38 protein-coding genes and 3 pseudogenes are annotated in these 44,350 nt (G+C 71.9%); 21 read left to right on the plus strand and 20 right to left on the minus strand.

The features are described from left to right. Window positions 1-91: 91 nt before the first annotated feature. The gene (locus AB0I16_RS31755) at window positions 92-886 is read right to left on the minus strand and encodes an XRE family transcriptional regulator (protein WP_363253111.1); all 795 of its coding nucleotides are present in this window, start codon (window positions 884-886) and stop codon (window positions 92-94) included. Between the two features lie 262 nt (window positions 887-1,148). Here AB0I16_RS31755 and AB0I16_RS31760 point away from each other — a divergent pair, with 262 nt between their 5' ends. Together AB0I16_RS31760 and AB0I16_RS31765 are read left to right on the plus strand one after the other, a co-directional pair. Then, window positions 1,149-2,873, plus strand: a complete 1,725-nt coding sequence (locus tag AB0I16_RS31760; protein WP_363253112.1) for a dihydroxyacetone kinase family protein — start codon at window positions 1,149-1,151, stop codon at window positions 2,871-2,873. A 45-nt stretch (window positions 2,874-2,918) separates the two neighbouring features. Continuing rightward, window positions 2,919-3,812 (plus strand): bifunctional helix-turn-helix transcriptional regulator/GNAT family N-acetyltransferase, encoded by an 894-nt coding sequence (locus AB0I16_RS31765; RefSeq protein WP_363253113.1) that lies wholly within the window; start codon window positions 2,919-2,921, stop codon window positions 3,810-3,812. 21 nt (window positions 3,813-3,833) lie between these two features. Here AB0I16_RS31765 and AB0I16_RS31770 read toward each other — a convergent pair whose 3' ends face one another. The 3 genes from AB0I16_RS31770 to AB0I16_RS31780 form a co-directional block, all read right to left on the minus strand. Further along, window positions 3,834-5,447, minus strand: a complete 1,614-nt coding sequence (locus tag AB0I16_RS31770; RefSeq protein ID WP_363253114.1) for an ABC transporter substrate-binding protein — start codon at window positions 5,445-5,447, stop codon at window positions 3,834-3,836. Between the two features lie 6 nt (window positions 5,448-5,453). Next, window positions 5,454-7,496 carry an ATP-binding protein gene (locus AB0I16_RS31775; protein WP_363253115.1) on the minus strand — a complete coding sequence of 681 codons (2,043 nt, stop codon included), beginning with the start codon at window positions 7,494-7,496 and terminating at the stop codon, window positions 5,454-5,456. A 96-nt stretch (window positions 7,497-7,592) separates the two neighbouring features. After that, complete coding sequence (locus AB0I16_RS31780) at window positions 7,593-10,814, minus strand: NACHT domain-containing protein (RefSeq protein ID WP_363253116.1); 3,222 nt, start codon at window positions 10,812-10,814, stop codon at window positions 7,593-7,595. 256 nt (window positions 10,815-11,070) lie between these two features. On the opposite strand from AB0I16_RS31780, the gene AB0I16_RS31785 reads away from it, so the two are divergent. The 3 genes from AB0I16_RS31785 (at window position 11,071) to AB0I16_RS31795 (ending at window position 13,221) form a co-directional block, all read left to right on the plus strand. Continuing rightward, window positions 11,071-11,478 carry an STAS domain-containing protein gene (locus AB0I16_RS31785; RefSeq protein WP_363253117.1) on the plus strand — a complete coding sequence of 136 codons (408 nt, stop codon included), beginning with the start codon at window positions 11,071-11,073 and terminating at the stop codon, window positions 11,476-11,478. A gap of 115 nt (window positions 11,479-11,593) precedes the next feature. After that, complete coding sequence (locus AB0I16_RS31790; RefSeq protein WP_363253118.1) at window positions 11,594-12,406, plus strand: SigB/SigF/SigG family RNA polymerase sigma factor; 813 nt, start codon at window positions 11,594-11,596, stop codon at window positions 12,404-12,406. Between the two features lie 74 nt (window positions 12,407-12,480). After that, window positions 12,481-13,221, plus strand: coding sequence for a helix-turn-helix domain-containing protein (locus AB0I16_RS31795; protein ID WP_363253119.1), 741 nt, complete (start codon window positions 12,481-12,483; stop codon window positions 13,219-13,221). Window positions 13,222-13,291: 70 nt separating this feature from the next. On the opposite strand, the gene AB0I16_RS31800 is transcribed toward AB0I16_RS31795, so the two are convergent. Then, window positions 13,292-13,792, minus strand: a complete 501-nt coding sequence (locus tag AB0I16_RS31800; protein WP_363253120.1) for a hemerythrin domain-containing protein — start codon at window positions 13,790-13,792, stop codon at window positions 13,292-13,294. A 147-nt stretch (window positions 13,793-13,939) separates the two neighbouring features. Between AB0I16_RS31800 and AB0I16_RS31805 the strand changes: the two genes are divergently transcribed. Beyond that, window positions 13,940-14,491, plus strand: a complete 552-nt coding sequence (locus tag AB0I16_RS31805) for an FABP family protein (protein WP_363253121.1) — start codon at window positions 13,940-13,942, stop codon at window positions 14,489-14,491. A gap of 28 nt (window positions 14,492-14,519) precedes the next feature. Here the strand turns inward: AB0I16_RS31805 and AB0I16_RS31810 are convergent, their stop codons facing one another. The 7 genes from AB0I16_RS31810 to AB0I16_RS31840 all read right to left on the minus strand — a co-directional run bounded on the left by AB0I16_RS31810 (window position 14,520) and on the right by AB0I16_RS31840 (window position 20,454). Beyond that, window positions 14,520-15,641 carry a chemotaxis protein gene (locus AB0I16_RS31810; RefSeq protein WP_363253122.1) on the minus strand — a complete coding sequence of 374 codons (1,122 nt, stop codon included), beginning with the start codon at window positions 15,639-15,641 and terminating at the stop codon, window positions 14,520-14,522. Between the two features lie 89 nt (window positions 15,642-15,730). Then, window positions 15,731-17,005 (minus strand): PP2C family protein-serine/threonine phosphatase, encoded by a 1,275-nt coding sequence (locus AB0I16_RS31815; protein WP_363253123.1) that lies wholly within the window; start codon window positions 17,003-17,005, stop codon window positions 15,731-15,733. Next, window positions 17,002-18,030: a SpoIIE family protein phosphatase gene (locus tag AB0I16_RS31820; RefSeq protein WP_363253124.1), complete on the minus strand. Its 1,029-nt coding sequence runs from the start codon at window positions 18,028-18,030 to the stop codon at window positions 17,002-17,004. The genes AB0I16_RS31815 and AB0I16_RS31820 overlap by 4 nt, the downstream gene beginning before the upstream one ends. Then, complete coding sequence (locus AB0I16_RS31825; RefSeq protein ID WP_363253147.1) at window positions 18,027-18,464, minus strand: anti-sigma regulatory factor; 438 nt, start codon at window positions 18,462-18,464, stop codon at window positions 18,027-18,029. The genes AB0I16_RS31820 and AB0I16_RS31825 overlap by 4 nt, the downstream gene beginning before the upstream one ends. A 14-nt stretch (window positions 18,465-18,478) precedes the next feature. Beyond that, entirely contained in the window at window positions 18,479-18,895 is a 417-nt protein-coding gene (locus tag AB0I16_RS31830; protein WP_363253125.1) for an STAS domain-containing protein, read from the minus strand. Beyond that, window positions 18,892-19,770: an STAS domain-containing protein gene (locus AB0I16_RS31835; RefSeq protein WP_363253126.1), complete on the minus strand. Its 879-nt coding sequence runs from the start codon at window positions 19,768-19,770 to the stop codon at window positions 18,892-18,894. The genes AB0I16_RS31830 and AB0I16_RS31835 overlap by 4 nt, the downstream gene beginning before the upstream one ends. Window positions 19,771-19,887: 117 nt before the next feature. Then, entirely contained in the window at window positions 19,888-20,454 is a 567-nt protein-coding gene (locus AB0I16_RS31840; RefSeq protein WP_363253127.1) for a MarR family transcriptional regulator, read from the minus strand. A 102-nt stretch (window positions 20,455-20,556) separates the two neighbouring features. Here AB0I16_RS31840 and AB0I16_RS31845 point away from each other — a divergent pair, with 102 nt between their 5' ends. Next, window positions 20,557-21,723, plus strand: coding sequence for a PP2C family protein-serine/threonine phosphatase (locus AB0I16_RS31845; protein WP_363253128.1), 1,167 nt, complete (start codon window positions 20,557-20,559; stop codon window positions 21,721-21,723). Window positions 21,724-21,744: 21 nt separating this feature from the next. Here AB0I16_RS31845 and AB0I16_RS31850 read toward each other — a convergent pair whose 3' ends face one another. Further along, the gene (locus tag AB0I16_RS31850) at window positions 21,745-22,626 is read right to left on the minus strand and encodes an RNA polymerase sigma factor SigF (protein WP_363253129.1); all 882 of its coding nucleotides are present in this window, start codon (window positions 22,624-22,626) and stop codon (window positions 21,745-21,747) included. 267 nt (window positions 22,627-22,893) lie between these two features. Between AB0I16_RS31850 and AB0I16_RS31855 the strand changes: the two genes are divergently transcribed. From AB0I16_RS31855 to AB0I16_RS31875, 5 genes are all read left to right on the plus strand, one after another. Continuing rightward, on the plus strand, window positions 22,894-23,307 hold the full coding sequence (locus AB0I16_RS31855) for an ATP-binding protein (RefSeq protein ID WP_363253130.1): 414 nt from the start codon (window positions 22,894-22,896) through the stop codon (window positions 23,305-23,307). A 207-nt stretch (window positions 23,308-23,514) separates the two neighbouring features. Further along, complete coding sequence (locus tag AB0I16_RS31860) at window positions 23,515-24,918, plus strand: DUF6421 family protein (protein WP_363253131.1); 1,404 nt, start codon at window positions 23,515-23,517, stop codon at window positions 24,916-24,918. Between the two features lie 26 nt (window positions 24,919-24,944). Further along, the gene (locus tag AB0I16_RS31865; protein ID WP_363253132.1) at window positions 24,945-25,685 is read left to right on the plus strand and encodes an SDR family NAD(P)-dependent oxidoreductase; all 741 of its coding nucleotides are present in this window, start codon (window positions 24,945-24,947) and stop codon (window positions 25,683-25,685) included. Between the two features lie 32 nt (window positions 25,686-25,717). Then, window positions 25,718-26,788, plus strand: a complete 1,071-nt coding sequence (locus AB0I16_RS31870; RefSeq protein ID WP_363253133.1) for a low specificity L-threonine aldolase — start codon at window positions 25,718-25,720, stop codon at window positions 26,786-26,788. A gap of 96 nt (window positions 26,789-26,884) precedes the next feature. Further along, a complete protein-coding gene (locus tag AB0I16_RS31875; protein WP_363253134.1) occupies window positions 26,885-27,490 on the plus strand; it encodes a transglutaminase domain-containing protein in 606 nt (201 codons plus the stop codon). Between the two features lies 1 nt (window position 27,491). Here the strand turns inward: AB0I16_RS31875 and AB0I16_RS31880 are convergent, their stop codons facing one another. Beyond that, window positions 27,492-28,220 carry a lysophospholipid acyltransferase family protein gene (locus tag AB0I16_RS31880; RefSeq protein ID WP_363253135.1) on the minus strand — a complete coding sequence of 243 codons (729 nt, stop codon included), beginning with the start codon at window positions 28,218-28,220 and terminating at the stop codon, window positions 27,492-27,494. A gap of 228 nt (window positions 28,221-28,448) precedes the next feature. Here AB0I16_RS31880 and AB0I16_RS31885 point away from each other — a divergent pair, with 228 nt between their 5' ends. The 4 genes from AB0I16_RS31885 (at window position 28,449) to AB0I16_RS31900 (ending at window position 31,521) form a co-directional block, all read left to right on the plus strand. Then, a complete protein-coding gene (locus AB0I16_RS31885; RefSeq protein ID WP_363253136.1) occupies window positions 28,449-28,775 on the plus strand; it encodes a thioredoxin family protein in 327 nt (108 codons plus the stop codon). Window positions 28,776-28,932: 157 nt separating this feature from the next. Then, on the plus strand, window positions 28,933-29,439 hold the full coding sequence (locus AB0I16_RS31890; protein WP_363253137.1) for a flavin reductase family protein: 507 nt from the start codon (window positions 28,933-28,935) through the stop codon (window positions 29,437-29,439). 231 nt (window positions 29,440-29,670) lie between these two features. Then, window positions 29,671-30,456, plus strand: a complete 786-nt coding sequence (locus AB0I16_RS31895; protein ID WP_062771169.1) for an electron transfer flavoprotein subunit beta/FixA family protein — start codon at window positions 29,671-29,673, stop codon at window positions 30,454-30,456. A 102-nt stretch (window positions 30,457-30,558) separates the two neighbouring features. Further along, complete coding sequence (locus tag AB0I16_RS31900) at window positions 30,559-31,521, plus strand: electron transfer flavoprotein subunit alpha/FixB family protein (protein WP_363253138.1); 963 nt, start codon at window positions 30,559-30,561, stop codon at window positions 31,519-31,521. A 60-nt stretch (window positions 31,522-31,581) separates the two neighbouring features. Here AB0I16_RS31900 and AB0I16_RS31905 read toward each other — a convergent pair whose 3' ends face one another. After that, window positions 31,582-32,499, minus strand: a complete 918-nt coding sequence (locus AB0I16_RS31905) for an endonuclease/exonuclease/phosphatase family protein (protein ID WP_363253139.1) — start codon at window positions 32,497-32,499, stop codon at window positions 31,582-31,584. A 241-nt stretch (window positions 32,500-32,740) separates the two neighbouring features. Here AB0I16_RS31905 and AB0I16_RS31910 point away from each other — a divergent pair, with 241 nt between their 5' ends. Next, complete coding sequence (locus tag AB0I16_RS31910; RefSeq protein ID WP_363253140.1) at window positions 32,741-34,027, plus strand: aldolase/citrate lyase family protein; 1,287 nt, start codon at window positions 32,741-32,743, stop codon at window positions 34,025-34,027. Window positions 34,028-34,403: 376 nt separating this feature from the next. On the opposite strand, the gene AB0I16_RS31915 is transcribed toward AB0I16_RS31910, so the two are convergent. Continuing rightward, window positions 34,404-35,471, minus strand: a complete 1,068-nt coding sequence (locus AB0I16_RS31915; protein ID WP_363253141.1) for a LacI family DNA-binding transcriptional regulator — start codon at window positions 35,469-35,471, stop codon at window positions 34,404-34,406. 453 nt (window positions 35,472-35,924) lie between these two features. On the opposite strand from AB0I16_RS31915, the gene AB0I16_RS31920 reads away from it, so the two are divergent. Further along, window positions 35,925-36,944: an ROK family protein gene (locus AB0I16_RS31920; protein WP_363253142.1), complete on the plus strand. Its 1,020-nt coding sequence runs from the start codon at window positions 35,925-35,927 to the stop codon at window positions 36,942-36,944. 54 nt (window positions 36,945-36,998) lie between these two features. Here AB0I16_RS31920 and AB0I16_RS31925 read toward each other — a convergent pair whose 3' ends face one another. Beyond that, complete coding sequence (locus AB0I16_RS31925) at window positions 36,999-39,074, minus strand: NPCBM/NEW2 domain-containing protein (protein WP_363253143.1); 2,076 nt, start codon at window positions 39,072-39,074, stop codon at window positions 36,999-37,001. Between the two features lie 177 nt (window positions 39,075-39,251). Here AB0I16_RS31925 and AB0I16_RS31930 point away from each other — a divergent pair, with 177 nt between their 5' ends. Beyond that, complete coding sequence (locus AB0I16_RS31930) at window positions 39,252-39,389, plus strand: hypothetical protein (protein ID WP_363253144.1); 138 nt, start codon at window positions 39,252-39,254, stop codon at window positions 39,387-39,389. 69 nt (window positions 39,390-39,458) lie between these two features. Here the strand turns inward: AB0I16_RS31930 and AB0I16_RS31935 are convergent. The 3 genes and pseudogenes from AB0I16_RS31935 to AB0I16_RS31945 all read right to left on the minus strand — a co-directional run bounded on the left by AB0I16_RS31935 (window position 39,459) and on the right by AB0I16_RS31945 (window position 42,957). Continuing rightward, window positions 39,459-40,110: pseudogene (locus AB0I16_RS31935) on the minus strand (transposase family protein). A 775-nt stretch (window positions 40,111-40,885) separates the two neighbouring features. Further along, window positions 40,886-42,187 (minus strand): ABC transporter permease, encoded by a 1,302-nt coding sequence (locus tag AB0I16_RS31940; protein ID WP_363253145.1) that lies wholly within the window; start codon window positions 42,185-42,187, stop codon window positions 40,886-40,888. After that, window positions 42,181-42,957, minus strand: a complete 777-nt coding sequence (locus AB0I16_RS31945) for an ATP-binding cassette domain-containing protein (RefSeq protein ID WP_363253146.1) — start codon at window positions 42,955-42,957, stop codon at window positions 42,181-42,183. Before AB0I16_RS31945 ends, AB0I16_RS31940 begins: the two co-directional genes overlap by 7 nt. Before the next feature lie 480 nt (window positions 42,958-43,437). Between AB0I16_RS31945 and AB0I16_RS31950 the strand changes: the two are divergent. Together AB0I16_RS31950 and AB0I16_RS31955 are read left to right on the plus strand one after the other, a co-directional pair. Further along, window positions 43,438-43,575 (plus strand): annotated as a pseudogene (locus AB0I16_RS31950) (IS5/IS1182 family transposase); the annotation flags it as partial. A gap of 64 nt (window positions 43,576-43,639) precedes the next feature. Then, a pseudogene (locus tag AB0I16_RS31955) lies at window positions 43,640-44,139 on the plus strand (carbohydrate ABC transporter permease); the annotation flags it as partial. Window positions 44,140-44,350 lie beyond the last annotated feature (211 nt).

The following is a 44,350-nucleotide window of genomic DNA, read 5'->3' on the forward strand; positions in this document are numbered from 1 at the left end:
CGTGTGGTGCAGTCCTAGACAGCTCCACCACACCGGAGGTCTTCGCCTTTGATCAAGACCCCCGTGTCAACAACGCTCGTGATCAATACACCTAGGGGAAGGTGACCGCCGGGTCGGCGGGCGTCAGGACGATCCAGCGGTGCGCCGTGTCGTCGCAGCGCCCGTAGGCCATGACGCGGACGTCCACCGGGTCGGGGGCGACCAGCGGGAAGTACACCGGCCGTGGCTCGGCGCCGAGCGGCGTGAGGTCGGTGGCGGTGTCCCACAGCGCGGCGACGCCGGGCTCCGCGCGCACGGCCTCCACCACGTCGGTCAGGCGTTCGTCCTCCGGCCGGCGCTGCCAGGCGAGGCGCAGCCGGCCGAGCAGCGGACCCGCCCACCTCGTCTCCCACTCCCGGAGCTGATAGCGGGCCTCGGGCGAGAACGCCCAGGTCATGACGTTGGCGCCGGGGTGCATCAGCCAGGGGCAGTGGCGCGCGGCCACGGTGTTGGCGGCGACCACGTCCCACGCCCGGTCGCAGATCCAGCTCACCCGCCGCTGCTGGTGCAGCAGGTCGAGCATGGCCTCGTCGGGCGGCGCCGAACCGGCGGGACGCGCGGGCGGCCGGAGCCCGGCGCCGCGGTACAGGGCGTCGGCCTCGGCCGGGCCGAGGGCCAGGACGCGGACGACACCGGCGATCAGCTCGGGCGCGTACGCGCGGTCCTCGCCGCGCTCCAGTGCGCGGTACCAGCGCTCGGAGACGCCGAGCAGCAGCGCCATGTCGAGCTGGGTGAGGTAGCTGCGGTGACCCCGGGACGGCACGGGTCCGGGCAGGTCGCGGGGGTCGCGCGCCATCCGCCAGGCGCGCAGCATCCGGCCGAGGTCCTCGCGTCGCGGGTCGGGCACGGGTAAAGACCTCGCAAAGATGGGATGGCCTGCCGGTGGCTGCCGCGTGCCCTGCGCGTTCCGGCGCCCGGGCGGGTGCAGGTTGACAGCGTCGCACACGTCCGTGCGGACCGGAACCGCGGAGTGCCGGTACGCTCGCGTGCCGTTCTTCGGGGCCGCTCGGGAGCCAGGGTGAGCCACGGTCGGCACGCCCCCCGGCCCGCGCCCCGGCGACACCCGCACCCCGCGACACCCGCAGCCCCGCACACCACGGAGAACGCGCATGAGCTACTTCCTCCCGGAGAACGCCCCCGTGCTGACCGCAGCCCGCGGCCTGGCGCTCGCCCACCCCGGCATGATCGAGGTGCACGGCGCGCCGCTGTACCTGCGCGCCCGCGACCCGCACCCCGACCGCACGGTCGCGCTCGTCTCGGGCGGCGGCTCGGGGCACGAGCCCCTGCACACCGGGCTGCTCGGGCGCGGCGGCCTGGACGCCGTCTGCCCCGGCGAGATCTTCGCCTCGCCGCACAACCGGCAGATCTACGAGGCCAGCGCCGCCGCGGCCGGGAGCGGCGGTGTCCTGCACATCGTCAAGAACTACACCGGCGACGTCATCAACTTCCAGATCGCCGCCGAGCGCCTGCGGCACGACGGCGTCCCCGTGGCCACCGTCCTGGTCGAGGACGACCTGGCCACCGACAGCGCCGACAGCGCGACCGGCCGCAGGGGGACCGCCGCCACGGTGGTCGTCGAGAAGCTGCTCGGCGCGGCGGCCGACCGGGGCGCGTCCCTGGAGGAGCTGGCCGAGCTGGGACGGCGCGTCGTGGCCCGGTCCCGCAGCATCGCGGTGGCCGCCCGCGCCCAGACCTCGCCCACGACGGTGAGCCCGGCGTTCACGCTGGACGAGGACACCCTGGACTACGGCGTCGGCATCCACGGCGAGCGGGGCATCCGCACCATCGCCCGCCCCGCCGTCGGCGACCTCGTGCGGCGGATGACCGACGACCTCCTCGACGCCCTGCCCGAGGGCCCCGGCGAGGTGCTCGCCCTGGCCAACGGCCTCGGCGCCACCACGGAACTCGAACTCAACGCCATCGGCGCCCTGCTGCGCGACGAGCTGACCGGCCGCGGACTCACCCCGGTCTTCGTCGTCCCCGGCACCTTCACCGCGGCCCTCGACATGGCGGGCTTCTCCCTCACCCTGACGCGCCTGGAGGACGGCTGGGCCGACCTCTGGACGGCGCCCACCCGCACCCCCCTCGTCCTGCCCCGCCCGCTGAACGGCGGCGAGACCGCCGACGAGGCCACCGCGGGCACCCCCGCCGAGACCGAGCGGACCGCCCCCGCCGAGGGCACCGCGGGCGACCGCGCCCTCCTCGACCGCTACGCGGCCACCGTCACCCAGGTGCGCGACAACCTCACCAAGCTCGACCAGCTCGTCGGCGACGGGGACTTCGGCGACAACCTCACCGGCGGGGTGCGGCGCGCGGTGAAGCTCGCCGACGAGCGCGGCCTCGACGGCACGACGGCCCTCGCCGAAGCCTTCCTCGACGATGTCGGCGGCACCAGCGGCCCCCTCTTCGGGCTGCTCTTCCAGCACCTGGCCTCCGCCGTACCCGCGGACGGCGGGGCGCCGGGCGTCGGTGCGCTCGCCGGGGCCGCGGAGGCGGGCTTCGCCGCCATCCACCGGGTCGGCGGCGCGAACCCCGGCGACTGCACGCTGGTCGACGCCCTCGCGCCCGCCGCCGAGTCGCTGACCGCGTCCGCCGGGGACGCCGACGCCGAGGCCCCGCTCACGGAGGCGGCCCAGGCGGCCATCCGCGGCGCCCTGGCCACCGCGTCCCTGCGGCCCCGGCGCGGCCGGGCCAGCTACGTGGGGGACCACGCCCTCGGCGTCCCCGACCCCGGCGCGCTCGCCGTCGCCCTGCTGTTCATGGCCCTGGCCGACATCCACGAGCCCGCCACGGCCCCCCGGCTGCCCGCGCCGGGCCACATCACCCTGCCCTGAGCGGAAGGCTGTCCGCCCCGTCCATTCTCTGACTACAGTCAGAGAATGGACGAGGCGCAGATCGAGCGGGTACGACGGTTCAACCGCACCGTCACCGAACGCGTGGGCGTGCTCCACGACCGCTACCTCGGCGGCGAGAGGCCCGTCGGCGAGGCCAGGCTGCTCTGGCAGATCGGCGAGGCCGGCCAGGACGTCCGCGCGCTGCGCGAGCGCCTCGGCCTCGACTCCGGCTACGTCAGCCGCCTGCTCCGCGCCCTGGAGGCCGACGGCCTGGTGACGGTGGAACCGCTGCCGGAGGACCGCCGGGTGCGCACCGTCAGGCTCACCGGGGCGGGCCGCGCCGAGCGTGCGCTGCTCGACGCCCGCAGCGACGAACTCGCCGCGTCGCTGCTCGCCCCGCTCGACGAAGCCCGGCGCGCCCGGCTCGTCGCCGCCATGGCCGAGGTCGACCGGCTGCTGACCGCCGCGACCGTCACCCTGGACGCCGTCGACCCCGGCCACCCCGACGCCCGGAGCTGCCTGCGCGCCTACGCCGCCGAACTGCACGGCACCTTCGACACCGGCTTCGACCCCGCGCGCAGCCTGCTGCCGGACGCGGGAGGACTCCGGCCGCCGCACGGCCTGTTCCTGGTGGCCAGGGAGCGGGGCGAACCCGTCGGCTGCGCGGGCCTGAAGCTGCCGGCCGACGCCCCCGCCGAGATCAAGCGCATGTGGATCGCGCCCCGGGCCCGCGGCCTCGGCCTCGCCCACCGCTTCCTGGCCGAACTGGAGGAGCGGACGGCCCTGCACGGCCGCGACGTCCTGCGCCTGGACACCAACAAGGCGCTCACCGCGGCGATCGCCCTGTACCGCTCCCACGGCTACCGCGAGGTCCCCGCCTTCAACGACGAGCCCTACGCCCACCACTGGTTCGAGAAGCGCATCGCACCGCGGAGCTGAGCGCGCCGCAGGCCCGGACCCTCAGTCCGGGCAGCCGTCCCTGCCCGCGCCGCGGAAGGTCCGGTACACCGGCGAGCGGCGGTCGGTCCCGGCGGCCGGGTGCTCGACGACGGGCACCGGCTTGCACACCGCCCACTGGTCGTTCACGTCCGGCCCCTCGAAGCCGTACGCACCCGCCGCCCCGCGCAGGCAGTTGCTGCAGCCGGTCGCCGTGATGCTGGGCATGATGAGGGTGTTGTAGACGTCGTTCTTCGTCAGCTCCAGCGGGGCTCCGCCGCCCTCGCCGCCCTTGCCGCCCTTGCCGTCCTTGCCCCCGGGGGCCCCGTGGTCCTCGTTCAGCTCGCTGTACGTACGGTCGACGGCGTCGGCGAGGAGCGTGAACGCGTCGTGGTACATCACCGCGTAGCCGTCGTCCAGGAACTCCTTGCCGAAGCCGTGCTCCGCCTTCAGGGCCTCGTAGCGGTCCATGAAGCGGCCGAGCGCGCGCGGCGGGTCGTGCTCGTTCCTCCACCAGGCGGGGTCGACCGACGACGCGGCGACGATCGTCGCCCGCGCCTCCTTGAGCCAGCGGTCGGTCTCGGGCGTGGTGAGGGTCGGTTCGAGCCCGATGCCCACCTTGAGCAGCCGCAGCCGCCCGCTCCGCCCGCAGTCGCCCTCCTGGGCGAGGCGTTTGACGAAGGCCGGGAGATCCTGGTCGCGCCCGGCGAAGAAGACGGTGTCCGACCGGGCCGCGCAGATCTTCTGCGCGGCGTCGGTGAACCGCCGGGGGATGCCCTTGTCCGTGCCGGAGGAGCCGGTGAAGTTGGAGTTGCGGCCCTTGAAGTCGTACTCCTCGTCGAAGTGCTTCTCGAAGACCTTGCGCAGATTGCGCGAGTAGACGTCCTCACTGCGGTTGTCCCAGACCAGGAACCCCTTCCTGGCCTGCGGCTTCTCGCGCAGGTACTGCTTCAGGGCACCGGCGAACTGCTCGTTGTTCGGTGAGGTCTTGAAGAACTGCTCGGCGTTCATGTCCGCCGCCGTGATGACCGGCCCGACGGTCGGGATGCCGGCCCTGCTGAGCGCTTCTATCGCCTCCCGCGTCTCGGGCGTGCTGCTGGGAATGCCGGTGACCCCGACCAGCGGGGCCTTCTTGTCCGCGGCCAGTTCCCCGAGCCGCTCCACGACCGGCTCCCACTGGTCGAGGTTGCGCCCGTCGGGGGCGAGCAGCAGCTGGTAGTGCGGCCCGCTGGCGCTGTTGGCCTCCTGCTGCGCCGCGAGCGCCCCGGCGAGCGCCCGGCGGATCATGTCGGTCGTCATCGCGCTGGACCCGTCCGCGGAGAAGGGCATCATCAGCGCGATGCGTACGTACGGAATCCTGGCGCCGTTGTCGGCGGGGGACTCGGCGTCCCCGCGCACCCGGGTGTTCTCGTCCTCGATCGCCTCGACCAGGCTCCGCAGCCGCGGATCGACGTCGAAGGCGCGCTCGGTGACCCCGACGCAGTCCCCGCCGACCTCGGCCAGGTCGTCACCGCACCTGCCGGGCCCCCGCGCCCCGAGGGCGAGAAGGACGGTCACCACTCCGGCCACCACGGCAAGGCCGAGAACGGCGGCCCACTCGATCGGTCCCCACTCGCGGGGATGGCGACGGAACAGCATGCTGCCTCACTGTCCTGGTATCGGAAGGGGGCGCTTGTCGCGCGCCGCGGCGGGCCATCTGCGGGCCGCCTGGCCGAGCGCGACGCGCCAGGAAGGGTGGCGCAGCGAGAGGTAGGCCAACTCGTGCTCGATGGCCGCGCACGTGTCGGGGTCCGGTTCGGTGTGCGGTTCCGAGAGATACCACAGGGCGTGCAGCAGGCGGTTGACGCAGCGCTCCACGTCGTCGAGGTGGGCGAAGCGGCCGTCGTGCGCGCCGAGCGCCGTCCGCAGGCGGTCGTCCTCCCAGTCGCGGGCGGGCGGCGTCGGCGCCGTGGCGGCGTACTTCAGGCACAGCAGCCAGTGCCCCGCGCCCCGCTCGTCCTGCTCGGACTGGAACTCCTCCGCGAGCGAGGCCACCACCGTCTCCACGCCTCCGGCGGCGAGCATGTGCCGCAGGGCGTCGGCCTCCCCGCCCTCGCCGCGCTGGGCGTGGTGGTTCTGCAGGAAGCGGTGGATCTCCTGCCAGCCGCGGCTGTCGTCCGGCCCCGGCGAGAGCCTGCGGGCCTCGTGGACGAGGAGGGTCCGCAGCAGCGGATCGGTCACCAGCGGGCTCTCCGGAGGGGTCAGGCGCTGCCAGTGCTGCTGTTCCAGGTAGTCGGTGACGGCGTTCGCGGGCAGTTGCTCGGGCCCCTCCAGACGCAGCCGGCTCGCCAGCGCCTCGGCGGCCGTGCTGTCCCTGGCGAGGGAGAGCAGGGTGAGCCGGTCGCGCTGCCTGCGGTCGGGCAGCAGCCGTTCGAGCAGCGCCTCGCCGACCGGGCGGCCGTCGTCGGTGAGCAGTTCCAGGAGGTCGCGCGGGGCGACGGCGCGCCCCGACTGGGTCGCGGCGCGGACCGCCGAGCACAGCGTGGTCGTGGCGGCGGGGTGGCCGCCCGTCAGGGTGTGCAGGGCCGAGGCGAGATAGGGGTGGAGCGGGACACCCGCCGATCCGGCGGCGAGCAGCGGCAGCACGTCGTCGCGGGACAGGGGCGTCAGGGGGACGGTGAGCAGCCCCGCGGAGGGCGCGGTGCCCCTGCGCTTCCAGCCGGAGGAGGCGGCCAGGTCCGCCAGTTCGCGCCGGACGGGGCCGGGGTCGCTCCGGGGCGCCTCGCCGAGCCGGGTGGCCACCACGACCAGTTCCTCGCGCTCCGGGGCCTCGGGGTGCGCGCGGTGTTCGAGGAGCAGGTCGAGGAAGCGCCGCCCCGCGGGCAGGTGCGCGTCGTCCAGGAGCACCAGCGGCCAGGGCTCGCGGTTCCAGCGCTGGAGCCGGCCGTACGAGCCCGCGACGTCGTGCCGCAGCGCCGCCATCAACGTCTGCTCGACCGCGCGGCGGTAGTCCCCGCCCTGGTGGTACCAGCCGCCGAGCAGTTCGAGCGGGTCGGTGTCGTCGTCGAAGCGGGGGAAGCGCCCGCGGTACCAGTCGCGCTCCGGACCTGCCCGGTGCTGGTCGGCGTAGGCACCGTGCAGGGCGCGCGAGACGGCCGCCGCCCCCGCGGCCGGGTGGCCGATCCGTGCCTCGGCCGCGCCGGCCCACGTCTGGCGCAGCTCCTGCTCGGGCCCCTCGGCCAGCCGGCAGGCGATGAGCAGCCGGGCGAGGCGCAGGCACACGGCGTCCCGCGTGGAGTCGTCACCCGGCTCCCAGCTCGACACGGCGAACAGACCGGGCAGGAGTACGGGGAAGGGGCGGCGGTAGGAGGGCGCGAGCTGCCGTGCCAGCTCGGTCAGGACGCCGACCAGATCGGCGGCGACGGCGGCGTCCGCGGCCGGCGCGGCCGGCGGGAACGCGGGAAGCCCCGGCGGCTCCACACGGACGTGGGCGAGCGGCAGCCGGTTGCGGTAGTGCGCCGCCAGCTCCCGCAGCACCGCGGTGCGCCCCATGCCGTGCCGGCCCGTTACGAGGACGACGGGCAGGTCGTGCTGGAACTCCCTGGTGGTGCGGGCACGCTCGTCGTACTTCAGGCCGGTGAGCCGGGGGACGAGCGCGCGCAGGAGCGGGTCCCTGCCGTACAGCGGGGTCACTTCCGCTCTGCTCATCCGACTGGTTCCCGCCTCGTGGTGCCGCTCCTGTTGTCAACCTCGCCCGGGAGCACCGAACTTACCGTGAGCGACATACCGTTTCCAGTCGGTTGATCAGGCCTGTGGATAGCGGGAGAGTTCGACGTGGCCGGGCAGCGCCTCGGCGCCCCGCACCTCGTTCGGGTACGTCAGGCGGACCTTCCGCAGCTGGGGGAGCGGGGCGAGCGAGGCGAGGTCGACGTCGGCGGCCTCCGCGATGTGGACCTCTTCGAGGCCGGGCAGACGCAGGGCGATCCTGCGCAGCGGCACGGCCGTTCCCGGCCCGGCGTGCACGTTCAGGCGGGTCACCCGCGGCAGCCGCGTGCGCGGCGCGAACAGCAGGGCGCTGAGCTGGGCCGCGGTCAGCGCGAGCGTGCGCAGCTCGGCGAGCTCGCCGAGCAGGGCGCCCCAGGAGTCCGGCGCGAGACGCTCGCTCGCCTCCTGGAGGCGCAGCTCCCGCAGGTCGCGGCAGGCCACGATGTCCGCGAGGCGCGTCGCGGTCGGCGGCAGCGAGAGCACCCGCAGCCGGTCCGGGCAGGGCAGGTCGGCGAGGCCGCGCCACGGCACGTCGGCGCCGACGACCAGCGTGTCGAGCCGTGGGCACCCGGCCAGCGCGTGCAGCGGCTCGAAGCGCGGCAGGTCCCGCAGTTCCAGGCGGCGCAGCCGGGGGAGCCGGGTGAGCGGCAGGGGATCCTGGACGTTGCGGCACCCGCGCAGCCCCAGCGACTCCAGCTCGGCGAAGCCGTCGAGGACGTCGAGGGAGTCCAGGGAGAGGGCGTCGCGCAGCAGCAGCTCCCGCAGCCGCCCCGGGTCGAGCGCGGACCGGATGTCGGCCGCGGAGAAGTCACCCTGGAGGCTGACGCGGCGACAGCTCCGCATGGAGCGCAGCGCCTCCAGCTGGTCGCGGGAGCGTACGGTGACCCGGTCGTCCGGCGCGATCTCCAGGAGCGGGCCGACGACCTCCTCCGCGTACGTCGCGGTGTCGAACCTGTCCCAGTGGTGGAGGAGTTGCGCGCGTACGGCGGGCTGGTCCGTGCGCAGGAACTGCCGCAGGCGGGGGATGGCGGCGTCCCCGCCGATCTGGCAGATCGCGTGCACGGTGGCGAGCTCCTCGTCGCCCGAGACCGCGTCCGCGTCCGGCAGCAGACCGAAGAGCAGCGGCCCCGTCCTCGCCAGGGCCCTGGCCTCGCGCAGGCTGCGGGGCGGCACCAGCCGCGCGGCCTGGCTCTCGATGGCCTCGCGCACGGTGGGCGCGACGCTGGTGGCCTGCTCCAGCGAGGCGAGGGCGAGCAGCCGCAGCCGCGCCTGGACGGCCGGGTCCCTCTCCCGCTCGCCCCGCTCGCGGAGCCGGGTGAGCAGTTCGCCGCGCTCGTGGTGGCGGGCCTGGGCGACGACCATCTGCACGACGTCCTCCCACTGCTCCAGGTGCGCGTTGTTCACCAGCATCCCCATGTCGCGCTCTTCGAGCACGGCCTGCGCGCCGAGGAAGTCCTGGAAGGTGCGGTGGATGAAGTCGACGGCCCCCGGGCCCGGTTCGCGGAGGAGCCCCGAGCGTTCGAGGAGCAGCTGGAGGACGTCCTCGGCCTCGCCCAGCTCCGTCAGGCGTTCGACCGAGGGCATGAGGCGGCGTACGACGTCGACGGCGTCCGCCCGGTCGAGCTGGGTCCGCTCGTTGCGGATCAGCCAGTAGGCCAGCCGCCGCAGCGGTTCCGTGGCGGACTTCTGGTCGAGCTGCGGGGTGTCGCCGCTGGTGCCGTAGACCTCGCGCTCGACATCCCGCCGCTCCAGGAGCATGGCGAGGGCGGCCTCGTAGAGCGAGGCGCGGCCCCGGGGCAGGAAGCCGCGGCGCTCCCTGTGCAGGGCGCAGATCAGGCCGCACATCAGCGGGTTGGTCGCCAGGCGGCTCAGCTCGGGCCTGCTGCGCAGGGCGAGCGTCAGCGATTCGCCGAGCAGGGCGGGCGCCCCGGCCGCCGCGTGCCAGCGGTCGATGAAGCGCCGCATGTCGGCGGGGCGCATCTCGCTCAGCGTGAACTCCCGGAAGCCCTCGCGCTCCAGCCAGCCCTGTTCGAGGGCGGAGGGGCGCGAGGTCAGCAGCCACAGGTTGCCGGGGAAGACCGCGAGGAGCTTCTTCAGCCAGGCCTTGACCCGGTTGCGCTCGCCCTTGGGGATCTCGTCCGCCCCGTCGATGAGCATCACCGCGCGGCCGTGCCGCAGGACGCGCGCGGCCCAGCCGTCCGGCTCGGTGCCGACCAGGGGGCAGTCGATCCAGCGCAGGAAGTCCTGCGGCAGCGGCAGCCCGGCCCCCTTGCGGGTCAGGGCGCGCAGCGGCATCACGAACGGCACGCGCCCCACGAGCTGGGACAGGCCGCCGGGCACCCGGTCCTGCCGGGCGGTGGTGAGGGCGAGCCACTGGACGAGCGTCGTCTTGCCGGTGCCCGCCACGCCGCGCAGCAGGACCCGGTCGTGCGTGGCGAGGGCGGCCTCCACCGGAGCGGCCGTGCGTTCGGGGGACTCGCGGTCGGCGCCCGGTTCGCCGTCGGCCGTCGCGGTTCCCTCGCCGGGGCCGCGGTACGGGACGGCCTCCAGGCTGAGGTAGGCGCTTTCGAGGGGCCACTCCTGGCCCTCGGGTTCACGCAGGTCGACGCCGTGGATGGTCAGCCTGCCGTGGCTCTGGACCACGTAGCGCGCGTACTCCTCCTCGAAGCGGCTGTCCTGCAGCGAGATCTCGGGCAGGCGTTCCTGGAGCCGCTGGAGCCGTTCGCTCTGCTCGCGGATCTCCCTGCTCTGCTCGACCTGGGTGCGCGCCGCGAAGCCGGGCTGTTCGCTGAAGAACCGCACCACGTGCGCGCAGGCCGTCTCCAGGAGCCGGTCGTGGAAGAGGGCGGCGTCGTCGCTGAGGAGCCTGCGGGTCTCCGGCCCCGCCCGCCGCGACAGCTCCTCGGCCAGCCTCTCCGGTCCCAGCGCGAACGCCTGTACGTCACTCATGTCGAGGTCGCCGAGGGCGTGCAGCGTACGGGTCAGGGCGAGGCCGACGGCGTCCTTCTCGTCGGCGCCGACCGGCGGGTCGTGCGGACCGGCGGACCGCACCGCCCTGCGCACCAGTTCGCGCGCGATGCGGTGCAGGTCGTCCTCGGTGAGGGTGCGGTGCTCGCGGGAGAAGGCCATGAGGCGCCGGACCGGGATGGGCCGTTCACCGAACTCTGCGCCCGGCGCCTTCGCGGGCGGCAGCAGCAACCGTTTGAGCAGGGGGGCGATCACCGCCGAGGCGATGCGCAGCCCTACCGTGCCGCCGTCCACGCGCTCCCCTTTCGCCGCCTCGGCCACGAACTCCGCACCGTCCGGGGGCCGTCGACGGCACAAGCGTAGCCGCGGGAGCCGCCGGATCATTCGAACGATGTGATCGCTCAGTGCGGTGGGAAGGGCGGGCGCGAGAAAGCGCAATCGCTCCGCTGTCCGGCGAGATGCGGGGCACAATCCCCCGTAGGAGTCATAGGAGTGCCCGTCACCGGACTCCGCGAGCGGTGCGGCGCCCGCGGGGAGCAGGGAGACGCCGATGTCCACGCAGGCGCACCGCCTGAGCATCACGCACCTCGCGAGCTGTGACGACTGCGCAGTCCTGCGGGTCACCGGCGAACTCGACCGGGGCGGTGAGGAACTGTTCATGGGCACGCTCGGCGCCTGCGTCGACGCGGGCCACCGGCATCTGATCCTGGACACCACCGCCCTGTCGTTCTGCGACTCGCGGGGCCTCAACTGCCTGCTCGCCATGCGGTGGCTGCTGCAGCGCCGCGGCGGCAAGCTGCTGCTCGCGGGCGCGGGGCGGCGGCTGACGGAACTCCTCTCCCAGACCGGCAGCACCGAGCTGATCCCCAGTCACAGGACCGTCGGCCTCGCCCTGGGCGAACTGCCGGAGTCGCACCGCCCGGTCTGGCCGCCGGCCACTCCGGCACGCGAAGCGTGACCGTCGTGTCACCGAGCGTGAAATCGCGTGAATGTGACGGAGGATCGGGGGTACCTGGCAGTCCACGACGTGCTTCCCCGCCAGGGAAGTGTCCTTGAGCGCCTCAGGAGCGAGGATGACGACAACGACCGGCGCGGCGCGGCCGCCGGGACTCCCCGCGTTGGCGTCGGTGGACACCGCCGACGCCAAAGAGCTGTCCAGGGCCCTCTTCGCGCGGCTCGGCGCCTTGCGGGAGGGCTCACCCGAGTACTCCTACGTGCGCAACTCGCTGGTGGAGCTGAACCTCGCCCTGGTGCGCTACGCCGTGCGCCGCGTGGGCGTGCGCGGGGAGTCGTACGAGGACGTCGTGCAGGTCGGCACGATCGGACTGATCAAGGCGATCAACCGGTTCGACCCGGAGCGCGGCATCGAGTTCCCCACCTTCGCCATGCCGACGGTGATGGGTGAGATCAAGAGGTACTTCCGCGACACGACCTGGGCCGTCCACGTCCCGCGCCGCCTCCAGGAGCTGCGCTCCGACCTGGCGAGGGCCACCGCTCAGCTGGAACAGGAGCACGGCAGGGCGCCGACAGCCGCCGAGATCGCCCGGCACCTGGGCCTCGACGGGCACACGGTGGCCGAGGGGCTGCTCGCCGCCAACGGCTACGCGAGCACCTCCCTGGACCAGCCGGCCGACTTCGAGAGCGCCTTCTCCGACCACCTCGGCCGCCCGGACACCGGCCTGGAGAGGGTCGAGGACCTGCACGCGCTCAAGCCGCTCATCGCCGAACTCCCCGCCCGCGACCGGCACATCCTCGCGATGCGGTACTCGGCGGAGATGACCCAGAGCGCCATCGGCGAGGAACTGGGCATCTCCCAGATGCACGTCTCGCGCATCCTGACCCGTACGCTCGCGAGGCTACGGGCGAAGCTCACCACGCTCCGCTAGGCCTTCCGGTCCTCCGGCGAAGCACTTCCAAGATCCTCACCGGGCGCCGCCCGGGACAACCGTGAGGAGAGATCTTGCAGGACTCGACGCGGAAGTCCAACGGACCCACGCTCATCGGCTCGGTCCAGCGCGCCCTGCGGCTGCTCTCGGCTCTGGAGCACCACGGGGGCCGGGCCACCGCCAAACAACTGGCCCGCGACACCCGGCTGCCGCTGGCCACCGCGTACCACCTGCTGCGCACGCTGCAACACGAAGGAGCCGTGTTCAACGAGTACGGGCACTACCTCCTGCCTCCTCCGGTGGTCACGTCCGCCCCGCGCAGGGAGTTCACGCAGACCTGGCTGGACAGCATCGGAAGGGACCTGCACACCGTCACCTACCTCGCCGTGTACCGGGCCGGTGACGTCGAGATCACCGCCGTCTCCTGGCACCCGCTCTGCGGCTTGCCCGCCGACCCGGAACGGCTCTCCGCCACCGCCTACGCGCACGCCGCGGGGCAGAGCCTCCTGGCCCGGCTGGGGGAGGAGCAGCAGCGGGCGCACCTGGCGCGCCACCCGGTGGAGCCGCTCACCCCCCATACGGTGCCCGACACCGAGGCGGCCCTGCGCAAGCTGGCTCAGATCCCGCCGTTCTCTCCGGTCGTGGAGCTCCAGGAACTGGCCGTCGGCTACGCGTCCGCCGCGGTGCCCGTCTCCTTCGGCGCGCTCCACGCGGCGGTGGCCTTCTCGGTCCGCATGGAACGCTCCGGCGAGCTGGGCAGCATGACGGCGTGGCTGAAGGCGCGCACGGAGGACGTGCTGCGCTCACTGGCCTGAGCGCCACGGGCCCGAACGCCACCGGCCCGGGGCACCCACCGGCCCGGGGCCCCACGGTCACCGGGCGGGCTCAGGACTTCACGACACTGCGGACGTTCTCGACGCGTCCGCAGTTCTGTTCGAGCTGCTTGGCGCGCTCCCTGATGAAGGCGGCGCCCAGCTCCTCGCGGCGCTCCATCGCGACGTTCTCCCGCGCGCCGTTGAGGATCGTCCGCTCCTCCTCGTCGGCGTGGTGGGTCACCGCCTCGACGAGCTTCTCCAGCTTCTCGTCCCACTCGTCGGAACCCACCTCGTCGACCTCAAGGAGGGCGAGCAGCGCCTCGTTGCCCTCCTCGTGCTCCTCCACACCGTGCTCGACCTCGTCGTTCTCGATGTCCCGGTACCGCTTGAGCGCGGGGTAGACCTCGGCCTCCTCGGCGAGCGCGTGCGCGATGAGCAGGTCGGCGAACTCGCGCAGCGCCGCGGCCCGGTCCGCCTCCACGCTGCGCATGAGGCGGAAGAGGTCCTCCATCCGCCGGTGGTCACGCAGGATGAGTTCGACGACGTCGCCCGACTCGGCCTTGTTCGCCATGGCTGTGCTCCTTCGGTCTGCGCCGTGATGCGGCGGGGCGGTGAGGTGCCTGGTGCGGTGGAGGGGGTGCTCCGGACGATGGGTACCCCGGACGCGGCCCTAGGCTTCCTGTCCTGCCCCCGACTACCCCGAATTCAGGAGCGCACCGTGTTCGACCCCGCATCCGGGCACCCCTACCCCGACGGCCACCACGCGGACGGGACGCCTGCCCCGCACGCCCTGCTCGCACCCGTACGGGGCCTCCTCGGCACCTGGCGCGGCACGGGCCGCGGCGAGTACCCGACGCTCGACGAGGAGTTCACCTACGAGCAGGAGGTCACCTTCAGCCACGACGGGCGGCCCTTCCTGCGCTATGAGTCCCGGGCCTGGCTGACCGACGCCGAAGGGCACCCGCTGCGGCCGTCGGCCAGGGAGAGCGGCTGGTGGCGGCTGCAGCCGGACGGCCGGGTGGAGGCGCTGATCACCCAGCCCACCGGGATCGCGGAGATCGCCGTCGGCCACGCGGCCGACGGCACGGTCGACCTCGCCACCCACGAGGTGGCCCTCACCCCCACGGCCAAGCAGGTGGACGCCACGCGCCGCCGCTACACCCTGGCCGGGCCCGCCACGCTCACCTTCGCTCACGACCTCGCGGCCGTCGGAGTGCCGCTGCGCCACCATCTGGCGGCGCGGCTGGTCCGCGGGGAGACCGCTCTCTGACCGGTTCTCCGGCGCGGGCCCCGGCCGTTCAGTACCGCAGCGCGGCGGCGATCCGGCCGTGGCCGGTGAGGGCGTCCGCCGGGACGAAGCGGACCTGCGCGCCCGTCTCCAGGGCGTGCTCCACCACTTCGTCGACGATGTCCTCGTGCGCGTCGAGATCGTCCGCCGCCGCCGGTACGAGATGTCCGCCCGCCTCCCGCACGGTCGCCCGGAAGGTGTCCTCCACGGCCAGCAGCCGTACCCGCCCCTCCATGGCGTGGTGCCAGACCTCGTCGAGCCCCGCGGCGAACCGCTGGTGGCCGCGGGCATCGTCCAGGTCGCGGAGCGTGGTGCCGAGCTCCGCCTCCTCGCGCGCGGCGAGCAGGGGGGCCATCGCCTGCCGCACCCGCGCCGCCGTGCCCCGGGCGAGCCCGCCGTGCGGGACCGGCGTGGCCCCGGCCGTGAACATGCCGAGTTCATCGAGGAGGGAGAGGGCGGCGGCCTCCCCGGCGACGTACACGGGCCGGGGGTGGACGGCGAGGACGCCGTTCACCGCGCGTACCGCCTCGCGCAGGAAGCCGCGGGTGCGCTCGGAGCGGAACGTGCTCGGCACATCGCCGATCCGCTCCTTGCGCTCGATGCCGGGTGCTGCTGGGCCTTCGGCGCCTTCGCGTCCCTCGGGCCCGCGGGTCAGGGGGAAGCCGTCCGCCGTGTGCTCCGTGGCGTCCGCCGTCCCGCCGTCCCACAGCGTGACGCGATCGGCGGCGACCGCCAGCAGCCAGTAGGGGCGCTCGGCGGCGTGGGCCGCCACGAGGTTGCGGGTCACGAAGGTGTCCGAGAGCACCACGCGCGCCGGCACCGTACGGGCCAGCGACCACACCTGGTGCTCGCCCGGGGCGGCGAAGAGCGCGAGGCCGTCCCCGGCGCGCGCCGGATCGACCTCCGCCACCGCGCGGTCCAGGGCCGCCGCGACCTCGGCCCCGCGCTCCGCGGTGACGGCGGGGTCCTCCCTGAGCCGCTTCCCGGCCTCGGCCACCAGATCGCGCAGCCGCACGGCGTCCTGCCCGGCCTCCGGCCCCGCACGGTGGGTGGGCAGCAGCACCGTGACCGCGGGGTAGGCGCGCGGCCTGCGCAGACCGGCGAGCGTGTCCGGGGTGAGCGAGGGGTGCATGGCGGCCTTCCATGACGGGGGCGGCGATGAAAGCACCATATGCCGGACAAGGAACCCTCGCTCCCCGGCCGCGGGCGGCCCGGGGCGGCCTACTCGGGGGCCTGGACAGGGGCCCGGAAACGTATGGCCAGGGCGAGCGTGTCGTCCTTGTGGAGCGCCCCCGCGAGCATGTCCCGGGCGATCGCGCCCGGCAGCTCCACCGTGGGCCGCGACCGGTGGGCGCACGCGACCGACACCAGGCGCTGCTCACCCTCCCGGGGGTCCCTGCGGCTCTCGGTGAGACCGTCGGTGTAGAGGAGCAGCAGGTCATCGTGGCCGAGCGTGGTGGTGAGGACGCGCTCGCTGCCGGGCAGCGGGAAGCCGATGCCCCGCCCCCGTACCTCCAGGTACGCGGCCGTCCCGTCGGCCCGCAGGTGCAGGGCGGGCGGGTGGCTGCCGTTGGCCAGGGAGAGGCGGCCGGTCGCGGGGTCCAGGTGCACCAGTTGCAGCGTGGCCATCACGCTCTGGTCGAAGGGGGCGAGGATCTCGTCCGTGCGGGCCACGATGGTCTCCAGGGGGTGGCCCTCCAGCGCCAGCGTACGGACGGCGTGCGTGACGGTCAGGGCGGTCCGCGTACTGGTGATGCCGTGGCCGAGCGCGTCGACGATGGTGATGTGGACGGTGCCGTCCGGCAGGACGAACCAGTCGTACAGGTCCCCGCCCGTGGGCGTCTCGTCACTGGCCGGGGCGTAGTGCACGGCCAGGTCGAGGCCGTCCACGTGCAGCGGGAGCGGGCGCAGCGCGTCCTCCAGGGCGCGCAGGGTGCGGCCGTGCGCCGTGCGCAGCTCCTCGTCCCGCTCCTCCAGCTGCACGTACAGCGCGAGGACCCCGCTGTTGGTCTCGGCCAGCTCGTGCTTGAGCTTGCGGTGCTCGTCGGCGAGGTGGTCGGCCCTGGCGAGCGCGGCCCGCAACTCCTCCTCAAGGAGGGCGATGTCGGCCTCACCGGTGCGGGGCGCGGCCGGCGCCGCCCTCGTGGCCTGCGGGAACACGGTGGCGCGCGGGGTGCGGGGCGGAGGCAGCGGCACCCGCCACACCACCGTGCCGTCGGCGCCGGCCTCGCCGGGCAGCGGCAGGCCGTCCGTCGTCACGGGGCGGTCCTGGTGGGGCAGGCAGAGGGCGAGGGTCAGCCGGGCGGCGCCGTCCTCGCCCGCCTCGTCGGTGGCCGTCAGGGTGACGGGGCGTCCGGCGTTCAGCGCGGTGGCGGCCGTCTCGCTCAGGGACAGCACGACGCGGGCCCTGTCCTCGGCGGACAGCCGGTAGGTCAGCGCGATGCCGCGGACGGTGCGCCGCAGTGCGGCGGGCGTGCGGAAGGTGGTGCTGGTCATCCGATCCCCTGAGGGCTGCCGATGGCGAGGACGGTGGCGTCGTCGCGGCGCCGGCGGTGGGTGTGGGCCAGGGAGGCCGCCAGCAGGGTCGGCGGCAGGCTCAGCTCGGCCGGGTCCGGGTCGCGTGTCCACCGGTGGTCGATGCCGTCGGTGTGGAGGACCAGGGTGGTGCAGTCGGACACGTCGAGGTAGCGGCTCCTGGGCGCGGGCAGGTGGTAGCCGACGATGCCGGCCTGCCCGGTGAGCTGCTGGGTGATGCCGTGCGGGGACAGGGCCGCCACGCGGATGTTGCCGACCCCGCAGTACTCGGCGCGGCCCGCGCCGACCCGGACCGCGGCGGCCGCGGCGCCGCGGGTGTGCCGCAGCGCGCTGTGCAGGGCGTCGAGCACCTCGGGGAGCGGGGCGCCGGCGCGGGCCAGGAAGGTGCGCACCGCCCGCCGGCTGGCCGCCGCGGCGTCCGGGCCGTGGCCGAGCCCGTCGAGCACGAGGCCGGTCATGCTCCCTTCGCCCTCGACGACCGCGTACGCGTCGCCGCACGTCTGCTCGCCTTCGGCCGGCAGGCAGAGCCCGCCGATGTCCGCGAGCGGCTTCGCGCCGCCGGGGGCCGCGAGCCTGGCGTGCGCGAACGTGCCGCGTCCGGCGGCGGAGCGCAGGGTGAGGTCGGAGGCGATGCGCCGCACCGCGCCGAGTCCCGCGCCCATGGTCCTGGTGGTGCTGAAGCCGTCGGTGAGGGAGAGGCCGATGTCCGGGATGCCCGGGCCGTTGTCCACCGCCACGATGTCGAGCGCGGTGTCCGGGGAGGCGTGCCTGCCCATTGGCGACTGCTGGAGGAAGAGCGCGCCGTTACGGGCGTGCTTGCTGATGTTGCTGGCGAGTTCACTGGCGAGCACGGCGGCCCGGTCCGGCAGCGCGCCGGGCATCCGGCAGACCTGCGCCAGTTCACGGGCGCGGTCGGCCGCGGTCTGGACGGCGCTGTGGTGGTCGATGGGCACGTGCAGCGTCTCGGGGGCCGCCCAGGCGCTCACCGCGGCCCGCTCCAGCGGATGGCGGTGACCGTCGTCCCCCGGCCGGGGGCGCTGCTCACCTCGAACTCGTCCATGAGGCGGCGCGCACCGCCGAGCCCGTGCCCGAGGCCGGCGCCGGTGGTGTAGCCGTCGGTGAACGCCGCGTCGAGGTCGGCGATGCCGGGGCCGTCGTCGCTGACCCGCAGCCGCAGCCCGTGGCGGCCGTCCCGCTGGGCCGGTTCGATGACGAGGGTGCCGCCACCGCCGTGCACATAGGCGTTGCGGGCCAGTTCGCTGGCCGCGGTGACGATGCGGGTCTGGTCCACCAGGCCGAACCCGGCGCGCAGGGTGGCCTCGCGGACCGCGTGGCGCGCGGAGAGCAGATCCTCCTCGGCGCGGATCTCGTGGATGAGCCGGGTGCCCTCGCCCGTCGCGCGGGACGGGACTTCGTCGATGTCGCCGTAGAGGCTCAACTCGCGCCCCTCTCGGCGGACGGGGGGAGCGCGGACGGGCCGAGCCTCTGCTCCCAGCCCAGGGCACGTAGCCCCTGCTCGGCGTTGAGCGTGGTCTCCACGCCGGAGAGCCGAAGGCCCAGCTCCACGAGGGTGATGGCCACGGCGGGCCGCATGCCCGCCACGATGACCCGGGAGCCCAGGAGCCGCGAGGTCGTGGTCAGCTCCATCAGGGTGCGCGCGACGAACGAGTCGATGATCTCCAGGCGCGAGATGTCGATGACGATGCCGCGGGCACCGTCGGCGACGATGCGCTCGGTGAGCTCCTCGGTGAACGCGAGGGCGCCCTTGTCGTCGAGTTCGTTGAGCAGGCCGGTGACGAGTACGTCGCCCAGGCGCAGGATCGGCACACCGCCGCGCGTGCCGCCGCTCACCGGACGCTCATGGGGTCGGACGGACGCGCCGCCCGGTCGGTGAGCCGGATCGCGGCGGCGAGGGCGTCGGCCAGGGTGGCGCGGGTCAGGATGGCCGAGAGGTCGATGCCGAGCTGGGCGATGATCTGCGCGATCGGCGGCCGGATGCCGCTGATGACGCAGTCGGCGCCCATGAGCCGTACGGCGTTGACCGTCTGCATCAGGTGGTGCGCCACGGCCGTGTCCACCGTGGGCACACCCGTGATGTCGATGATCGCCACCTCCGCCTCGTGGCGTTCGATGGACTGGAGCAGGTTCTCCATGACCACCTGCGTGCGGGTGGTGTCGAGCGTGCCGATCAGCGGGACGGCGAGGACCTTGTCCCAGAGCCGGACCACCGGCGTGGAGACTTCGAGGAGCTGCCTGCTCTGGCGGCGGATGATCTCCTCGCGCCCCTCCACGTAGGTGGCGAAGGACAGGGCGCCCGCGGTGTCCAGCAGCCTGTTGACGCAGACGGCCGAGTGGTAGAGCGCGCGGGTGTCGCTCGCCTGTTCCCGCACCGCGTCGAGCAGTGCCTCCTTCAGGGCGAGGACGGCGAGCGAGGTGGCCGTGGGGGAGGCGCCGCCGCGCGCCCTGCGCAGGGACAGCTCGGTGACCGCCTGGCGCAGCTCCGGACAGGAGGAGGCGAGACTCTCCACCGGCCGGTCGGTTTCAAGTGCCGCGCGCAAGGCACTCACAAAGGCGTCGGCCTCCTCGCGCAGCTCCGCCTCGCTGATGCCGCTGCCGAGGACGGCGCGCTCCAGCTGGAGTTGCACCCAGCGGTCGGCGACCTTCTCTGTCTGCTCGCGGAGAGCGGTCGTCACGCTGAGCCGGGCCTCTGGTTCACTGGAGTTCATTAGATCCACCTTAGCAACTGTTGCCGTGCGGCAAACGTTAGACGAGGGTGACCCGCGGCAAAACCCCGCTGGTGGGTGACCTCGCCCAACGGGCGGCAAGGCGGGTGAAGTCGGAGGTCAGGCGCTCTCGGCCGTGTCGTCCCGACGCCCGCTCTCGCGCACCGTCTCATCGGCCGAGCCGATGGCGGGCCCGACGGGAGACCCGGCGGAAAGCTCGGCGGAGGACGCGTCGGAGGACTCGACGGCGGCGCGGAACCCGCTCAGGCCGCGCACGAGAGCTGCCCGATCTGTCCCCGTCATACCGGAGATGACATCCAACAGGGCACTTTCACGACGTGTCCGCAAATCTTTGAGGTAGCTTTCTCCCTGGCTCGACAGGCGCAGCTCGAGTTCGCGGCGGCTGGCGGAACTCAGGGAGCGCTCGATGAACCCCAAAGCGTGAAGACGGTCACACATGCGGCTGACCGACGAAGGGGCCGACCCGAGCACCTCGCCCAGGGTGCGGAGGTTGATCCCCCGGGCGCCGTCCAGGACGTACAGCACCCGCAGTTGTGAGGAGGAGACGGGGGCGGGCGACGTGATGTCGCGGCCTCTGTTCCACAGCACCTCAAGCAGTTCGATGACATCCCTGACCGCGGGGGCGGCGGCGTCCCGGCCGTCTTGGCCGGAGAGATCGGGATTCATGCCCTCAACTGTGACACTTCGCAATGGCCTTGTCAGTCGCTGGGACATCAGGGCCGCTCGCTCCTTCTCGTCAGGTCATTCCAGATAGGCGGTAAACGACAGGTGGACAGATTCAGGGTCGTCGAACGCGCCCTGCGCAAGGCCGCACCGCACGCTCTCGTCGAGGCGGTGCAGGGGGCGCTGGTCGCCCACTACGCCGCCGTCTCGGTCGATCTGCTGATGGCCGACTACGCGATGACCATACTGCAGCCGGTCCACGCGCTGCCCTGTACCACCGACCCGGTGTCCGTCCACGCCAGCGCCCCCGGCCGCGCCTTCGGCGCCCAGCAGCCCCACGTGGAGCGGGGCCGGGGAGCGGGCCCCGTCGTCGTGCACCTGCCGGTCAGCGTCCGCGGCGACCGGATCGGCGTCCTGACCGTCCGCCTCCCCGCCGAGGCGTACGACGAGGACACCGCCGCCGAACTCCAGGAGATCGCGGAGGTCCTCGCGCACGAGATAGTCGTCGCCGAGCGCGACACCGACCTCTACCTCCAGGCCCGCCGCGCCGACCGGCTGACCCTGGCCGCCGAGATGCAGTGGCAACTGCTGCCGGGCCGCTCCTGCTCCCGCCCCGAGTACGACCTCGGGGCCCAGCTCGAACCCGCGTACGCGATCTACGGCGACAACTTCGACTGGACGACGTCGGCGAGCCACCTCACCCTCACCGTGACCAACGGCATGGGGGAGGGCATCGAGGCGGCGCTCCTGACCAACCTCGCGATCAACGCCCTGCGCAACGCGCGCCGTGCCGGCCTCTCGCTCACGGACCAGGCGTGCCTCGCCGACCAGGCCGTCTACGGCCACTACCGGGGCGCCGCCCACCTCTCCATGCTGCTGCTCCGCTTCGACCTGGCGACCGGGGACGCGGAGGTCATCGACGCCGGTTCGCCGAGGATGTGGCGGGTGCGGCGCGGGAGACCCGAGGCCGTGGAGCTCGACGCGCAGCTCCCGCTCGGCATGTTCGAGGACACGCTCTACACCGTGCAGAACTTCCGCGTGGAGCCGGGGGACCGGCTGCTCTTCATCAGCGACGGCGTCTACAACGTGGCATCGCCCGCGGGTGAGCGCTACAGCGAACGGGCGCTCACCCGGGCGATCACCAGTACGCGGCTGCTGCCGCCCTCGCAGGTGCCGCGAGCCGTGCTGCACGAACTCGCGGGGCACCGCGGCTCCATCGACGCCGATGACGACGCCATGATCGTCTGCCTGGACTGGCACGGAAGGCCGTGACCGGCCCCTGACGGACCGCTCTCAGCCGGCGGCGGGGAGCATGCCCTTGCGCAGGTTCCCCAGGGTCCTGGAGAGCAGCCGGGACACCTGCATCTGGGAGACGCCGAGGCGCTCACCGATCTGGGACTGCGTCAGCTCCTCCACGAAGCGCAGGTGCAGGATCTCCCGGTCGCGCTCGGGCAGCTCCGCGATGAGCGGCGCGAGCGCGTGGAAGTCCTCCACCAGCTCCAGAGAGGGGTCGATCTCGCCTATGAAGTCGGCCAGCGGCGTCTCGTCGGTGGAGTCGCCGCTCAGGGCCGCGTCGAGGGAGGCGGAGTTGTAGCCGTTGGAGGCCAGGCGCGCCTCGATGACCTCCTCGGGGGTCAGGTTCATCAGGGCGGCGAGCTCGTCGACCGTGGGGGAGCGGCCGAGGCGGCTGCTCAGCTCCTCGGTGGCCTTGGCGAGTTCGACCCGGGCCTCCTGGAGGCGGCGGGGCACATGCACGGCCCAGGACGTGTCGCGGAAGAAACGCTTGATCTCACCGACGATGTAGGGGACCGCGAACGTCGCGAACTGGACCTCGCGGGAGAGCTCGAAACGGTCGATGGCCTTGATGAGGCCGATCATGCCGACCTGGACCACGTCCTCCATCTCGTCGCTGCGGTTGCGGAACCGCCCGGCGGCGTAACGGACCAGGGACATGTTCAGCTCGATGAGCGTGTTGCGCACGTACTGGTACTCGTGCGTCCCCTCCTCCAGCACGGCGAGCTGGTCGAAGAACAACTGGGACAGGGCGCGGGCGTCCTTCGGCGACACCGCCTGCGGGTCCGCGATCTCGGGCAGCTCCGCGACCTCCGGTACGCCCGTGACCTGCGACGTCTCCTCGACGCCCCGGTCCGTCTGTGTTCCGATGGCCATCGTCATGTCAACCTCCCAGTTCGCCAGCCGACGTCCTCTCCTACGGGCTGGTGGCGCCCGGTTACCCCGCCTTCCGCGCTTCATGTCCCCGCCAGGCCCACTGATTCACGTGACGAGCGCCACATGTGACAGGGGGCGAGGTCCGTCGCAGTGCTCCGGGCGGCACGCGCGGCGAGCCCCGGGAGCCTGCCGCGCGCGTTAAAGACCCGGTATCGGGGGCAAAAGAGCAATTCGTACAGTCCACCAGTCCACCCCTGAACCGAGGAGGGGCGTATGCGGACGGACCATACACGGAACAACCTCAGGCCATTGGACCGCATGGTCTTCGACAGCCGGCCGGAAGCGGTGGCCGAGGCGCGGGACTTCACCCGGCACTTCCTCGACGGGCTCAGTCCGGCCATGGAGGAGCAGGCCGCGGCGAGCGTCGAGCTCACGGTGTCCGAACTGGTCACCAACTCGGTGCGGCACGCCCGCGGCACCTCGTGCTCCCTGCGGCTCACGGCCCGCCGGGAGACGGTGACGGTGGCGGTCACCGACGCGGACCCGCGCCCCCCGCGGGAGCGCACCCCCGACCTGGCGGGCGGCACGGGCGGCTTCGGCTGGCCCATGGTCCGCGGCCTGGCCAGGGCGGTGACGGTCAGCGCGGGACCCCAGGGGAAGACGGTGCGGGCCCATATGCCGCGCTAGCGGCCCGACGCCCGCCGGCCACCCCTGGCCCGCCACGCACCGCCACCGACCCGCCCCGGCAGAAGCACTCGCCCCGGCCCGCCACCACAGGAAAAACAGCGGCTGACCAGGGGGTCGCACAGGATACTTTCCCGGTCCCCCCTTGTCCCGGAGAACCGTGCACACATACGGTGTCCATACGCGAGGTTCTCCCGTGGAAGGTGGGTCATGACGGAAATTCTTGTGCAGGCGGGTACGGAGGGTGCGGTTCCTTCCGCTGAGGGGCGGGTGGTGGACCACCCGGCGTGGCCGGTGCTCAAGGACGCCGTGGAAGAGATCAGGCCCTGGCAGTCGCAGGACGGGTCCATCGACTTCGGCGCGGAGGGCGCCCCGGCGAAGGACGCCGCCGAGCTGGCCGTGGACCGCGTCGTCTCCGCGGTCGAGCGGCTCGCCCCGCTGCTGCCGCACGACGCCGCGTACCACGAGGCCCTCGTGGCCGATCTGCGCCGCTGGGCGGACGGCGGTTTCCAGGTGCCGGACTTCCTCGACTCGCTGCTGGCCTTCCAGCCCGCGGCGCACCGCGAGGACGGTCTGCAGCACCTCGTGGTCTTCCCGATGTACACGCAGAACGGCAACCCCGACCGCAATCTCGAAGCGGTCGTGCTGCGCATGGTCTGGCCGGAGTGGCTGGCCGAGCTGGAGCGGACCCGCTATGACAACCCGCTGTTCTGCGGCATCACCTTCGAGGACTTCACCGCCGGGTACGACACCAACTCGGCCGTCCTCTTCCCCGAGACCATCGCGGTCCGCGAGGCGCCCGAGCGCTTCTCCTGGGGCGGCATCTTCTGCGACCGCGAGGCGGCCCGCTTCCGCCGCGTCACCGAGGCCGCCGTGGACCTGCTCGGCCTGGAGCTGCCCGAGGACATCCGCGCGATGGTCGGCGACCAGGACCGCTGCCAGCAGGCGTTCGTCCTGTGGGACATGGTCCACGACCGCACCCACAGCCACGGCGACCTGCCGTTCGACCCCTTCATGATCAAGCAGCGCCAGCCGTTCTGGATGTACGGCCTGGAGGAGCTGCGCTGCGACCTCACCGCCTTCAAGGAGGCCGTGAAGCTGGAGGCCGACGGCGTCCGGCAGGGCCGCGACGTGCAGTACGCCGTGCTCTTCGACCGGATGTTCCGCTTCCCGGTCACCGGCGAGCGCGTCCGCAACTACGACGGGCTCGGCGGCCAGCTCCTCTTCGCGTACCTCCACAAGCACGACGTGGTGCGCTGGACCGACAACAAGCTCACGATCGACTGGGAGCGCGCGCCGCGGGTCACCAACCAGCTGTGCAAGGAGATCGAGGACCTCTACCGCGCGGGCATCGACCGCCCGAAGCTGGTCCACTGGTTCGCCGCGTACGACCTGGTGTCGACCTACCTCGCCCCGCACCCCGGATCGCGCTGGGCCAAGGGCCCGGACGCCCTGGACACCTCGCTGCCGCCGCGCAAACTGGTCGACGAGGTGCTTCCCGACGAGTTTCCGCTCAGCATGTTCTATGAGGCGCTCTCCAAGAAGCTGAAGCACGTGATCGCCTCCACCAAGGGGATCACCGCTTCCTCGGACGCCGAGAAGGTCGCCGCGTGAGCGGCCGCCAGAGGGAGGCGAGGGACATGTCCGCACTCGATGGAGCCGTGGTAGCGGTCGCCGGCGCCGGGGGACCCGCGGGGCGGGCCACCCTGCTGAGGCTCGCGGAGGCGGGGGCCACGGTCGTGGCCTCCGACGCCGATCCCGTCCGCCTCGCCGAGGCCGTGGACGCCGCCCGGTACGCGCACGGCGGCGCCACCGTCATAGGCGACACGGTCGACCTCCTCGACCTGGCAGCGACCCGGGAGTGGGCCACGCGCACGGAGAAGGAGTTCGGGCGGATCGACGGCCTGGTCCACCTCGTCGGCGGCTGGCGCGGCAGCAAGAGCTTCGCGGAGACCGACCTCGCCGACTGGGACTTCCTGGAGAAGCTCCTGATCCGCACCGTCCAGCACACCACCCTCGCCTTCGAGGACGGGCTGCGGCGCAGCGACCGCGGGCGCTACCTGCTCATCAGCGCGGCCGGCGCGTCCAAGCCGACCGCGGGCAACGCGGCGTACGCGGCCTCCAAGGCGGCGGCCGAGGCCTGGACGCTCGCCCTCGGCGACGCCTTCCGCAAGGCGGGGGGCGAGCAGGGCCCGCGCGCGGCGGCTGCCATCCTGGTGGTCAAGGCGCTGGTGCACGACGCGATGCGCGCGGAGCGGCCCAACGCGAAGTTCGCGGGCTTCACCGACGTCACGGAGCTGGCCGATGCCATCGCCGGCGTCTGGGAGCGGCCCGCCGGTGAAGTGAACGGAAACCGCCTGTGGCTGACAGAGAAGCCGTGACCGGACGCGACGGAGCCGCCGCGAGGGAAGCCGTGAACCCTCCGAAGACCGACGCCCGGCGTCACCACGACACCGGCGTGCGGGGCTTCGCGAGCGACAACTACGCGGGCGCGCACCCCGAGGTCATGGCCGCCCTGGCCCTGGCCAACGGCGGCCACCAGATCGCGTACGGCGAGGACGACTACACGGCCCACCTCCAGCAGGTGATCCGCGGCCACTTCGGCCCCACCGCCGAGGCGTTCCCGGTGTTCAACGGCACGGGCGCCAACGTCGTGGCGCTCCAGGCGCTCGCCGACCGCTGGGGCGCGGTGATCTGCGCCGAGTCCGCGCACATCAACGTGGACGAGGGCGGCGCCCCCGAGCGCATGGCGGGGCTCAAGCTGCTCACCGTGCCGACGCCCGACGGCAAGCTCACGCCCGAGCTGATCGACAGGCAGGCGTTCGGCTGGGACGACGAGCACCGGGCCATGCCGCAGGTCGTCTCGATCGCGCAGAACACCGAGCTGGGCACGCTCTACACCCCGGACGAGATCCGCGCGATCTGCGACCACGCGCACCAGCTCGGCATGAAGGTGCACCTCGACGGCTCCCGGATAGCCAACGCCGCGGCGGCCCTCGACGTGCCCATGCGGACGTTCACGAACGCGGTCGGCGTCGACATCCTCTCGCTCGGCGGCACGAAGAACGGCGCCCTGTTCGGCGAGGCCGTCGTCGTCATCAACCAGGACGCGGTGCGCCACATGAAGCACCTGCGCAAGATGTCGATGCAGCTCGCCTCGAAGATGCGCTTCGTCTCCGTGCAGCTGGAGGCGCTGCTCGCCAAGGACCTGTGGCTGCGCAACGCCCGGCACGCCAACGAGATGGCGCAGCGCCTCGCCGAGGGCGTCCGCTCGGTGCCGGGCGTGGAGATCCTCTACCCGGTCCAGGCGAACGCCGTCTTCGCCCGGCTGCCGCACGACGTGAGCGAGCGGCTGCAGAAGCGCTACCGCTTCTACTTCTGGGACGAGGCGGCCGGGGACGTGCGCTGGATGTGCGCGTTCGACACCCGCGAGGAGGACGTCGACGGGTTCCTGGCGGCGCTCAAGGAGGAGATGGCGCGCTGACCGCCGCCGTGCGTCCCACGGAAAGTGCTGCATAGATATACGGCCCACCGTAAAAACATTGACCAGCGGTGGGTCGTATTCCTATGCTCGCGTGCCATGCAGCTCATCCAGCAGGACCCGGACCTGTCCGCGTACATGGCCGCCGACGAGGTCATCGACCACCACCACCCCGTCGTACGCGAGACCGCCGCGCGCCTCGCGCACGAGGCCGCGGACTCCTACGCGTACGCCCGCGCCGCCTACCTCCACATACGCGACACCGTCGCTCACTCCGCGGACAGCGGTGACCCGCGGGTGACCTGGCGGGCCTCGGACGTGCTCGAACAGCGCACCGGCATCTGCCACGCCAAGGCGCACGCCCTGGCCGCGCTGCTGCGGGCCGAGGACATCCCGACCGCGCTCTGCTACCAGCGGCTGACCCACGACACCGGCACCGGGCACTGCCTGCACGGGCTGGTCGCCGTGCGCTTCCGGGGCGCCTGGCACCGGCAGGACTGCCGGGGAAACAAGCCGGGCGTCGAGGCGCACTTCTCCCTGGAGGGGGAGCGGCTGGCCTGGGTGCCCGACGCCGGCGCCGGCGAGGCGGACCTCCCGGGCCTGTACGCCGCGCCGGACCCCGGCATCGTCGAGGTCATGCGGAACGCCCCCGACAGGTCACGGCTGTGGGAGGACCTGCCCGACACGCTCCGGGCGGACCGGTGACTCAGCCGGCTTCGAGGGCCTTCACCTCGGCGGGGGTCGGCGCCGTGCCGCCGAGGTGCGCCGGCATCCACCACGTGTCGTCGGGCCCCTTGGGCCGCACGGGGTAGGCGCGCTGGGCGGCTTCGAGCAGCTCCTGGCAGCGCTCGCGCAGCCGCCGCGTGATCGCGCCCGCGTACTGGTCCTTGGGCGCTTCGAGGGGCTCGCCCACCCGGATCGTGATCGGCGTGTGGCTGCGCTTGAAGTTGCGCGGATGGCCCTTGGTCCACAGCCGCTGCGTGCCCCACAGGGCCATGGGGACGAGCGGGACGCCCGCCTCCTGGGCCATGCGCGCGGCGCCCGACTTGAAGGACTTCAGCGTGAAGGACTGCGAGATCGTCGCCTCGGGGAAGACGCCGATGATCTCCCCGGAGCGCAGCGATTCGAGCGCGTGCGCGTACGCCGTCTCGCCCTGCTCGCGGTCGACGGGGATGTGCTTCATCCCGCGCATCAGCGGGCCGGAGATCTTGTGCCGGAACACCGACTCCTTGGCCATGAAGCGCACGAGCCGCTTCTGCGGCAGAGCGGCGAGGCCGTCGAAGATGAAGTCGAGATAGCTGATGTGGTTGCTGACGAGGACCGCGCCACCGGAGCGTGGGATGTTCTCCGACCCCTTGCAGTCGATCTTCAGGTCCCACACCTTGAACAGCGTTTTGGCGGCACCGATGACCGGACGGTAGACAAGCTCTGCCATGGGTGGGGAGGGCCCTTCGTGTCTGCCTGGGGAGGGGGCTCCCGGCGGGAGGTTACGCAGCCGTAGGTTTTTCGGCGTTGCGCAGATCGTGCCCCAAGAACGGACGAGTGACCAGTCTTGGTGCCCTCGATCCGGGAGATTCTCGTCACGTCGGAATTCTCACGGCCGCACAAGTGCTGAACTGGGAAGGGACCGGATCAAGGATTTCGCGCGGGCGGGAGGCAGTACGTGTCAGGACGCGACACCGGGCGGCGGCTCGGCGCGGCGGACCTCGGGGAGGGACTGGGGGAGCGGGCCACGCTCGTGCAGTTCTCCAGCGCGTTCTGCCGGCCCTGCCGGGCGACCCGCCGCATCCTCGCGGACGTGGCCGGGATGGTTCCCGGCGTGGCCCACGTCGAGATCGACGCCGAGGAGCACCTCGCGCTCGTCCGGGAGCTGCGGGTCGAGAAGACGCCGACCGTGCTCGTCCTCGACGCGTCGGGCCACGTGGTGCGCCGCGCCGCGGGACAGCCGCGCAGGGCCGATGTCATCGCCGCGCTCGGGGAGGCCGTGTGAGCCTCCTCCGCCCTCACACCGGGTGGCCGGGCAGTGACGCATCTTTCATCCGCCGGGTTCGGCTTGACTGTATGGGCCAACTGTCGCGAGCCTGCTCACATGCCCCGGGGACCCCCTTCCCCGCCTGCCCCGGAACCCCTTCCATGAGGACGACTCAGTGACGGCCACGCCCGCCATCGGCGCCCGTACCGCCGGCCCCGACCTGCTGCGCTCGGTCTTCCGGCGCCACGCGGCGGGGGTCGCCGTGATCACCGCGGCCCATGGCGGCCGACCCGTCGGCTTCACGGCCACCTCGCTCACCTCGGTCTCCGCCGATCCTCCGATGGTCTCCTTCGGCGTCGGCACCGGTGCGTCGAGCTGGCCCGCCATCCGGGAGACCGGCCATGTCGGCGTCCACATACTCGGCGAGCACCAGCAGGAGCTGGCCGCCACGTTCGCGCGCAGCGGAGCCGACCGCTTCGGCGCGCCCACCGCCTGGCGCGAGGGGCCCGAGGGGGTGCCCGTGCTCGACGGCACGCCGGCCTGGCTGGTGTGCCGGATCGTGGCGCGGGTGCCCGCGGGCGACCACCGGCTCGTCCTCGCGGAGGCCGTCGCGGGGGACCCCGACGGTGAGGGGCGGCCGCTGCTCTACCAGGGCGGACGCTTCAACGCGCTGCGCGACTGAGAGTTCCCGGCGCGGGGCTTCGGCGGCCGATCGCGGGGCGTTGGGAAGGTCACAGTTCAAAGCGCTTGCTCAGCGGGAATGAACTGGGTGTACTCATGAGTAATATTTCGATCGGAGCGGGGGCATCCCCGACCGGGGTCCGCCGCTTCAGGCGCCTATGCTGCCTGCAAGAAGGCAGTGGCCGAAGCCAAGGCAGCAGCCCAGTAAAGACGATGCAGTAGGAGAGCCGGCGTGAGCTTGAGGATCGTTGTCTGTGTGAAGTACGTGCCCGACGCCACCGGCGACCGGCACTTCGCCGATGACCTGACCGTCGACCGCGACGACGTCGACGGCCTGCTGTCGGAGCTGGACGAGTACGCCGTCGAGCAGGCGCTGCAGATCGCCGACGAGGCGGACGACGCGGAGATCACCGTGCTGACCGTCGGCCCGGAGGACGCCAAGGACGCGCTGCGCAAGGCGCTCTCCATGGGCGCCGACAAGGCCGTCCACGTCGAGGACGACGACCTGCACGGCACCGACGTCATGGGCACCTCGCTGGTGCTCGCCAAGGCGATCGAGAAGACCGGTTACGACCTGGTCATCACCGGCATGGCCTCGACCGACGGCACCATGGGCGTGCTGCCGGCGATCCTCGCCGAGCGCCTGGGCGTCCCGCAGGTCACCCTGCTCTCCGAGGTCTCCGTCGAGGACGGCGTCGTCAAGGGCCGCCGGGACGGCGACGCCGCCTCCGAGCAGCTGGAGGCGTCCCTGCCGGCCGTCGTGTCCGTGACGGACCAGTCGGGCGAGGCCCGCTACCCGTCCTTCAAGGGCATCATGGCCGCCAAGAAGAAGCCGGTGGAGTCGCTCGACCTCGGTGACCTGGACATCGAGGCCGAAGAGGTCGGCCTCGAAGGTGCCTGGACCAAGGTCGAGTCCGCCACCGAGCGTCCGGCCCGCACGGCCGGCACGATCGTCAAGGACGAGGGCGAGGGCGGCAAGCAGCTCGCCGAGTACCTCGCGGGCCAGAAGTTCATCTAGCCCCACCGGCGGGCCCGGGGAGTGTCCCGGGGCCGCCCAGAGGCTCGAAGAGCCCCGCAACCGCCTCCCAGATTCTTCGCACTCGCAGGAGATTGAAGTCCCATGGCTGAAGTTCTCGTCTACGTCGACCACGTGGACGGCGCCGTCCGCAAGCCCACCCTCGAACTGCTGACCCTGGCCCGCCGCGTCGGCGAGCCCGTCGCCGTCGCCCTGGGCGCGGGCGCCGAGGCCACCGCCGCCACGCTCGCCGAGCACGGCGCGGTCAAGGTCCTCACCGCCGACGCCCCCGAGTTCGCCGACTACCTCGTCGTACCGAAGGTGGACGCGCTCCAGGCCGCGTACGAGGCCGTCTCCCCGGTCGCCGTGCTGGTGCCCTCGTCGGCCGAGGCCAAGGAGATCGCGGCCCGCCTCGCGGTCCGCATCAAGTCCGGCATCATCACCGATGCCGTCGACATCGAGGCCGGCGACGAGGGCCCGGTGGCCACGCAGTCCGTGTTCGCCGCCTCGTACACCACCAAGTCCCGCATCTCGCAGGGCACCCCGGTCATCACGGTCAAGCCGAACTCGGCCGCCGTGGAGGCCGCCCCCGCCGCGGGCGCCGTCGAGGCGCTCAGCGTCTCGTTCTCCGAGAAGGCCACCGGCACCAAGGTCGTCTCGCGCACGCCGCGCGAGTCGACGGGGCGCCCCGAGCTGACCGAGGCCGCGATCGTGGTCTCCGGCGGCCGCGGCGTCAACGGCGCCGAGAACTTCTCGCTCATCGAGAACCTCGCCGACTCGCTCGGCGCCGCTGTCGGCGCCTCCCGCGCCGCCGTCGACGCCGGCTGGTACCCGCACTCCAACCAGGTGGGCCAGACCGGCAAGTCGGTCTCCCCGCAGCTCTACATCGCCTCCGGCATCTCCGGCGCGATCCAGCACCGCGCGGGCATGCAGACCTCGAAGACCATCGTGGCCATCAACAAGGACGCCGAGGCCCCGATCTTCGACCTGGTCGACTACGGCGTGGTCGGCGACCTCTTCGAGGTCGTCCCCGCGCTCACCGAAGAGGTCAAGGCCCGCAAGGGCTGACCCCGTCGTGCGTACGAGGCCCCCGTCCCGCCCGTGTGGCGGCGCGGGGGCCTTCGCGCGTCACAGCGTCAGCGTCGCCTGCACCGGCAGGTGGTCGCTCGGGTACTGCCCGCCGAGCGAGAACGTGTTCATCGAGGCCGCGTGGACCCGCGCCGTGGGCCGCGTCAGAATCCAGTCGATGCGGTTGCCGTCCGGGGTGGGCGGCTTGTAGCCGTGGTACGTGGCGTACGCCTTGCCGCGCTGCTCCGCCGCGTCCCAGGTGTCGACGAGGCCGGCGCGCAGGAGCGTGTCGTAGACGACGTTCTTGTGGGCGGTGGCGTTGAAGTCGCCCGTCACGACGAGCGGCTTGGCCTGGTCGAGACGGCCGACGCGCTCGGCGATCAGCGTCGCGGAGCGGGCGCGCGCGTTCTGGCTGATGTGGTCCAGGTGCGTGTCGAGGACGTACAGCTCGCCACCGGTGTTCAGGTCCTTGAAGCGGACCCAGGTGGCCATGCGGACCGAACGGGCGCCCCAGGTGTTGGACGCGATGACGTTCGGGGTGTCCGAGAGCCAGAAGTGCTCGTACTCCAGCGGGGTGAGCCTCCTGGTGTCGTAGAAGACGGCCATGAACTCGTCGCGGCTGCCCCCTCCGCTGCCCGTGCCGATCCAGTCGTAGTCCGCGCCGAGGTCGGACTCGATGTCGCGGAGCTGCGAGTACAGGCCCTCCTGGGTGCCGATGACGTGCGGCTCGGCGCGGCGCAGCAGCTCCTTGGTGACCGGGCGGCGCTGGGCCCAGGTGTGCGGGGGCTTGTCGCTCGCGAAGCGGAGGTTGAACGTCATGACCTCCAGGCGGGTCTCCGGCGCCCGCGCGCCGGGCCGTGCCCCCGCCGCGTACGCGGGGCCGCCGGAGAGTGCCCCGCCGAACACGGGGAGCGCCGCCGTCGCGGCGAGCGCGGCTCGCAGACCGGTTCGGCGCGAGAAGCGGGAGTCGATCGGCACACGGTCTCCTTCGGTCGGGGCCGCGCGGTCCTGCCGTGGGCGCGCGGGGATGGGCTCACACTGGCCAACAAGGCCGCCCGTACGGCCCGGGACACGCGTGAACCGCCGTGGTCCGCTACGGATGCAGGACACGGGAGGGTGTTGACCAGCACGAAGGTCACGGATAACTTCGCTATACGGATTAATGATTCCGTGAAGCGGAAACGCCGGGCGCGGCGCCAACTGTGTGGAGGATGCAGCAATGGGTCAGCAAGAGCAGGTGGCGACGAGCCTCGCCGACGCGGTCAGCGAGAGCATCAGCGCCTCCCTCGCCCCCGTGGACGCGGAGCTCGACCGCCGCTATCCCGGAGACCCCGGCACCCGCCAGCCCGTCCACACCGTCTACGTCCCCGGTGAGCAGTTCACCGCCGGGACCATCCGCACCTGGGGCGACCAGGCTCTCGCCATGCTCGACGAACACGCCCCCGACTCCGCCGCCTTCGCCTCCGTGCTCGGCCTCGGCGACGACCTGGCCGACGCCGTCTACACGCGCGTGCGCGCCAAGCTGGAGCGCGAGCCCGTCGAAGACCTGCGCATCGACTTCGAGGACGGCTACAAGGGCGCCGACGAGGACCAGGACGCCGCCCGCGCGGCCCGCCTGGTGGCCGACGCCTACCGGAACGGCACGGCGGCCCCGTACATGGGCATCCGCATGAAGTGCATGGAGGCGGCCGTGCGCGACCGCGCCATCCGCACGCTCGACGTCTTCCTCTCCGGCCTCATGGAGGCGGGCGGCCTCCCCGACGGCCTCGTCCTCACCCTGCCCAAGGTGACCTACCCCGAGCAGGTCACCGCGATGGTGCGCCTGCTGGAGGAGTTCGAGAAGGCGCGCGGCCTTGAGCAGGGCCGGATCGGCTTCGAGATACAGATCGAGACCAGCCAGTCCATCCTCGCCACCGACGGCACCGCCGCCGTCGCCCGCATGATCCAGGCCGCCGAGGGCCGCGCCACGGGACTCCACTACGGCACCTTCGACTACAGCGCCTGCCTCGGCGTCAGCGCCGCCCACCAGGCGAGCGACCACCCGGCCGCCGACCACGCCAAGGCCGTCATGCAGGTCGCCGCCGCGGGCACCGGCGTACGCGTGTCCGACGGCTCCACCAACGTCCTGCCCGTCGGCACCACCGAGCAGGTCCACGACGCCTGGCGGCTCCACTTCGGCCTCACCCGGCGCGCCCTGGCCCGCGCCTACTACCAGGGCTGGGACATGCACCCCGGCCACATCCCCACGCGCTACGCGGCCGTGTTCGCCTTCTACCGCGAGGGCTTCGAGGCCGCCGCCGCGCGCCTCGCCGCCTACGCGGGCCACCACGCGGGCGGCGCCGTCGCCGACGAGCCCGCCACCGCCAAGGCCCTCGCCGGATACCTGCTGCGCGGCCTGGACTGCGGCGCCCTCGACGCGGGCGAGGTCACCCGGCTCACCGGCCTGACCCTGGCCCGGCTCCAGGGCTTCGCGGGCCCCCGCCGCGGAGACCTCACGGGCAAGTAGCCGACTGCCCCGAACGGGTGACGCCGAGCCCGCTACCACTGCCGCTCCGTAGTCCGTCCGCCACAGAGTGATGGCGCGCGGAGACGGGGCGGCGGTGGTGGCGGGCACGCCTGACCCGCAGCGGGGGAACGGGTCGCTCCCTGGGGCTACAGGGCGCCCGAGCGCGCCCAGGGACACAGGGACACAGGGACACGACCCGGGGGCCCCGCCTCCGGCGTCCGGGCACTCGGCGCCACGCCGCACGCCGCGGTCGAGGGCTCCTCGCCCTTCCGCCGTACGTCGACGGGGCCGACGCTCGCCGCGATCGTCGCCGACCCGCCGACCCGCTGCCCGGCCTGCCCGCCTGCTGAGCCGGCCGGGACCGTGACACGGGCTCTCAGCCCGCCGGCGGCAGCTCGCCCGAGCCGCGCTGGATGAGCCGCGTCGGCAGCTCGACCCGCTCCGGGGCCCCGGACGCGCCGTCGAGCTGCCGGAACAGCCGCTCCGCCGCCGTCCTGCCGAGCTGCGCCGCGTCCTGCGCGACCACGGTCACGCCCGGGTCGAGCAGATCCGCCAGCTCGATGTCGTCGAAGCCGACCAGGGCCACGGGCCGGTCGAGAGCGGCGAGGACCCGCACGACCGTCACGGTCACGCGGTTGTTGCCGGCGAAGATCGCCGTCACGGGCTCGGGGCCGCCCAGCATCTCCTCGGCCGCCCTCCGCACCCGCTCCGGATCGGTCGGGCCCAGCGAGACCCACGCCTCGTCGACGGGGATCTCCGCGTCCTCCATCGCGGCACGGTAGCCGCGCAGCCGCTCTATCGCCGTGTGGATGCGCGGCTGGTCGCCGATGAAGCCGATGCGGCGGTGCCCGTGCGCGATGAGGTGCGCCACGCCGTCCCGGGCCCCGCCGAAGCTGTCGGAGAGCACCGCGTCGGCGTCGATCCTCCCCGCGGGCCGGTCGACGAAGACGGTCGCGACACCGGCGGCGATCTCCGGCTCCAGGTAACGGTGGTCGTCGGCGGCCGGGATGATCACGAGACCGTCGACCCGGCGCGCGCAGAGCGCGAGCACCAGCTCCTGCTCGCGGTCCGGGTCCTCGGCGCTCGACCCGTTGATGAGCAGCGCCCCGTGCGCCCGCGCGACCTCCTCCACGGCGCGGCTCAGCGGGCCGTAGAACGGGTCGGCGAGGTCTTCGAGGACGAGCCCGATGCTGGCGGTGCGGCCCTTGCGCAGCACGCGCGCGCTGTCGTTGCGCCGGAAGCCGAGGGCCTCGATGGCCTCCTGCACGCGGCGCTCGGTGTCGGGGGTGACGCCCGGTTCGCCGTTCACGACGCGGGAGACCGTCTTCAGGCCGACTCCCGCACGTGCGGCGACGTCCTTCATGGTCGGACGGTTGCCGTAGCGGCTGGCGGGTCGTCGGGCGGCGGTCTCTGCCACGGTGCGCTGTCCTGTCCTGTCGTCCATCGGGGCGTATGGGGTGTCCGGGTCGTGCGGGTCGTGCGGGTCGTGCGGGTCGTGCGGGTCGTGCAGGTCGTCTCGTGTCGTGCGGGTCGTGCAGGTCGTCTCGTGTCGTGCGGGTCGGCCGGATCGTCCGGGGCGGCCTTGGGGCCTGCCGCGAGGCCGCCCGTACGGTCGTCCCGAGGTTGCCCTGAGGCCGTCCCGGGCCGGTTCCGGGCTCGTTCCGGGTTCGTCCCGGACTGGTTCCGGGCTGGGTCCGGGCTCGTTCCGGGTTCGTCCCGAGCTGGTTCCGGGCTCGTCCTGGGGTCGTTCTGGGGCCGCCCGTATTCGTTCATGAGCGTGTGGCGTCGAGCATAGGGCCTGGACAACGTTGTCAGATGCAAGGAAGACTGACCTTCGCACTCTCCCGCCTGCTCTTACACTTCGACATCGCGACGGATCACAGGAGACCCGACACAGATGCACATGGACCTCGTCGCCGCACTCGACATCGGCGGCACCAAGATCGCCGGCGCCCTGGTGGACCGTGAGGGGCGCATCCTGCTGCGCGCCCAGCGGCCGACGCCCGCGCGCGAGGACGGCGACACGGTGATGCGGGCGGTCGAGGAGGTCCTCGGCGAGCTGACCTCCAGCGGGCTGTGGGGCAGGGCCGCCGCCGTCGGCATCGGCAGCGCGGGCCCGGTGGACGCGTCGGCCGGCACGGTCAGCCCCGTGAACGTCCCCGGCTGGCGCGGCTACCCCCTCGTCGAACGCGTCCGCTCGGTGACCGGCGGCCTCCCCGTCGAACTGGTCGGCGACGGCGTGGCCATGACCGCGGCCGAACACTGGCAGGGCGCCGCCAGGGGCCACGACAACGCGCTCTGCCTCGTCGTCTCGACCGGCGTCGGCGGCGGCCTCGTCCTCGGCGGCAAACTCCACCCGGGGCCCACGGGCAACGCAGGTCACATCGGTCACATCAGCGTCGACCTCGACGGCGACCCCTGCCCGTGCGGTGCCCGCGGCTGCGTCGAACGCATCGCCAGCGGCCCGAACATCGCACGCCGCGCCGTGGCGGACGGCTGGCTCCCCGGCCCCGACGGCGACACCTCGGCGGCTGCGGTGGCCGACGCCGCCCGCGCGGGCGACCCGGTGGCCATCGCCTCCTTCGAACGCGCGGCCAAGGCACTCGCCGCCGGCATCGCCGCCACGGCGACGCTGGTCGAGATCGACATCGCGGTGATCGGCGGGGGAGTGGGCAAGGCGGGCGACGTCCTGTTCACGCCGCTGCGCCGCTCGCTGCGCGAGTACGCCACGCTGTCCTTCGTACGTGACCTGACGGTGGCGCCCGCCCTGATGGGCACGGACGCGGGGCTCGTGGGGGCGGCCGCGGCGGCGCTGAGCGGTGGGGCGCGGGACGGGATGAGCGGTGGAGCGCGCGGCGGCGCGCGCGGTGCGTTGACCGCTGGTGCGGTGGCAGGCGCTGATGGGGCGCGCTTCTGAGACCGGGGCGCCTTCGTTACCGCGCCCCCAAGTCACACGCGCGCCCCGGTCACCTCAGCAGCTCATCGTCGCCTCCGCCCAGTCCGCATGGTCCGAGTCGATGCCGTCGCCGCCGTCCGTGACGGTGAGGCGTACGACCTGTGCGCCCGTTACGTCGGCCGACAGTTCCTGTGCCGGCATGGCGTTGGTGAGGACGCCGGTGGAGGCGACCTTCTTGGAGTCCGCCCAGATCTCGAAGGCGACCGTGCCGCGCGTCAGCTTCTCGTCGTCGACGCCGACGGACGCGGTGACCTTCTCGCAGGCCGCGCCCGCGTAGTACTCGACGCTGCTCGGCGCGTGGACGCCGAGCCCCTTGGCGTACGTCCTGCCGCCGATGGTGATCGGGTTGCCGTCGCCCGCGGCGTTCTCACCGTTGCTGGTGTTGCGTTCCACCGGGCCCCAGCCGTTGATCGCGGAGATCCACGGCAGGTCGCCGAGGGCCGAGCTGCCCGCGGGAGGCGCGACGACCACGTTCGCCGTCAGCGGCAGAACGCTGTCGGCCCGGACGCCCCGCGGGGAGCGGTAGGTGGTCTTCAGGGTCAGGTCGTACAGCCCCGGGGCCGTTCCCGCGGGTGCGGTGACCGACCATGCCGTCGTGAGCTTCTGCCCCGTACGGAGGGACTTCGCGGTGGTGGGCGACGTGGGCTTCAGCCGCCAGCCGGAGGGGCCGCTGAGCGTGACGGCGACGCGGTGCGCGGCGGTGCGGCCGAGGTTGGTGACCTCGGAGGTGAGTTCCGTCCGCTTGCCGGCCTCGACCAGCGCCGCGCCCTCGGCGCCGAGTTCGACGGCCGGGGGCTGCTTCGCCCAGTCGCCGTCGGCCGTGACGCGGAGCAGGACGGTGCCGTGCGCGGGCACGGTCGCCGAGATGCGGCCAGCGGTGTTGTAGCTCTTGTGCCGCCACAGGTCGCGCAGCGTGTACCCGCCGGTGTCCGGGAGGCCGACCGCCTTCGCGGTCGTGGAGATGGACCGGGCGGTGCCGGTCTCGTTGAAGAGGGCGACGGCACGGCTGCCGTCCTTCATCTCCTTGGCGACGACCCATCGCCCGTCCTCCGAGGAGAGCACCTCGCCCTGCTTGCCGAGCGGGTCCTGGTCGACGGCGATGACCTCTTCGTTGCCGAGGATCTCGAAGGTCTCGGGGGATGCCTTGCGCAGGTCGGAGCCGATGAGCAGCGGTGCGGCCATGATCGACCACATCGAGAAGTGGGTGCGGTACTCGGTGTCGGTCATGCCGCCGTTGCCGACCTCCAGCATGTCCGGGTCGTTCCAGTGCCCGGGGCCCGCGTACTTCGCGAGCGGCAGGTTCTGCTTCATGATCGACAGCATGGAGCCCCAGTTGTCGCTGATGTCGCCGGTGGTGCGCCACAGGTGCCCGACGTCGGCCGCCCACTCCCAGGGCTTGTTCTCGCCCCACTCGCAGATGCTGTAGACGATGGGCCGTCCGGTGGTCTCGGACGCGGCCTTCAGCGCGTCGCGCATCGCGGTGTACCGCTGCTTGGCGTCGACGCCCTGGTTGTTGCAGTTGTCGTACTTGAGGTAGTCGATGCCCCACTCCGCGAACTGCTGGGCGTCGCTGCGTTCATGGCCGAGGGCGCCGGGGAAGCCCGCGGAGTTGCAGGTCTTGGTGCCCGCGCTGGTGTAGATGCCGATCTTGAGGCCCTTGCTGTGGACGTAGTCGGTGACGGCCTTGATGCCCTGCGGGAAGCGCTTGGGATCGGGGACGAGCTTGCCGTTCGCGTCGCGTTCGGGCAGGGCCCAGCAGTCGTCGAGGTTGACGTACTCGTAGCCCGCGTCCTTCAGGCCCCTCTCGACGAAGATGTCCGCGATGCCCTTGACCATGGACTCGTCGAACTCGGCGCGGCAATGTGTGGAGTTCCAGTTGTTGAAGCCCATGGGCGGGGTCGCCGCCAGGCCGTCGGGGAGCTTCACGGCGGGGCCGGCGGCGGGCTGTCCGGTGGGAGTGCCGACGGTCGCCGCCCGCTCGCCACCGTCGCGGGCGGCGGCGGGAGCGGCGAGTCCGCCCGCGCACAACAACACCGTGACCAGCGATCCGACCACTCTTCGGCCGGTGGTACGGCAGGGGAATCGACGCATCGTTACGTTCCTCCGTATGCACGTGAAGTCGGATGTGCGCGTACGTGTCACGGGGTGCGCGCTTACGGTAGGCCGTGTTGGACTCTGTTGGAAGAGGGGCCGTAACGGTCCGGGCGCAGCCGAAAGGCGCGAGGGGACATCGGATGTCCCGGCGCAATCAAGAAGAACGTAGTCACCATGGGGTCCAACTCTTCGGACGCCGTGCCGAAGAAGGCGTTCCAGGGCACCTTCGACGCGTACGAGAAGAAGACGGGCGAGACGGTCGAGGTCCATACGACGGAGCTCAACGCATTCCAGCAGAACAGCACGCGATAACTCCGCGCCACTCCGGACGACGTCTTCATGTGGTTCGCCGGTTACCGCATGCAGTGAGCTCTTCCCACGTCACGCTGACGCCTGGTGAAGGGCGAGGACTGCCTTCACCACGTCGGTGATGCGGTTGATGCCGCAGCGGAGCTTCCGCAGGAGGCGCCGGCCCTTGAGGGCGGCCACGGCTCGCTCGCCGACACAGCGGATCTTGGCGTGGGTGGTGTTGTGCCGTCGCTTCCACCGCTGGAGCCGACAGCCCCGAAACGGAACCCGGACGGGCCTGCCGGAACCTTGATACGCCTTGTCCGCCCAGCATTTCGTCCGCTCAGCATTTTGTCCGCTCAGCATTCGGGCCCTGCATCGGCGAGGGCGTCGATGATCCCGTGCTGCCGGGCGGCGGTCAGGTCGTGGGTCGAACCGGGCAGAGCCGGTGAGGCCCAGAGCAGCCGTCCGAACGGATGGAGGACCTGGACGTTCACGCCGTGGCGCTTGTGCTTACCGGAGTAGTACGGGGTGTCGGCGGCGATCCGGTCAATGGGCAGCAGGGTGCCGTCGAGGATGACGAACACCTTCGTCCGCATGGTTTCATCGCCTCGGCCAGAGGCTGACGGGCCACGGGAAGCCGCCGCCACCGCGTCCCGATGTCCTGACGCCTGACCGTCAGTTGTCTGGCCGGCAACCGCAGTGTGCGGATGGACAACTCGATCGAGGACGGGGACACAAGCACACGAAGCTCCTGGCGGACCCAGGTGATCTTGGCCGAGAACTCGTCTACCAGGAGCTTCGTCGTTGCGTAGGACTGCCCAACTCGCGGTCGACACCGTCAGGTTGGAAGAGGCTCAGTGCCTGGATGGAACCGGCCGGAGGATGAAGTAACACTTGGGCACGCGGGTTTCACGCTCGCTGGCATCCATTATGGAAGCAGCACTTTCCTTCGCCAAGGAGTGGCTGCGGTCGCGGCAACTCCGAGCAGCAGAGCAATCGCTGCAACAGTCCAGCTGAAAAGGTCGGTGGCTGGGGCGGACGTCCAATCCCACCAGGTGAGGGGATACCAGACCAGAAAGAGGACCGAGGTCAAAGGGATGGCCCAGCCGAGTTGTTGCCCCAATATGCGGGCAGACAGCAGGGCGAGACCGAGCCAGATCAAGACGGATCGGACGAAGACGATCCCTGAGCCCGGGCCGTTGGCAAGGGTCTCTGTACCGAAAGAAAAGGCGCAAACCGTCAATGTCAGCGTAGCGCAGTACGCGACGCGCAATCGGTGCATCGTGGTTGCACCTATTGCATCGTGTGCGGACATGGCTCCGTCAAGAGTGGCGGAGAGGAAGACAGCCGTTAGCAGCGGCAGATGTTGACGGTAGGGCACACCTGTGGTGACTCCTCCGCTGCCGATGGAGGGAAGCGCAATGTTGGTACCACCGAAGAGCGCTGACACAAGTGCAACGACAGCGGTCCCCGCGAGGACTGCCCCGCCTCGATGCGCTCTTGCGTAGCGCAGCAGATCAGGGCCGTTCATCAGGCGTGCACCATGAGCTCTCACGTAGTACATGGCTGCGTTCCTGCGCGACCCAGGTCTGCTGTTCGGGCGACGGCATTCGCGCAGCCTTGGTTGCTTCGCGTTGGGCGGTGGAGACTCCTTCGAGGTGGAGCCCCTTGTCGGCGACGGCCGGGTCCTGGCCGACGGCCTGGTATTCAAGCCACAGATGGATGTTGTCCATGGACTGCCACGCTTGGCGCTCGTCCCGCGGCGGGCGACACCGGCCGAATGACGCCGTGAACACCTGATCCGCCATGGCAATTGCTGCGGTGCGTACGTGCCCTTCGGCAATGTGAAAGCCTGCGTCTCCCAGGTCAGTCCGCTGGAGTCCGAATTCGTGGAACTCAGCGGGTACCTTGATCCAGCGCTGGGGGGCCTGGTCAAGGTGCTGGGCCATCCGCGTCAGCTCTGGCAGGTACTTCCGGTGTTCCGGCCAGACGCACACCCGTGGGGCGCTGTCGTTGGCACGGTCGCACAGCGGCGTGGTCGCTGAGGCCGGACGCTCCACGCGCAGTTCGCCGACGGCTGGGGCTGCGGCCAGCGCGAAGAAGGAGCAGACCACCGACCCGGCGGCTATACCGCGCACATGCCGTGGCAGTTTCCGGTGGGGCGTCTGGCGTTCGGCTTTCCTCCTCATCGGCGGTGCCGTCACCGCAAGCACTGCGAGAGCGAGAGCGCACAGGAGGCGAAGGGCGACCGGCAGCGGACTGAGGTGGGTATCGGGCGGACCCGCAAGCACGTTGAATTTGAAGGGCAGGGCCAGCATGCTGATGAAGCAGCCCAGTGCGCACACGATGGGTGTGAAGGCCGCAGAGGGCCACCAGCGGCCGGCCAGATGCCCCACGGACGCGAAAATGATCAAAGTCGAGGCGCCGAGCAGCAGGTAGGAGGGCCACAAGAAGCCCGGACCGGCATCGCTGAGCGAGACGGCTGCGGCAGTGAGGCATCCGATTCCGTACGCGAGGAATCCGAGTGTGAGGGTGGCGGCCAATCTCACGGCCTCTATCCGCCAACCCGGCCGGGCAGCCCCTAGAAGAAACTCAGGCATTCCCGCTCGGGAGGAACGTCCGGCCTGCCAGGCGGAAATACCGGCGAGGACTGGCCCCAAAAAGAGCGTGACGATCTGTGCCGCCACGCTTGCCTCGGGCCACACGCCGATCCAGTATCTGGACCGTCCGAAGAGCACCAGCAGGTCCACCGCGATCATCGCGGGGAAGGCGGTGAGCAGGGGCGACCGTCGCAACTCGATGAAGTAAGCGTTCAGCATGCAGCTTCCTCGCTCGACCTGCGGTTACCCAGAACCGTCATATAGCCACGTTCCAGCGGACTGTCTCCTGGTGCTGTCGGTGTGGACAGCGCTGCCAATTGCTGAGGTGTACCGCTGTGGACTACTTGGCCATCGCTGAGCACGAGGACCGCGTCGCAAGCGGCGCCCACGTCCTCCACCAGGTGCGTACTGAGCACCACGGCAGCCCCGGCGCGGGCGAGGGAACGAATGAGGTCACGAAAGTCGAGGCGCTGGGCAGGGTCGAGACCAACGGTGGGTTCGTCGAGGAGGAGCAGGGAAGGGGAGCCGACGATGGCGGCAGCGATACCAGCTCGACGAAGCATGCCGCCGGAAAGGGACTTCATACGGTCGCGGGCTCTGTCAGTCAGCCCAACGGCAGCCAGCGCCTCCCTGGTCGCCGACTCAGCCTTCTTGGACGGCACCTCGCGCAACCAGGCGCAATAGCGAACGAAGTCGGTGATCGAGAACGCTGGGTAGTAGCCGAAGTCCTGCGGGAGGTAGCCGATGCGAGGACGGACTTGGCGGACATCCCGTTCACTGGTAACGGGCTTGCTGAAGAGCTCCAAATTCCCGCTCTGCGGTGGCGTGATCGTGGCGAGGGTGCGGAACAGGGTGGTCTTGCCTGCTCCATTGGGGCCCAGCAATCCGGTGACGCCTGGCTGGATAGCTAGGTCGAGCCCTTCAATGATGCGTCGGTCGCCGTACCCCTGCGTGAGGGCAGTCAAGCGGGCGACGGGGTAAGTCGTCATAGATAGCATTCCCAAAAATGCGAGGTGGGCCCGCCGCAACGGTGGGCCCACCCCGGCGCCGGTGACCTACTTGTGTACCCTTGTTTTTGTTTATCTTGAACGTGCACTCGTAGGTGTCGTATTGCAGTCGTGCTTTGTGTACCACCCATTGGAATACCATCGAGTTACGGCTGTATGCATACTCAATTCCCCCTAGGAATCATTCGAGGAGGCGCAGCAGCCACGCCTTAACTGAGCGGCACGACGGTATCACGCTCCGCGCATGCAGAGTCTGGAACGCGATCTTCGCGAAAGTGCAGAGATTAGGCGCTTTCGCGAAGTTCAGTGGATTTGGTCTGGTTGTGTCATCGAATTCGAGTATCGGTCTGGTGGTTCGCGGACCGAGCCCGCTGCAAACTGCTGTGGGCTGCGTATCGCCGGTGCTAACGGTCGAGCCCGACCGGCGTCGACGAGATGGTCATCTCGCTGGCCGCGAAGGGCCAAGTTCTCACCGATCCGTTCGGACGGCTGCTCTGGGCCTCACCGGCTCTGTCCGGTTCGACCCACGGCCTGACCGCCGCCCGGCAGCACGGGATCATCGACGCCCTCGCCGATGCAGGGCTCGAATGCTGGGCGGAGCTCCGATGCGGTTGGAAGAGGCTCCGTGATGATCAAAGCGCTCCAGGACTTCATCGACGCCCCGAACTACTACCGCGAGGCCTACACCGAATCCGGTATGGGCACGTACTTCACCTATACGCTTCTGATCGCCGTGCCCGCGGTGTTCGTGACGCTGTTCACGGCGGGGAACTGCTGCCGAAGCAGGTCCTCGTGGTCCCGCTCCACGGCCTCTTCCTGAAGATTCCGCTGCCCTGGTGGATGTCCGACTCCCGGACGCTCTACGACTCGTTCTGGGCGCTCATCCTGGTCAACGCCGGGTTCCAGGTCGACTTCAGGTGTTCGTGCTCGCCCATGACACGCGGACGCCGCCGAATCGCTGCCGTTGCGCCGACCCGTCCTCGCGGCGCTCGCCACGCTCGCATTCACCTGGATTACACAACGACTTCCTCTGGGCGCTGATCTTCATCTCCGATGCGGAGGAGCCGCCGGTCACGTCGTCGCTGAACAATCTCCGCGGCCAGTTATTCACGGACTGCAACGTGCTGGACGGACTACAACGTGCTGGCCGCGGGCTCCCGCGTCCGTCGCACGCGTGCCAGGCCGGCCGGCGTACGGCTGGGAGCGGGGGCCGGGGCCTGGCCGGGTCGTCGGCCCGCATGGGGCCCGCCAGCCGTGGGCCGCACACAGCCGTGCCCCCCGGCACACGACAGAAGCTTAAAGCCGACGCCAGCTCCAGGTCGTCGCCGTCTCCAGGGGCTCGATGGGGGTGACCAGGCGCGGGTCGGTGTTGAGC

Origin of the sequence: Streptomyces sp. NPDC050703, from assembly GCF_040654435.1 — a bacterium.
In the GTDB taxonomy this organism is placed as follows: Bacteria; Actinomycetota; Actinomycetes; order Streptomycetales; family Streptomycetaceae; genus Streptomyces.

Coding starts and splice junctions, on each gene's coding strand:
- AB0I16_RS31815 (WP_363253123.1), bottom strand. CDS start 17,005: ATGACCAGCACCACCTTCCGCACGCCCGCCGCACTGCGGCGCACCGTC.
- AB0I16_RS31810 (WP_363253122.1), bottom strand. CDS start 15,641: ATGCACCCCTCGCTCACCCCGGACACGCTCGCCGGTCTGCGCAGGCCG.
- AB0I16_RS31790 (WP_363253118.1), top strand. CDS start 11,594: ATGACGACAACGACCGGCGCGGCGCGGCCGCCGGGACTCCCCGCGTTG.
- AB0I16_RS31775 (WP_363253115.1), bottom strand. CDS start 7,496: ATGAGCAGAGCGGAAGTGACCCCGCTGTACGGCAGGGACCCGCTCCTG.
- AB0I16_RS31900 (WP_363253138.1), top strand. CDS start 30,559: ATGGCTGAAGTTCTCGTCTACGTCGACCACGTGGACGGCGCCGTCCGC.
- AB0I16_RS31760 (WP_363253112.1), top strand. CDS start 1,149: ATGAGCTACTTCCTCCCGGAGAACGCCCCCGTGCTGACCGCAGCCCGC.
- AB0I16_RS31945 (WP_363253146.1), bottom strand. CDS start 42,957: ATGACGACTTACCCCGTCGCCCGCTTGACTGCCCTCACGCAGGGGTAC.
- AB0I16_RS31930 (WP_363253144.1), top strand. CDS start 39,252: ATGGGGTCCAACTCTTCGGACGCCGTGCCGAAGAAGGCGTTCCAGGGC.
- AB0I16_RS31860 (WP_363253131.1), top strand. CDS start 23,515: ATGACGGAAATTCTTGTGCAGGCGGGTACGGAGGGTGCGGTTCCTTCC.
- AB0I16_RS31875 (WP_363253134.1), top strand. CDS start 26,885: ATGCAGCTCATCCAGCAGGACCCGGACCTGTCCGCGTACATGGCCGCC.
- AB0I16_RS31920 (WP_363253142.1), top strand. CDS start 35,925: ATGCACATGGACCTCGTCGCCGCACTCGACATCGGCGGCACCAAGATC.
- AB0I16_RS31910 (WP_363253140.1), top strand. CDS start 32,741: ATGGGTCAGCAAGAGCAGGTGGCGACGAGCCTCGCCGACGCGGTCAGC.
- AB0I16_RS31915 (WP_363253141.1), bottom strand. CDS start 35,471: ATGGACGACAGGACAGGACAGCGCACCGTGGCAGAGACCGCCGCCCGA.
- AB0I16_RS31770 (WP_363253114.1), bottom strand. CDS start 5,447: ATGCTGTTCCGTCGCCATCCCCGCGAGTGGGGACCGATCGAGTGGGCC.
- AB0I16_RS31785 (WP_363253117.1), top strand. CDS start 11,071: ATGTCCACGCAGGCGCACCGCCTGAGCATCACGCACCTCGCGAGCTGT.
- AB0I16_RS31865 (WP_363253132.1), top strand. CDS start 24,945: ATGTCCGCACTCGATGGAGCCGTGGTAGCGGTCGCCGGCGCCGGGGGA.
- AB0I16_RS31840 (WP_363253127.1), bottom strand. CDS start 20,454: ATGAATCCCGATCTCTCCGGCCAAGACGGCCGGGACGCCGCCGCCCCC.
- AB0I16_RS31800 (WP_363253120.1), bottom strand. CDS start 13,792: ATGGCGAACAAGGCCGAGTCGGGCGACGTCGTCGAACTCATCCTGCGT.
- AB0I16_RS31925 (WP_363253143.1), bottom strand. CDS start 39,074: ATGCGTCGATTCCCCTGCCGTACCACCGGCCGAAGAGTGGTCGGATCG.
- AB0I16_RS31855 (WP_363253130.1), top strand. CDS start 22,894: ATGCGGACGGACCATACACGGAACAACCTCAGGCCATTGGACCGCATG.
- AB0I16_RS31850 (WP_363253129.1), bottom strand. CDS start 22,626: ATGACGATGGCCATCGGAACACAGACGGACCGGGGCGTCGAGGAGACG.
- AB0I16_RS31880 (WP_363253135.1), bottom strand. CDS start 28,220: ATGGCAGAGCTTGTCTACCGTCCGGTCATCGGTGCCGCCAAAACGCTG.
- AB0I16_RS31940 (WP_363253145.1), bottom strand. CDS start 42,187: ATGCTGAACGCTTACTTCATCGAGTTGCGACGGTCGCCCCTGCTCACC.
- AB0I16_RS31765 (WP_363253113.1), top strand. CDS start 2,919: ATGGACGAGGCGCAGATCGAGCGGGTACGACGGTTCAACCGCACCGTC.
- AB0I16_RS31835 (WP_363253126.1), bottom strand. CDS start 19,770: ATGAACTCCAGTGAACCAGAGGCCCGGCTCAGCGTGACGACCGCTCTC.